The sequence below is a fragment of the Leptospira noumeaensis genome (assembly GCF_004770765.1).
GTDB lineage: Bacteria > Spirochaetota > Leptospiria > Leptospirales > Leptospiraceae > Leptospira_A > Leptospira_A noumeaensis.
The window spans coordinates 1-57,671 of the sequence record NZ_RQFK01000009.1; the positions used below are offsets into that span (position 1 = coordinate 1).

A 57,671-nucleotide genomic window follows, 5' to 3' on the forward strand; every position below is an offset into this window, starting at 1 on the left:
CCCGCTGCTTCTGGTTGGCGGCTAATGCTTTCTGCCACTGATCCACAAATCCCCAACCTCCCATCTTGAACCAATGGATCTAAATACCATCAATCTCAGAAGGTTCCATCTCCACTATTTCAGTTACCTGCTTCTTGTATTCATTCTAAGTCTACCGCTAACTGCTGGTTTGGTGGAAGACGGGTATCGTTTGATTTTTTATTTTGGCGGTGCTATCTCCTTTTCAGTCCAGATGGCAATTTTGCAACTTCGGTTCCTTCCGAGAAAAATCCCTGCTTTGGCAGAGTCAGGTTTTCCCTTTTTTACCGTGTTTCTCTCGTTTTTTCTAAATTTAGGCATTCTGACTGCTTTCCAGGTCTTAGAGTACCCTTTTGAGGCAACTTCTGGATTTTTAATTGCCTATTTCGTCCACCTACTTTTTCTAGTATTTGCGAGCTATTTCAGTGGAAAATAAGTCTAAATATCGGTTTTTTTTATCATTTTTATTAGTTTTTTCCCTTAGTTTTACGAATGTTTTTGCGAACGATTCGGAAGGGCACGGCTCTGATGAGAGCTTCGATTTCAGCGAAGTGATGGCGCACCACTTAGGTGATGCTCCTATCTTCCCTCTCAACTTTGGTGGCACGATCGTTACAGAAGGACAACCTGGTTTCGATGCCGAGAACCACGATGTTTTTGTAAACCATGACGGGGTGAAGTATCACTATGTAGGTGGACTCGATCTTCACATTACCAAACGAGTGACCATGATGTGGATTGCTTGTTTCTTTATGTTCCTTGTTTTCATCCCTGCAGCCAATTTGATTTCGAAGAATCCTAAAAAAGTTCATAACAAATTCACTTCTGGCGTAGAGGCTTTTGTTTCTTACCTGAAAGAAAATGTTGTGGATGCTTCCCTTGATCACCACGGACATTCTTACTACCATTATATATTCTCTCTGTTTTTCTTTATCCTTTTCTGCAACTTGTTTGGCCTCATCCCTTCGGTTGGTGAGCTAACAGTTGCCGCTTCCGATGCACTTGTTGCAGTCGGGGCAGTGGATCACACACCACATTCTCTCCATACATTCGGAGAAATTTGGTCAGGGATCACACCAACTGGTGATATCAGTGTTACTCTTTCACTCGCATCGATTACATTACTTACGATTTATGGAACGGCATTTTCCTACCAAGGTATTTCCTTCGTAGCGCACGCAGTTCCCAAGGGAGTTCCACTCCCACTCTGGCCACTGATGTGGGCCTTAGAGTTTATTGTAACTCACATTGCTCGCTCTTTTGCGTTAACAATGAGGTTACTTGCCAACATGACAGCAGGACACGTTATGATCCTTGCGTTACTTGGTTTTATCTTTATGAGCGAAAGTTGGCTCATTGCACCTGTGTCTGTTCTCAGCTCAGTGCTTATCTACTTTCTAGAACTACTTGTAGCTTTTTTACAAGCGTTCATTTTCTCTCTGCTCACAACCGTGTTCATTGGAACCGTGATGCATAGACATTAACATTTGGTTTTATTTATATTATAAAACACACAGGAGTGAAACGAAAACAATGGAATTCGGTTTAGGATACATCGCAGTAGGACTCGCAGCAGGACTTGCATTACTTGGAGCAGGAATCGGTATTGGTAGAATTGGTGGATCAGTGGCAGAAAGCATTAGCCGCCAACCAGAAGCAGCGGGAAAGATCCAACTCGTTCTTTACGTAGCAGCAGGTATGATTGAAGGTGCAGCACTTTTCGCAGTGGTAATCGCTCTTCTTATCGCGCTCAAACTCAATGGCTCAATTGACAAAACAATTGGTGCTGGTGCCACTAAAGTAGAACAAGGACAATAGTCTTGGTTATCCTCGCGGCTTCCGGCTTCAATTTGCTGAAAGTCAATCCGGGTCTGGTCATCTGGACCCTGGTCACTTTCTCAGTTGTTGTCTTCGTTCTTAAAAAATTTGCATGGGACAAGATCCTTCATGCTCTCGAAGAACGTGCTTCCGGCATCCAAGGCGATATCAACAAAGCAGAAACCCTTCGCGTAGAAGCAGAAAAGTCTTTAAAAGAATACAAAGACCAACTCTTCAAAGCGACGGAAGAAGCTCATAAAATTGTAGATGAAGCTAAAAAAGATGCAGTTGCTCTCCGCACAAGGTTGACGGAAGAAGCACACAATGAAGTGAAAGGCATTAAAGATAGCGCAATTCGCGAAATTGATTTAGCGAAAGGCAGAGCTTTGTCTGAAATGCAAAACCAAATTGTGGAAATGTCCGTTCTCATCGCGAGTGAGATCTTGGAGAAACAATTGAAGAAGGAAGACTATGCTTCCTTTGTCGAAAAAGAGATATCAAAACTCGATAAACTTAAAATCAAATGAGTCTGAACCAAATTTCAAAGGTTTACGCAACGGCACTTTTGGAGTTAGCTCAGGAAGCTAACTCGCTTGAGTCAACAGAAGAGGAACTTTCATCTTTAGTGGATGTTTTCTTTTCTGATGACTCAATCCGCCATTATTTCCTTTCTCCATTAGTTGATCCTTCTGAGAAAGAACGAACTGCAGAAAAGTCAGTTCAGGGGAAGGCATCGGATATCGTTGCCAACTTCATTACACTTGTGGTTCGTAAGAATCGATTTCTATTCCTCAAGGATATTTTGGAAGATTATAGAACAGGAGTGGACCGACTTAAAAATCGTAGTTCTCTTCGCATTGTTTCCAAAGATTCTCTTGGCAAAGAAGCCGTAGATCGAATCACCAAGTCTATTTCTTCCAAGTTCGAACGCGAAGTTCGTGTCACAGAACAAACGGATCCAACCCTCATTGGTGGATTCAAACTCTTTATAGACGACTTTTTAATCGATGCCTCGATCCGTGCAAAACTTGCCGGAACCCGCGAGGCTCTCCTCCAAAAGAAAATCCCAGTCGGAGCATTTGAATGAAAATTAAAACAGACGAAGTAACGTCGGTACTAAAACAAGAAATTAAAAACTTCAAAAAAGACCTTCAAGTTGAAGAAGTTGGAACAGTTCTCGAAGTAGGGGACGGGATTGCGAGAGTTTACGGACTCACTAACGTAATGTCAGGAGAGCTTGTTGAATTCCAAAACGGGGTTCGAGGACAAGCATTCAACTTAGAAGAAAACTCCGTTGGGGTTGTAATCTTCGGTGATTATATTAAAATTGAAGAAGGTTTTTCCGTTAAACGTGTAGGAAAGATCTTTGAAGTTCCAGTAGGACCAGAACTTCTTGGTCGAGTGCTTAACCCACTCGGTGAAGTGATCGACGGAAAAGGGCCTCTGAACGCTAAAAAATCAAGACCTGTTGAGTCACCAGCTCCAGGGATTGCGATGAGAAAATCAGTTCACGAACCAATGCAAACTGGTATCAAAGCGATTGATGCAATGATCCCAATTGGACGTGGACAAAGAGAGCTCATCATCGGTGACCGTGGAACAGGAAAAACTTCCATCGCGATCGACACCATCATCAACCAAAAAGGAAAAGGTGTGATCTGCGTTTATGTAGCGATCGGACAAAAAGCGTCTACTGTTGCTTCCACCATCGAAATGTTACGCGAAAAAGGTGCTCTTGAGTATACGATCATCGTATCTGCAAACGCATCAGAACCTGCACCAATGTTATACATTGCACCTTACTCTGGTGCGACTATGGCTGAATACTTTATGTATGAAGAAGGAAAAGCAACACTTGTTGTGTATGATGACCTTTCTAAGCAAGCCGTAGCTTACCGCCAAATGTCCCTTTTACTTCGCCGCCCACCAGGTCGTGAAGCATACCCTGGGGACGTATTCTACCTTCACTCTCGTTTGCTTGAAAGAGCAGCGAAACTCGATGATAAATTCGGTGGTGGGTCTATGACAGCGCTTCCAATCATTGAAACACAAGAAGGGGAAGTATCAGCATACATTCCTACAAACGTAATCTCCATCACCGATGGTCAGATTTACCTTCAATCCAACCTTTTTGCATCGGGCCTTCGCCCTGCGGTGGACGTGGGAATTTCTGTATCACGGGTTGGATCTGCTGCGCAAATCAAAGCGATGAAAAAAGTAGCAGGAACTCTCAAGTCAGATTTGGCTCAGTTCCGTGACTTGGAAGCGTTTGCACAGTTAGGAACAGAACTTGACCCAGTAACCCAAGCTCAGCTTGATCGCGGTTACCGAGTTCTTGAAATTCTAAAACAACCAAACAACTCACCATCTCCAGTAGAAGAACAAGTGATTTCCATCTTCGCTGTAACAAAAGGATTTATGGATGCTGTTCCTACGGCAAAAGTAAGAGAATTTGAAGCATTCCTTTTGAAAACGATGAGAGAACAACACTCTGAAATTTTGGAAGAAATTAGAACTGCCAAAGAAGTAAAACAAGAAGCAGCTCTGCAAAAAACAATCAAATCGATTGTAGAACATTTTCTAGCAAAGAATAACTAAGGGGAAAGATCTTGGCGACACCGCGTGAGATAAAAAAGAGGATTAACTCGGTTAAAAATACGAGAAAAATCACTCGAACCATGGAGATGGTCTCCACGGCTAAGGCAAAAAAAGCCACTAACAAAGTGAATGCGGCGAAACCATACGCTGACTTAACTCGCGAGTTAGTTTCTTCATTGTCTAGCCTTGCTTCGATCATCCACAGCCCTTACTTAAGGAAGCCGGACAAAATCCGTAAAGTGGCTATCCTTGCTATCGCCGCAAACCGTGGGTTATGCGGTGGTTTTAACTCCAACCTTCTTCGTATGGTTAAAAACCGTATTGAAGAGTTGAAGTCAAAAGGTGTGGAAGTAGAAGTCCATGCAGCTGGGAAAAAAGCAATTGCCTTCTTTAAATTTGCAAAAGTTGAGTTGGTAACAACACATACCAATATCGATGACAAAGCAGGAAGTAAAGAAGCAAACGATCTTGCTTCTTACTTTATGGAACGTTTTGCAACTGAATCAGTGGATTCAGTTGAAATTATTTCCACTCATTACTATTCGGCAGCAACGCAAAAACCAGAGATCACAACGGTTCTTCCTTTATCAATGGAAGATACAAATTCGAAAGGGTCTTCTGGCCCAGATGTATTGTATGAACCGGATCCAAAAACTATTTTGGAAAACCTACTTCCTATGGTGATCAAAACAACTTTTGTTAAAATCATTTTGGAGTCGGTAGCTTCCGAACACATTGCACGAAGAGTGGCAATGAAAGCAGCTACAGATGCTGCTGGTGAGATGATCAAAGTTCTGACTCGCGGTTACAACCGAGTTCGTCAGGCAAAAATTACGCAGGAAATTTCAGAAATCGTAGGGGGAGCGGAAGCCATCTCCTAACAAAGGTCTTTCGGAGTATATATGAATAAAGGTAAAATTAAACAAATCATCGGTTCGGTAATGGACATCAGTTTTGAATCCGGGAATATGCCTGAGATCTACAATGCCGTAGAAATCCAATCTAAAGTGAACGGCAAAGACGTAACAATTACTGCAGAAGTGCAACAGCACATTGGAGACAACACAGTTCGTGCGATCTCCCTTCAATCCACTGACGGATTAAAAAGAGGATTAGAAGTCATTGATACAGGAGTTCCAATTTCTGTTCCGGTAGGAACAAAAACTCTTGGTCGTATCTTTAACGTACTTGGTGAGGCTATCGACGAACTCGGTGACCTTCCTAAAGACGTAAAGAAGATGCCAATCCACAGAAATGCTCCTTCTTACGAAGAAATTAAACCTAAAACTGAGATTTTTGAAACAGGAATCAAGGTAATCGATCTACTCGCTCCTTATATCAAAGGGGGAAAAACAGGACTATTCGGTGGTGCTGGGGTAGGGAAAACGGTTCTTATCCAAGAGCTTATCAACAACATCGCAAAACAACATGGTGGTTACTCTGTGTTCGCTGGTGTGGGTGAAAGAACTCGTGAAGGAAACGACCTTTGGAACGAGATGAAGGAATCTGGAGTAATCGACAAAACGGTTCTTTGTTTTGGTCAGATGAACGAACCACCAGGTGCTCGTCTTCGTATCGCACTTTCTGCATTAACTATGGCAGAAAACTTCCGTGATGAATCCGGATCAGACATTTTACTTTTCGTAGATAACATCTTCCGTTTCTCTCAAGCAGGATCTGAAGTATCTGCCCTTCTTGGTCGTATGCCTTCTGCGGTAGGTTACCAACCAACTCTTTCTACAGAGATGGGTGGATTACAAGAGCGGATTACTTCTACGGTTCGTGGTTCCATCACTTCGGTGCAAGCGATCTACGTTCCTGCCGACGACTTAACTGACCCGGCTCCTGCAACTGCTTTTGCTCACTTAGATGCAACTACGACATTGTCTCGCGCGATTTCTGAAAAAGGGATTTATCCCGCTGTGGATCCACTCGATTCCACATCACGTATCATGAACCCACAAATCGTTGGGGAAGAACATTACAACACAGCTCGTGAAGTACAAAGAATCCTTCAAAGATACAAAGACCTACAAGATATCATCGCGATCCTTGGTATGGACGAACTTTCTGAGGATGATAAAATTCTAGTATCTCGTGCTCGTCGTTTGGAGAAATTCCTTTCTCAACCGTTCCACGTAGCGGAACAGTTCACTGGTCGACCTGGAAAGTATGTAAAATTGGAAGATACCATCCGTTCCTTCAAAGGAATCATTGAGGGTAAGTATGACACACTTCCAGAACAAGCCTTCTACATGGTCGGATCGATTGATGAAGCAATCGAAGCGGCGAAACAACTCAAAGGTTAATTCGGATGAGTAAAGAACTGACTTTAACAGTCATCTCTCCAGACAAAATCCTTTATCAGGGCAAGGCAGAATCAGTGATTCTGCCAGGTTCTGTGGGTTATTTTGGAATTTTGCCAGGTCATGCAACTCTTGTTTCCCAACTCGATTTCGGACTCATCAAACTGCATTCCGCAGGCAAAGAGTTCCGAATCGCTATCGATGGGGGGTTCTGTGAAGTGAGAAATGATCAAATCCGAGTGCTTACCGAAGGTGGGGATTCTGAGGACGATTTGTCTCATGACCATGCGGTTGAACTCCTAGAGGAAGCGGAAGCCCTTCCCGTTTCCAAAGATAAAGAAATTCTTCTAAAGAAAGCAAAAGTTCGCATTTTACTGCACGAACGTTAATTTTTTTCCCCCCTTCTTGCCGAAAATAAACCAGAGGGGGATTTCCTTTGGCTATAGATTGGATTCGACGTTCTGTATTGGTGACGATACTATTTGCCGGATTCTATTACTTAAAGGAAAACCCTGATTTGCGAAAAAGAATCTATTCTGAAAAACCAATTCGTGTTAAAATTGAGGGGCCTGTCTTAAACCCTGGATTTTATTCATTGGATGCAGGTGCAAGCGGAAAGGATTTGATTGAGATGGCGGGTGGATATATACCTGGAACGCAAATCAAAACGGAGGACAGTATCTTGGAACAACCGTTAGAGGATGGCCAGATACTAAATTTGGGAAAACGGTAATCGAGGCGAATGGCGGATCAAGAACAGAATAAAAACGAAGATCTAGAAAACATCGAACCTATACTCGATGAAGACTCGTTTTCTTTGGATTTGGATGATTTTGATATGGGTGATGATGACTTAGATGTATCACCTGGAATAGAAGCACCAAACCTCGACGAAATCTCCGCTTTTGATGATGAGGATGATTCCATTTCAGATATGGTAGCATCATCCGATTCTTACGATGATTTATTAGACATAGACTTAGATTCAGATTTAAACTTACTTGGGGAAGAAGACCCCATCTTACATGATGAAGACATTCATGCAGATTTTTCCGATTACGAAGAAGAATCGGAAAAAGAAAAAACTCCATCCAAATCCAATTCACTTCATAACCAAAACGATCTAGAAGATGATGAACTTGAATTAGAGTTCGATGATGATTTAATTGATCTTGATAAAGAAATCGAATCCATCCTCAACGGAGAAGATGGAATTCTAACTTCCAAAAAATCCAAACAAAATCTGGAAGAAGAAGAGGATGGTCCAATTTCTCTTTCATTGGAAGAGTTGGAAAATATCACAGGCTCTTTAGAAGAAGAAGACCACACTGGGGAACCAGAACGTTCCCATTTCAACGAAGAGGAAGAACACGAACACGATTTAATTGATGAACATTCTGATCTGAATTTAGATTTGGATGATTCAGAAATTGATACAAACCTTGCCTTTGATGAAGAGGGCAAACCTCAATTTGATTTAACAGATCATGACGAAGAGGATTCGTTTATTCCTAAAGATGACTTAGGCCTCGGTGAAGAAGAGGAAGAAGTATCTGGATTCCAACCACTACTGGATCCAGAAGAAGAAGAACTATTTGGTAAAAACAAAGAAGATGAAAACCTCACACTTTCTGATGAAGAGTTAGGTAGCATTTTAGGTGCAGGTGGTGAAGCTAGTTTAGAAGAATCTCTTGGTTCTGAAGAAGAATTTTTAACTTCAGATGAGGAGTCTGAACTTCCTAGTTTCACTGACGAAGAGGGCGGATTTGATCTGTTAGGTGGTGATTTCGGATCGCCAGAAGATGAAGATACTGCCTTATCATCAGAAGAAGAGGATGAAGGTCCCCTCACTTTATCATTAGAAGAATTAGAAAATATTTCTGATGAAGCCACTCTAGAAGAATTCGAAGAACCAACTTCTGATATTTTAAACGAAGAATTAGAAGATGAGTCCATCACACTCAGCCCAGACGAACTGGGAAATATCATTGCCGGTGATCCGATTGAAGAAACAGAAGATTCTGAAGAAGAAAGTCATGAACTAGATACAGATCTTGGAGATGACTTTGACTTTGAATTAGGTGAACCCGAATCTGATCTGGATGAACCTGAAAGTTCCGAAGAAGGACTCGAAGGCCAAATGGAAGGATTTGAATCCTCTGAGGAAGAAGACGAAGGCCCAATTGCTCTTTCAATGGAAGAATTAGAATCCATTGCTTCTGATGCAGAAGAAAGTTCTGAAGAAGAACTTGTTGATAGTTTAGACAGAGCCCCTCTCCCTTATGAAGAGGAACTAACACCAAAGTCCGACTTACTCGGTGAAGATGAAGAAGATGAATCCATTGCATTGTCAATGGAGGAATTGGAAAATATCACAGCTTCGGAAGAAGAAGATGTCGAACAAGAAGACATCACTCTTTCAGCAGAAAGTTTAGATGAAATTTTAGGTGAAGAACTTCCTGGGGAAGGATTAGAAGACATTGCAGACCTTCCGGAAGAAGAAGAACCTTCTTTATCGGAACAAACCACAGAAGAAGAACCAGCTGACTTTGATTTACCGTCTTTTGGCGGCGATGATGATTTAGTGGAACACGAGTCGGAAAGTGATTTCGGAGACTTTGGCGATTTTGGTACTGATTCTGCAATTGATGATAGCTTTGATTTAACAACACCTGACTTACCTAAAGAAACAAGAACTCCTACACTAGCCAGCGATGAATCCGAAGAGTTTGAAGTTGATTTAGATGAATATGCAATGGAAGGAAAACTTTCTCCATTGGAAGAACTTCGTAAATCAGATGTATCTGCACCAGAATCTAAACCTGCTGCTGAAGAAGCACTTGCGGAGGCAGGTGGAGATAACTTGTCTGCTGGGGAACGTAAAAAAGTTTTAGGTTATTTGGACAACTTACTTGGTAACCTTCCTGATGATGTGATCCGCGAATTCTCGAAATCCCAATATTTCGAGTTATACAAAAAAATGATGAAAGAATTGGAGTTATAAAGTGGGACTTCTCGATAGAGCCGAAGAAATTAAAAAAACTTCGGGTTCCTCGACTTCAAAAACTTCTACATCTGACAACGGCAAACCGTCTTTATTAAAAAAAGCAGAACAATTCCATGAGGAAAATTTGGTTCAAAATAAAGAATCAGTTCCTGTTGCGGATACCGACTCTGATTGGTTAGACGATAGTTTTTCAGATACCCTAGCTACAGAAATTGGCGACCTTCCTAGTCCCGATGGCGAAGAAGAATTTGATCTCAGTGACATTCCTGAATTAACTGATTCTGATTTTGGTGAATTGGGTGATGATCCGTGGGACGAAAACCCATTACCACAATTAGAAAACGATCTGGAAGATGGACTTGGTGATTACGAACCAATCAGTGATGAAAATACGGATTTCGAAATGGAACCCGAGTCTTCGCCTCAGCCAGAACCTGAATTAGATTTCAAATCAGAATTAGAATCAGAACCCGAAACCGAAACACCAATGCCAAGTTTCGATGAACCAGAGTTTGGTGATGATTTAATCGACCGTGATTACCATGATGAAACTTCAGAACCCGATGCCCCTCTTCCAGAAGTAAATATATTTGATGAATGGGAAAATGATGCTAAAAAAGAGGCTGCCAAACAACCGTTAAGACCCACCAAGGATGATCCGGCTCCGATTGGAGAAGATGTATTATTTGATGATGAATCTGATTTTGGAACGGCCCCAATGTCCTATCATTTGGCTTCCAAAAAACGAATCGAAAACTACCAGGCTATTTTTGAAATCACCAAGGAAATTGCCTCTTCTAAAGAATTTTCAGATTATTTTGACAACTTGGTTTATAGTTTGATCGGGCAAGTTGGATGTAACTCTGTTGTGGTAATCACTTCGACGAACCGCAAAAATCCTAAATGGGAAGCTGTCACTGCACAAGGGGTTCAATTAAAAGATTCTTGGTATCTTTCCCCGAATGACGAAATTTATTCACGTATCTCTGATTCAGAAACAGTCATTTATGCAGGTGAATTTAAATCTTCTAGATTGCCAGAGAGAGAGTTTAAATTACTCAATGAGATGGGTTCAGAGATTTTAGTTCCCATCCGTCATGGTGAAAAATGTTTTGGCCTCATTTCGCTTGGAAAATTAATTAACGGTGAAGAGTACATTACTGATGATTTGGAATTTGCCAAAATTGTCGGTGATATTGCTGGTTCTGTTTTTGAAAGAGTATCCGAATTTGAATCGATCAATGATGATTTAGTCCAAGCAAAGGAAGTCATTGAAATCAATGAGTCTGTTCTGCGATTTGCTCGTGATTTTGCTCGTGTTCGCAAAATGGATGAAGCCTATGATTTACTCATCGAAAATATCAAAAACAAACTAGGTGTGAAACAATTTTCCTTTTTGGTTTTAGATTCAGAATCTCGCTCCGACTACATTGTGTTTGGTTCTAATTTCATTTTACCAGAAAGAATAAAAGACTTCAAACTTAGCAAAGATTCTGACATTGTCGGAATGGTTTCCAATGTTCCCGGTGTTTACCGTTTAGAAAACTTTAGAGAAGACGCCGAACTAAAATCCATATTCACAAACGATGAATTAGGGATTATGAGTGAATTCACTATTTTACCAATCATCAATTTGAATTGGCTAGTGGGTATGATCATCGTACATTCAACTGGAACAGCATGGACAGATACCACAAGAGATGTTGGAGTTACGTTGTTAGAAACTTCTGCACCTGTATTTGCAAACTTACTGATTTTACAAGAAAAAGAAGCCTTATTCAGAAATCCGTTCAATCCTTTAGAGTCTCGAATTTTAAGTGAAATTGAAAAAGCTTCACAGATGAATACAAACTTTACTGTGACTCTCTTTAAAATCCAGAACGTATCTCGAATGGTACATTTGGTGGGAGCAGGGGCATTTGCTCGTTATGCAGATGTTTTACGAAAAACAATGATGGATCATATCGGTGAATTGGACTTTTTCACTAGAGTCGGCCAAGGAAAATTTGCAATGGTTCTTCATGGAAAAGACAAAGAAGAAACAGATGTTGTGATTAAAAAAATCAAATCCTCTTTTGCAAAGAAAGAAGATTCGATTGTAGGATCGTTTCGCGCAACTTATCGAGTATTAAATTTATCATATCCGCATGATACTAAGGACAAAAATCAGTTTTTGGAAATGGTTGAAGAAGCCTAAAATAAGTAACAACCGTGTTATTTAATTCGATTTCCTTCTTATCACATTTTGTAGTTTTCTATTCCATTTATTATTTTGCAACGGATAGGATACGTAAGTATTTACTTCTTTCCTTCGGTGTTTATTTTTATTCCCAGTGGAGTATCAATGCCACCTTTCTGCTTTTTCTATCAGTGGTTTTTAATTATAGTCTTGGAAGATACTTAAGCCTTCAAAATGGAAAATCTAAAAAAAACATCTTTGTTTTAGGAATCACGGCAAACTTAGTTTATCTTGGTGTTTTCAAATACTTTGTTTTTGCCTGGGAGTTATTCGCCGATTTACGAATTGGGTTTGGTTTTTCTGGCCTCGAATGGAAGCCGGAAATTATATTACCCATAGGAATTTCTTTTTATACCTTCCATAACATAAGTTATTTGATAGAAGTTTATGATGAAAAAATTCTTCCATGTAAAAACTTTTTTACATTTGCTATTTATGATTTATTTTTCCCACTTTTATTGCTTGGGCCCATTGAAAGACCAGGTAACTTAATCCCTCAAATCGAATCCAAACAAATCATTCTAAAAGAAAACATTTGGAATGGGATTTCTTTATTTCTTTGGGGTGTGTTTATCAAATCGGCCATTGCGGATCCTTTTTCTAGATACGTAGAAATTCATGCAAAGGGTTTTGAAAGTTTAGAACCTGGAATCTTATGGATCGTAGCCCCTGTCATTGCCTTTCAGATTTACGCAGATTTTTTTGGATATTCTCTCTGTGCGATGGGTCTTGCCGAAATGATGGGTTTTCGATTGATGAATAATTTCAAACGACCTTTTTTTTCCTCCAATCCTTCCGAGTTTTGGTCCAAATGGCATATCTCTCTTTCCACTTGGCTAAGAGATTATGTGTATATAAAGTTAGGTGGTAATAGGCATGGGTTTTTAAGAGAAAATACAAACCTGATGGTAGTTTGGTTCCTTGCTGGTATTTGGCATGGAGCCGGGTATGGGTTTGTGATTTGGGGAGTTTATTTAGGTTTTTGTTTGGTTTTGTATCGTTGTTTAAAACATTATGGACTTATCAAACAAGGTAGTCGTGTCCAGTCTACACTTGGAACTATTTTTACCTTTTATAGTTTTTCCCTTGGCCTTCTTCTTTTTCGAATCCATTCCCCTTCGGAAACCAAATTGATTTTAGAAAACCTATTTTTTCTCCCTAAACTTTCATCCATACCGACGATGATAGTGATCACAACGATTCCGTTGTTGGTTTTTGATTTTTGGCAAGAATGGAAAGATACAGAACGTCCAACTTTTTTTATCTCCACCAAACCATATTCATTTCTTTTTATGTTCTTTGTATTATTCCTTTGGTTTTCGTTATTTTCCCCTTTTGGAAAACAGGATTTTTTCTATTTTCAGTTTTAACCTAAATTTATGAAAATTCGTTATTTAATCATTTCCTTTGTTTTTATCTCTTTATTTATGCACCTAACATGGGAATGGTTCATTCCGTATTGTGAAACCACTTCTTCTTATTGGTATTTATCCAGAAGTAGGAAGATTAATACGGAGGCAAAAATTTTGGTATTAGGAGATAGCCAGATTGTCAGTGGAATCTCTCCTGATTTTTTTGCAGAAGTGGAGAACGTGCCCTCGGAAGAAGTTTTATACTTTCCTAAACCGAGCCAACAACCAGAAGGAATTCTTGTCGATTCATTGGAGCTGATCCACCAACTTCCCAAACTACGAAAAGTGTATATGAATCTCTCTCCATTAAATACGAGTAAAAACTCTGTGACCGATGCAAACCGACAATTGTTTTATTCCTTTGGGAACTTATCAAAAGAAAGTATCGTTCATCCAATGGTCAGAAAAGCCTATTTCCCTAATCTAACGGATCTAAGTTGGAAAATTGTAATTTCTGTATTTCCTTATTTTGGCCTCAGTTCGAACTTAAATCGATTGGTATATGACCCTGCGGTACAGGCAGATGTTCCGAGAAGGAAACAAGAGTTTTTATACATTCAGGAAAGTATGGAAAAAAGACAAGGTTCTTGGGTTTGGAAATCAATTGGTGAAGACCCAAGTTTACAAGAGAAAGAAGAATTTCCAGAAAATAGTTCCTTAGTCCTTGCCGGAAAAAGAGACCTTTCCGTATCCATTTGGAGTGAAATTGTAAAATTATGGAGGGAAAACAACGTTGAAGTTGTTTTTCTTAGAATTCCTTTTTCACCGAAAATGGAAAAAGACATTCTAAAAACGAATGCTAATGCTGTCAGTGATGAGATTTTTAAAACGGTTATGCTTGAACCTAACAAAAAGAAGGTGGCTGTGTTTGATTTTCGATCAGTGTTTTTAAATGAGTATCAGAATTTTGCAGATTTAACCCATCTCAACCAAAAAGGAAGAGATGCGTTTTCACTGATTTTGAAGAAAGTGTTATTTGATCACACCAACTCGCCGACCCAGGGCATGTAGGTTGATTCCCCATCCAAGACCAAAAAATTGTTTTGGTGTAAGGATTTCCTCTGTGCTGGGATCCCAGATATCTTTTACAAATGCTTCTGCTGTGATTTCTGTTCCGTAAGGAATTCCCCAGAAATTTTTATCTTCATTGTATGACATGAATTTGCCTCCTTTATTTGACCCAAGTCTAGGATCTGGAGGATTCTACCATAGTATAAAATTCTTGGAAATGATAGGCGGAGTCGTGAGGTCCAGGGCATGCTTCTGGGTGGTATTGGACTGCCATTACCGGTAAACCCTTGGTTTTGAGACCAGCCACCGTATTGTCGAATAAATTGATTCTTGTGATTGGCATATCGCTAGAAGACTCGCCTAACACATGGAAGCCATGGTTTTGGGAAGTGATTTCAATTTTTCCAGTTTCTTCGTTACGGACAGGATGGTTCCCACCACGGTGACCAAATTTAAGTTTGGCTGTCTGTTTCCCAAGCGCTAGTCCAATGATTTGGTGACCTAAACAGATTCCAAAAAGTGGTTTTTTTGCATCCATGATGGCTTTTGCAGATGAGATTGCGTAGTCAAGAGGAGCCGGATCTCCTGGTCCATTGGATAGGAAAAATGCATCGAATCCATCTTTCAGTAAATCTTCTGCTTTGGTTTTTGCAGGAAAAACATGTACATTGAATCCAGCAGAATCTAATAATTTGAGTATATTTCTTTTGATTCCAAAATCATAAACGGCAAGTTTGAACTTACTTGGAGAATGAGCACCAAACAAATATGGTTTTTCACAAGTCACCACTTGCGCAAGATCTTGGCCTTCCATGGAAGGTGCATTTTTGACTGCTTCCAGAAAAGAATCTTCATACGTTTCGCTGATAAAAATTCCGCAAGACATCGCTCCAGAATTTCGGATAATACGCGTTAGCTTGCGTGTATCAATCCCTTCGATGGCAGGAACTCCAAATCGAATGAGAAACTCACTGAGTGTTTCTTTGGATTGAAAGTTGGAAGGTCGTTTGACATATTCTTTGACAATCAGTCCAGAAGCCTGGATCTTGTCTGACTCCATATCGTCTGGATTGATTCCATAGTTTCCAATCATGGGGTAGGTAAGGGTCACGAGTTGGCCTTTATAAGAAGGGTCAGTGATGATTTCCTGATATCCCGCCATAGAGGTATTGAAGACTACCTCGCCAATCGAATTCTTATTTGCACCGAAGGATCGGCCCTTCATGACCGTTCCGTTTGCTAAAACCAAAAAAGCCTGCATCAAATCCATTCCAAAGAATCACTTCCTAATGACGAACAAAAATTCATCAGTCTTTGATGTAATATCTTTTGATCCTGTCGTAGCGGTAGTCTCCATCGATTTCCACGGTTTCCATTCGGGAAAGGGATTCCGCCATTTCCTTGGCAAGAGAAGGCTCTATGGTCAGGTAAGACCGTCTCCCTCGAACAAGATAGACGATTTGGCCTGTGGTTCCATCGGCTTCGATGACTTGGCCTTGGATCTTTTTGGTTTGGGAAGAAGAAGAACTGACTGAAACCTGATATTTTTGGAAGATATGAGGTTTCCCCACACAGAGCCAAATGTCTGAGGTAGGAGAAACTTGTGTGGCTTTTCCTTCAATATGATGTTTTTCATAAGGTTGATTTCCCAATGCCGATTTCATGGTATCGGCATCGCAGAATATAGTTTTTTCGCGGAGGGTCGTGCTGTCCAAATAGCGGAATTGTGGTTCTGAGCCTTGTGCCTCCCAACGCACCAATTCGCCTGAAAAACGGATCACCTTCCTTTCTTTGGCAAAGAGAGCGTTTGAAAACAGAACAAAAAGCAAGAATAATCTGCAAATAAGGAAAACTTGTTTAGACGGCATTAGACTCATTCGAATTACCACATTTAACACAATTTTCGTTAAGATTTAACAATTTTATTTGACAAATCCTAGAAGAACGACTAGTTTCATTGCAATTGTCGGTATGAACGACTGCTCACATGCATTCGTTTGTCCACAGGTACGAAAAAAATTCAGGAAACAACTCATTAAGGAGTAATCATCAATGCTGAAATCTCTACGTTTTGGAATGATGGGGTTCTTACTTTTGTGCTTAGCTGGTAGCTTAAGCGCACAAACAGGTCCTCGTTCTTATTTTATGATCGGTCTTGGAGCTCAATTTGACCTAGCTCAACTCGGCGGAACCATCACAAAAGATGGTCTTGATTCTGGCCAACCCAGACTTACTGCTTCTGGCCAGCCTTACGGAACACCTCAAAAAGCAATCTATGCAGAAAACACATTGATCAGCTTAAAGAGAACAACTGGTGGTGCTGTTGGTGCAAAAACTAGCGGAGCTATGGTCGGTGGTAACCTCAACATAGGTTACGAAAAAGAAGGGATCTTTGGAATCAATAGCCTTTTCTGGAGAATCAACGTTAACTACACTACTAAAATCGCTGGTGGTGAGACGTCTTCTACAGTTATGGGATACAAATGGTTAGACCAAGAGTGGCAATATACTGCTTGGACTGTGCCAACTTACCTTGGTATCAAATTATACAATGCAGCAAATGACACAGCAATCTACGTCGGAGCTGGTGTGAACTACTTCCAAGGATGGTGGGGAGTTTCTGGAACAATCAACAACCCTGCGTTAGAAAGTTTTACTGCAGGGTTGGGTCGTAACGGTGCTCCATTATTGGGAGCTGGTGGTGGAACCCTTCTTGGTGATGCACCAAGCCCAGGAATCCACAAAGAAAACGTACGTTTCGGTGCTAGCGGGATCGGTCTCAACTGGCTCGTAGGTGCACAAACAAAAGTTACTGACAAAGGTCACCTTTTCTTTGAACTCGAAACTATCCTTTCCGCAGGAATGGGTGTAGGTGGAGTTTCTTCTATCGGTGGTGCTTCTGCTCTTGCTCCTTGGGTTGCTTACCCAGTAGTGATCGGTGGACAAACTTACCGTGTAGGTTACAAACTCGAAATCTAATCAGTTTTTTTACTGATCAGACGAAAGCCGGTGTTGGTTTCCAACCCCGGCTTTTTTTATGCCATCAGCGCTGTGATGAAGTGTTTATCTTTTGTCGAAAGGGTATTTGTTTCATGGGTAAAAAGTTTGATTTTCAGTTTGTTGTAAACGTTCCAAATTTCAGCATGATGGTCTAAAGATTCGGAAACGAATGCTAGTTTTGTGAGAAAGACAAAGGCTTCTTTGAAATCTCTAAACTCTTTTTCATATTTAAAAAAGGAAACACCATCCTTTGTTTCCAGTTTCCAATCCTTATACGTATTTAATAAAGTATCGATTTCCTCGGTCGTCAGCTTTGTAGGTTTTTCTCTCATGGTTTCCCCTTTTTTTTATGAAAAACAATCAGATACAATCCAAGAAGGATAAACCCTGCACCAATTAATTTTTGACTATCAACTGGTTCCTTCATAAATAAAATCCCAACAAACATTAAAAAGATGGGTTCTATAAGTAGTGTTGCATTGAGTTTACTGATAGGCAAATGGTTATGTGCTTCAAAATAAAAAGCTCGTCCTAAAAAATATCCTAACAATGAAAATAATCCAAGGATGATGATAACAGAAACTTGCGGAACATAAAAACTACCGATGTAGAATGAATATAAAAAGAAAAATACTGTAAGTAGGAAAAGACGCAAATATGCATACTCGAGTCCCAGAATTTCCGGAATGTATTTTTTGATCATATAACTTTGGATCGCAAAAAGAAAGGCACTGAGTAAAATCAAAAATGCGGAAATCAGTTTGATTTGGCCTTGTAAGGTGGAAATCATATAGATTCCAAGAATGGCAATCAAGATTCCGAAGACTTCTCTCCCTTTTAATTTTTCTCCAAGAAAAAATACTCCGAGTATCACATTATACAGCACGGTGGTTTTGATTAGGATCGCCGAAGGCCCTAAATCGGTTTGCTTGAGAGCATAATAATACAAAACAATTCCAATGGCATTGGAAATGGTTCCTAAAATTAAGATGAGGCCATCACGTTTGATCGTGGTGATGACCTTGGTTTGTCTTTTTTTAGAAAATAAAAAGTAAGGTGTTACAATTAACAATGCAAACCCAACACCGAATAGGGCCGCGATTTCAGGTTCTGTATTGTACTTGCGAAAAATTTCTTTGAAACCAATAACTTCAAAGGCAAAAAAAACACCAGTTAGGAATACAAAAAAATATCCCTTTTTTTCATTTCCAGTCAATGGGTTCTTTTCCTTGGGAAACTAAATACTCATTTGTTTTTGAGAAATGTTGATTTCCTAAAAATCCACGATAAGCCGAGAGTGGAGAAGGGTGTGCTGATTTTAGAACATAGTGTTTGTTTGGCGGTATGAGGATTTCTTTTTTCTGGGCAAAAGATCCCCATAACAAAAACACGAGGTTGGATTTTTTCTCTGCCAAGATTCGGATGGCAGCGTCAGTAAATTCTTCCCAACCTTTATTTTGGTGAGATCCAGCTTTGTCTTTTTGAACTGTAAGAGTAGCATTTAACAGAAGTACACCTTGGTTTGCCCAGCGTGTGAGGTTTCCTGTTTTAGGAATGGGAATTTTTAGATCATCATGAATTTCTTTAAATATATTTTGTAAGGAAGGTGGGTGCGGAACACCATCATTTACAGAAAAACAAAGACCATGGGCCTGCCCTGGACCGTGGTAAGGGTCTTGGCCGAGGATCACAACCTTTACTTTGTCAAAGGGGCAAGAGTCAAATGCATTGAAGATCAGTTTTGCGGGTGGGTAAACAACCTTAGATTTATATTCTTCTCTGATCCATTCCCGTAAGTTCGAAAAATATGGTTTTTCAAATTCTAATTGTAGAACTTCTTTCCAACCTGGTTCAATTTGAACGTCTTTCAATTCTCCCCTCCGAATGAAAGTATAATACTCGTAAGTCGATTCCGCCATGAGTGACGTGGATAGTTTTTTTAGAAAAATTGCGAAGTTCTCTCATACAATCACTCCATTTTTCTTCTGTGGGGCAAAGGATAAATCCAAATAACTTCGGTTGGTTTTTGGTGAGTTTTAAAAGTTCTTCCAATCGTTTTCCAATTTTGGAATAGAGTTTTTCTTCTGGGCCCGTTCGCTCGTGTTTACGAAGTCCGTAAGGCGGATTTAAAGGTAAAAAATAATGGGAGGCGCTAGAGTCTCCTTCAGGCAAAACAGGAAAGGTTCTAAAAAAATCAGAAATACTATGATCCCAAAGACCTACCTGAATTATTTTTTTCCAACGTTTGAATTCTTCGGCCCAGTAACTCTCTAAAGCGGGGTCAGTGTCTTGGATGACAATGGGGGTGGAAAATGAATCTACAGAAACAAAAGATTCTTTTTGTTTCTTTTTGAAATGTTCGTATGATTTTTCAGGAAACAAATTCAGTTTGAAAAATAAAAAATCTCTTGGTAAGGATAAAAGTGAAATTTTCTCTTCTTGTAATGCCCATTCGGTGACAAAAGTCAAAGTTCCTGCAAAAGGAATATAAACTGCTACGACATCTTTTTTAGGAATTAAAAAGATATCAAAACATTGGGAAATTAGAATTTGGCTTAAGTCTTCGGGAACGGGGGCACTCGTTGGAAAAGTGGCTTTGATCCCTCGTTTGTATCCCGGTTCTCCCAAAAGAGATAAGGAAACAGTAATTTCATCTTCAAAATAACTGATATGAAGGTTTTCTTTGATTTCGTAAAACTTTGTACTCGGATCAGAAAACAAAGGTTTTACGATGGAAACTGCTTCGGTAAGGATCCGATCCCATTCTTCTTCTCTCATCTCAGAAGACCTATCCCAATCTTTGGTGCGGCCAATGACAAGTCGGATGTCACGAATAAAAAGACCATGAAACAATAGATAGGCGATTTGATGGGAATTCGTGTTTTCTAATTTGATTTTTTCGGAAAAAACGCGGATGTTTGGTTCTGGTTGGTTGGGTAAAGGAACCGAACCCAGAATTTCTTTGATTTTCTCTCCCACCCATGTGGCAGTGCCAGGTGGAAAATACAACTCCCAACTGAGAGCGGTTCCGGTTTGTGGTTTTCGGATTCTAAATTTCCAATTCATCTTTTCCTTGCTCTGGCCCTTTCTTACTTTGAAATTGACTCATATGTCCAGGATCTTCACTCCGGAACTCTTTTTGGTGATTGCCGCCATTCTTTGGGGTGGGACCTTTGTGGTCATCAAACTTGCACTGGATTCAGTGCCTCCCTTCTTATTTTTGGCAGTTCGGTTTTGGCTCGCAGGTATCATCACCTTACTCCTATATCGTAAAACTTTATTTTCCAAAGAAAATAGAAGGTGGGATTATATTTTTCCGGCCTTTCTTGTGGCATTGTCAGCACTTTTGGGTTATGCCTTCCAAACCATCGGACTTGTTTATACTACGGCCACACAGTCCGGATTTATGACGGGAGCTTATGTTGTGTTTGTACCTTTATTACAAATTGCCATCGAAAGAAAGTTACCTTCTCTTCGCACATGGGTTGCTGTTTTGATTGTTGTGGTTGGTTTGTTTCTAATCTCACAAAATGGAAAAACCTACGAAGAAATCCTTCAGACCACTGGTTTTGGGTTGGGTGATGGACTGACTCTGATTGGTGCTTTTTTCTTTGCTATTTATATCATCCTCATCGATATTTTTAGTAAAAAAATTCCTGCACAAATTTTAGTTTCGTTTGAGATCCTACTCATTGCCGTTGTTTCCACATCCTTATTCCCTGTAGAATCTATTTTTTTAAACCAAACGATCTCCATTCAGTTTGATCTAAAGTTTTGGATTGGTATCATTTATACTTCTGTATTTGCTACAATCTTCACGACACAGATTCAAACCAGATACCAAAAAGCTGTCCCACCGGCAAGGGCTGGTTTACTTTATAGTATGGAACCTGTATTTTCCTTTTTTCTCGCATATTTAGTGTTAGGTGAAAGGTTGGGGGTAGTGGGAGCGATTGGTTCGGGTCTTACCCTGTTTGGGATTGTATTTTCTGAATTAGGTAAGTGGAACAAAAGAGAAGAATGAACCATGTGTAGATTGGTTTTTTCTACACATCAATTTTTAAATTTCTAAATTATATAATTTGGTGTTCTTTCAGTGCGTGGTAAAGAATCCCAATCGTAACCTTTAAGATGGACAAAACGGGAATGGCGAGTAACATCCCAAAGATTCCAAAAAAGTTTCCTCCAACGGCAATTCCAATGAGGATTGCTAGTGGATGGAGGGAGACTGCATTGGCAATCACTACAGGTTGTACAATGGCATTGTCTACTAACTGTGCCACCACAACAACAGTAGCTATGGAACCAATGGAAGGAGACATCTCAGGGAAAAGAATCGAAAACAGAATGGGTGGAACCGCTCCCACGAGTGGGCCCAGATAAGGAATGGAATTGGCAATACCTAGAAAAATTCCAAATAGAAAAAAGAATTTCACTCCAACCAAATAAAAACCAAGGGAAGCCACAATGGCCATAATTCCACATTGGATCACTAAACTTTTTAAGTAACTAGTGATTTGTTGGTTCATTCGATAAAACACCATTAGAAACATTTCAAAAAAACGATTGGGAATAAAACTAATCATCGTTTTATAAATTAAATTAGCATCCAAAAGTAAAAAGAAACTAATGATAGGAATGATGATCATCCAACTGATAAAGGTGGGAATCATTACAACCATACCACGTAAAAATTCTTCCAAGTTACTTGTTGCCATTTTAGCAACTTCTTCTGGATTGATGATCTTTTTCCAAAGCTCTGGATTTTTGGAAAGTACAGGAAGTTTATTAAAATCGAGCAACTGAAAATTGGGATCATCCATTTTAACAGACCACTCGGAAACAATGGGTTGCGCTTTTTCAAAAAGATTCGGTAAATAAAATGCCAAAAACCAATAAGCACCGGCAATCAATACAGAAAAAATAATGATGATGGTAATCGCTCTATGGATTCCTCTCGATTCAAAATAATCCACAATCCCATGAAAAATATAAAAATGGATTCCGGAGATAAGAAGTGGGATCGCTAAGAATTTTACACCAATGATTCCAATGAGGGCTGTGAGTATGATGAGTCCAAAAAAAGCACTGCGCAAAATTAAGGAAGAGATGTTGTTTTCTTTGGTGCTCATTTGGATTTATTTTTTTTACTTTTGAAGTATGCAGCTTCAAGTGTATCATTTGTTTTGCGAAGTCTGTCGGCAATGATGGATGCAAAACTGAGGAGTAGGTCATTTCCCACTCTTGGTTTTGTTTCTAATAGAGTTTTTAGTTCCGGTTGAAAAAATCCAAGTAAGATGGAATCAACGAGTGCTACTGCCGTTGCTGATCTTGGAAAGTCTTGAAAGAGAGCTAACTCTCCAAAAAAGGCACCTTTCTCTAGTTCGGCGAGTTTTAAAGTCACTCCTTCCCTTTCTGAATAAATCTCTACTTTCCCTTGAAGGATGAGATACACTCCCGTCCCTGCTTGGCCTTGGAAAAAGATGGTTTCACCCGCATAATACTTACGTTTGTGGATGAGCCTTGCGACTTCACGTAAAGTTCGGCGAGACATACCTTCAAAGATAGCCGTTTCGCGTAAAAAATGTGAAATTTCCGTTATCGGGTTTTCGTCGCGTTTGAGAATGGATTTCCAAAGGGGAAGTTGCATATAGCCTCTCTTATATAAATCGGATAGACGGGGCCTGGAATTGATAAAACTTGATCCGTATGGGCCAAGCTTTTTACGTAACAGGTACGGGAACGGACATAGGGAAAACTTTTTTTTCGAGTCTGTTTATGGCTAAATACGCGGAAAGTTTCCAATTTCGATATTGGAAGATCGTCCAGACTGGTGCTCCGAGTGCAGGTGACACTGAATTCATTCGGAAAACTACAAATCTGCCTGATTCCTTCTTTATGAAACCAGCTTATGAATTTGCCACACCGGCAAGTCCACATTATGCCTCCAAACAGGAAGGAGTCATTCTGGATCCTAAACATCTACTGAATGAGTTAATCAAGGAAAGAAAAACCAATACACTTGTTGAAGGCGCTGGTGGAGTTTTTGTTCCTCTTACGGATGATTATTTAACCATAAAAGGAATCCAGGAAAGTAATCTTCCTGTGATTGTGATTGGATCCACAGAACTTGGAACGATCAATCATACACTTTTGACTTTGGATGCACTAACGAGTCGGTTCATCCCGGTTCTAGGATTTTATTTAGTAGGACAAAATAATCCCTTACAAACTGATAATGCAGAAACAATACAAAGATTAGGTGGAGCGCCTTGTCTTGGACTTACCAATTTCCCAGAACAAAAATTATCACCGAATGAATTTCTTGATTTTGCAAAGAATCATTTTGATACCAACCGAAACGTCATAGATACCATTTTAAATCCAGACGATGAATTTTAATCCGATTGAAACAAATACCTGGGTTCCCCTCACCATCCAAGAGGAAGGAGAATCCTTAATCAATTTCGTTCAGGCGAAAGATGAGTTTGTTATTGATTCCGATGGAAATTCATGGATTGATGCCATAGCCAGTTGGTGGACTATGATTTTTGGACACCGCCATCCAAGACTTGTATCCGCTTTAAAAACACAAGTAGATGAACTTGATCATATCATGCTTGCCGGTCATATCCATCCTGCTGCAGAAAACTTATCAAAAGTTTTATTAGAACTAACAAACTCTGATTTTTATAAGGTATTTTATTCCGATAACGGATCCAATGCGATAGAAATTGCCCTAAAACTTTCTATACAATTTTACCAAAATCATCCAGATCATAAACCAAGATCGGAGTTCCTAGTGTTTTCCAATTCCTATCATGGAGATAGTATTGGGGCAATGAATGTCTCTGGAAAAAATTACTTCAATCGTATTTATTCTGAACTTAGATTCCCTACAAAAGAATTTCCGGCACCTAATTGTATGTTTTGCCCTTGGGGAAAAACGGCAAACACTTGTCATACGGAATGTTTGACCGATTTAGAACTTACAATCAAACAAAAGGCATATGTAGGGATTGTGATCGAACCATTAGTATTTGGTGCCAATGGGATGTTGTTTTATGATAAAAAAGTTTTAGTCAAACTCAGAGAACTTGCCACAAATACTGATACTCTTTTGATTTTTGATGAAGTGTTTACTGGGATGGGTAGACTTGGTGAATTTTTTGCCTACCAAAAAGCAGGTGTGAAACCAGATTTACTTGTGATGGCAAAAGGATTAACAGGAGGTATGTTACCACTTGGTGCTACCTTAGTTTCAAAATTCATTTATGAACAATTTTTATCCAAAGATCCTTATAGGGCTTTTTTTCATGCCCATACGATGACGGGGAATCCTCTTGCATGTAGCGTTGGTTATGCGTCTGTAAAACTGTTACAAGAATCGGGACTAGACCTTGTGAAACAACTTGAGATCTCATTACAAAAACGAATCGAATCATTCCAAAAAACCTTGGGAAATCGAATTAAAAATGCACGAGTGATGGGTGGGATTTTTGCTTTTGAGTTTCAGGAAACCATGGCAGAAGATGAATATCTGAATCCCATTGGAAAAAGAATCAAAGAAAAAATGAAGGAATTTCGTGTTTTGATCCGGCCCCTTGGTCGCACAATCTACATCACTCCGCCTTATACGATTTCCGAATCCTCTCTCGACCAAATCTTTTTAGGATTGGAACAAACCCTCCTTAGTTTTGCCGAATCAGATTGAGACTAAAGATACGAAACGATTTTCTTCGTTTACACAGGTTGGTTCCATCCAGAACCTGTTCCCATGATTGCAGAAGTCCAAGAAAAAACAGTTTCCCAAGCACCTTCCTTAATTACGGAAGCGGAAGCATTTGAAATCCTAGAAGGAAAAGTCCCTTTGCTATCGGTTGTCGCTCGTGCGGCGGAAGAACGAAATCGTTATTATACCAATCGTGTTCGCATTCATATACTAGATAATATCAAAAACGGTTATTGCCCAGAAGACTGTGGATACTGCGCCCAAAGAAAGGGTGGAGATTCTGGAATCCAGGAGTATTCATTAAAGTCACCAGAAGAAATTTGGGAAGATGCCAAACGTGCCAAAGATAACGGTGCTTACCGATTTTGTATGGTGACTTCGGGTCGTGGTCCAACAGACAAAGCTGTTGATAAACTGGCTGAAACTATCTCCAGAATCAATGGGGAACTTGGAATGAAGGTTTGTTTGTCGGCAGGAATTTTGGATGCAAAAAAAGCTCGCACCTTAAAAGACGCAGGCCTTGACAGATACAATCACAACCTCAATACTTCAGAATCTAAATACAATGAAATTTGTTCGACTCATACATTCAAAGACCGACTAACAACACTTGAGGCGGCAAAAGAAGCAGATATCGGACTTTGTTCAGGAATCATTGTTGGAATGGGAGAAGAATTAAAAGATCTCGTACAAGTTGCGTTTGAACTCAAACGACTTGGAGTTATATCTATCCCTGTTAACTTTTTTATCCCCATCAAAGGCCATGCCATCCAAAAGTCGCCACTCACTCCAGAGTTTTGTATCCGCGTTTTGTCTGTGTTTCGATTGGTGAATCCAGATTCAGAAATTCGTATTGGTGCAGGTAGAGAAGGGCATTTGGGTTCATTACAAGCCATGGCTCTCTTTGTAGCCAACTCATTGTTTGCTGAAGGTTACTTGAATGTGAAGGGAAGTGAAATGGTTCAAACCATGAACTTAATTCGTGACTGTTCTATGGTGCCTGAATTTACAGAAGGTGTTCCAGAAGGATGGGAAGATTACGAATCACAATCCCTTTACGACGAGAAAAATTTTCCAGAACTCTATAAACATAAAAAGTAGTTTGCCTTTTTTACTTTTGGCGGTAAGATGCTCCTACTTTACCGCCTCTAGTGAGAAACATGCGAAAACCATCTTTACCATTTCGAAAACAAATTAGTTATGCGATCGGCCAATTGGGCTGGTCTACACTCATCAACATCATTGGTCTCCACCAAGTTTATTTTTATCTCCCACCGGCACCGAAACCTGGCCAAGAATGTTTTCCCGATCTTATCGAAACAATGGCTTTCTGGGGACTTTCTACCATTGGGGTTGTGGCAGCCGTTGGTCGTTTGTGGGACGCGTTTACAGACCCTGTCATCGCCAATTCATCGGACAGATTTACTTCTAGGTTCGGACGAAGGATTCCCTTTCTTTTCCTCGGTGGAATCCCAGCAGCCGTCTTTTGTTGGCTAATCTTTGTTCCACCCCATCACTTTGTCTCTACAACCAACCTGGTTTGGATGACAGGTTGTATGTTGCTTTTTTATCTATTTTTAACCATCTATGTCACTCCCTTCTTTGCTCTTATCCCTGAGCTTGGGCATACACCGGAAGAAAGGTTAAACCTTTCTACTTATATTTCTGTGACTTATGCACTGGGGATCATTATCGCTTCCACAGAACCCATGATCGCCGGCGTATTAAAGTCCAACTTTGTTTTTGATGTGGATGGATCCTTGCAAACCTTGATTTCTCGCCAATATGCTATTGGGATTTTATGTGCCTTTGCAGCCATTTGTATGTACTTTCCCGTATTTACAATCCATGAAAAAACCTATTGTGAGTCGGAGGCTTCAAGCGTTCCATTTAAGGAAGCCATCTTTCTAACATTCAAAAATAAGAATTTTCTATACTTCGCCTTAAGCGACCTTTGTTATTTCCTGGCTCTTACCATTCTGACAACAGGGATTTCTTATTACGTAACCGTTCTTTTGGGACTGGAACGTGAGTTTGTCACACAACTCCTTGCTGTGATGTTACTGGTTTCTTTTGCATGTTATCCCGTGGTCAATTGGGTTGCAAAAAAAATCGGAAAGAAAAAGACAGTTTTATTCGGATTTTATGTTTTTCTCACATTGTTTCTTTCCATTTATTTTATTGGGAAAGATAGTCTGCCATTATCACCGTATATCCAAGGTTATTTGATTGTAACCATTGCAGCCGTTCCGATTGCGATTCTTGGGATTTTACCAAATGCCATTTTGGCTGATATTGCTGAACTGGATTCGTTAAAAACAGGATCCAAACGGGAAGGTTTGTTTTATGCGGGTCGAACCTTTATGCAAAAATTGGGACAAACACTGGCAGTTCTTATCTTTAGTTCAGTGATCCTTCTTGGACTTGACCGTGAAACAAAGAAAAACGCATCTCCCCATGTAACGGGAATCATCGCTCCTTCTGTTTCCGATTCCAAACTAGAAGTGAAAAAAAATATCGAAGTTGAGGCAAAAATAAGTAAGGAATCCACCATTTGTAAAGTCGAAGAAGAAGAAGCGGGAGGGGAGCTAGGCGTCCGTCTGACTGGTCCTCTTGCCTCTGCATTCTGTATATTGGCCATCTTCCTCTTTGGAAAATACAAGGAAGATGAAACTTTAGAAGAGATTGCAAAGATACGTGGTAATTAAATCCTGGTTTTTGGAGCTATTCAGATGAGATATCGCATTGAGACAACCAAGTTAAAGAACGGGTATATCGAAGCCAAACTCATCGAGACAACCACAAACAACCCGATCGAGTTTCGGATTTGTGACACGGAAGAATATGCGCAGGCCCAAATCAAAGATTGGCAAAAGCGCTTCCGAATGAATGAACCGCAAGAACAGGATTAAATTCTTCCTCCGATGGGGCATAATTTTTGCCCTGGTTTCGAGTGTTACAGATTGTAAATCATACTCGAAACGAGATTACTTCGATACCAGTTTCCAATGTTTTGCAGAGCCAGGGTGGCGAGACGACTCTAACTTTAAAAAGTATATAGAGAAGGCTTGGCTTCCCATGCGTTTGTTATTCGCAGAAGACAATTCTAAAATCAAAAGATCCGATATTGTATTTGTTGGTGATAGTTTGGTTCATTTATTTGTACCAGAACTCATCGCTAAAGAATTCCCCGGACAGTCTGTCACCAATCGTGGGATAGGTGGTGACATTACCGAGACTTTACTTTCGCGAATCGAGGATGATGTCCTGATTCTTCACCCAGGTACGATTGTCATTGAGATTGGTGGGAATGATTTTCGTGAAGGAAAGTGCCTAAGTTTAGTGCAAAATAACTTACAGTCTATCATTCAAAAAATTCATAACAAAAACCGAAATATTAAAATTATTTTGTTAGCTGTGCCACCAACTAGAGTTAAAGAACTAAACCAAATTGTTCCTGTATATAATTTGTTTTTGAATCAATTGGCTCGCACAACGAAAAATGTCGAGTATGTTGAAGTTTGGGACACTATGAGAAATCCAGACCTTCCCACATTAAGTGAGGAATACTTTCGCCCCAATGGAGATGTTTTACACTTTAATGAAAAAGGATATGAACTTTGGGGTAAAAAACTCAGACCCTATCTACAAAAGTAAAAATGAATTCACTTCTCCTGATTTCTCGATCTCCTATTTCTGATTCCATTCTTTCGAAAACCTTCCCCGATACAAAGAACGCTAGTTCCCATCCATCGGCAGAGAAAAGTCTTACGTTTGCGGATTCTCAAATATTTCGTGCGGAAAGATTTGGATTACACTGTGTAAGGTTGACCTTAAATGAATCTTTGGACAGAAACCAAGTGCTAAAAATTCGAAAGGATTTAGCCGAGTCTCAAATTGATTTTTTGTCCATTGGATCTTTATTACCAAAAAAGAAAGAATCCCTTTTCGTATTTGATATGGATTCCACCGTCATCAAAGAAGAAGTCATTGATGAGTTGGCAAGAAAACATGGAGTGTTTGATGCAGTTGCCACTGTTACCAAACAAGCGATGGAAGGTGGGATGGGATTTGACGAAGCCTTACGTCTGCGAGTGAAACACCTGGCCGGTCTTTCCAAAGAAAGTTTTAAAGAAGTTTATGATCTATTAACTCTGAATGATGGGATGGAAAAGGTGTTTCAGATTGTTCCAGCCAATGGATCCAAACTGGGAATTCTCAGTGGTGGATTTACTCCTGTATTACAATTATTTTCTGAAAAGTATCCTGTAAGTTTTTACAAAGCCAACGGTTTGGAAGAAAAGAACGGATCTTTTACCGGTGAAATCTTTGGTGAGATCATCAATAGAGAAAAAAAAGAAATCTATTTAAAGAAGTATGCGAATGAACTTTCCATTCCATTGGAACAAGTGGTGGCTGTTGGTGATGGAGCCAATGACGCACTGATGCTTGGTGCGGCAGGAATTGGAATTGGCATTCACGCAAAACAAGGATTAAAAGACCAAATCACCAATTGGATCGATTTCACGGATCTGTCAGCTTTAGTCTTTCTCTTTGAGGATACGTTTTAGTTCATCCAAAATTGACAAAGCTTCCATCGGTGGAATTTGGTTGGGATCAATTTGTTTAAGTCTTTTTAGAACCTTCTCTTCGTTTGGTGAAATATTGGATGTAGTGTTATCCATAAGGCCAGCAAAGAGACTTGGTTCTTCGTTTTTAATTTTGATTTCTCTTTTTTTGGATTCGAGTCCGGAAAGAATTTCCTTTGCACGATCTGAAACTGTTTCTGGGATTCCTGCAAGTTTAGCTACATAAATTCCAAAAGACTGTTTGGATTTCCCGCGTTTGACTTTTTTTAAGAATAAGATTTCTCCTTCTTTTTCAAATGTATCCAAATACAAATTAAAGATCCCATTTCCTTTTTCTAGTTCCGTTAACTCATGGTAGTGAGTGGCAAAGATAGTTTTTGGTTTAGGAAACTTTGCAGATAAAAATTCCAAAATAGCCCATGCGATGGAAAGACCGTCATAGGTAGAAGTTCCCCGACCCACTTCATCAAAGAGAATGAGGCTATTTTCGGAAAATTGATTTAAGATGGTGGCTGTCTCTTTCATCTCTACAAAAAACGTAGACTCACCTTTCGTGAGGTTATCTCCAGAACCAATCCGAGTGAAGATCCTGTCCACAACGGCAAGGGAGGCTTTTTTTGCCGGAACATAGGAACCCATTTGGAATAAGATTTGGTTGATCGCAATTTGGCGCATAAAGGTGGACTTCCCGGCCATATTGGGGCCGGTTAACACGGCAATGGCGTTGTCAGTCGGATTCAGTTCTAAACTATTGGGTACAAAACGTTCGCCGATAGGTAAAAATGTTTCTACAACAGGGTGGCGTGATTCGGAATAATTCAAAATTCCATCATTACGAATCTCAGGCCTTGTCCACTGGTATTCTTCTTTGGTTTCTGTGAGAGAAAGATGGTAATCCAAAGATGCAACTTCTGTCGAAAGAGTTAAAAATTCTTCATATAAAGAAATACAATGTGCAACTAGTTCTTCGAATTTTTCTTTTTCGATTCTTTCTATAATTTCATCTGCTTGGAGAATGGCTCGTTCTAGGTCTTCTAATTCGGGTGAAGTGAATCTTTCTCCAGTAACAAGTGTTTGTTTTTTAAGAAAATGTGCAGGAACGTCTTTGGCTTGTGCTTTAGAAATTTCGATAAAGTATCCCAGGATTTTATTGTAACGAATTTTTAGAGAAGAAATGCCTGATGCTTTTTTTTCCTTCTCTTCCAATTCTAAAATCCAATCTTTTCCTTTTTCTCGGGCAAGGATGGCATCATCGTATTCTTTATTGAATCCTGCTTTCAGAAAGGGAGAGTTCCCAAGAAATACAGGAAGTTCTCCCTCGAAGAGGGTATCAAAAAAAACTTTCGATAAAGTATTTAGTTCTTTAGGGAGTTTTGAAAAATCATAACCAATTCCATCCAGTATGGTTTTGATTGTATTTGTGGATTCTAAACTTTTATCGATCCCACGGAAGTCGCGGGGTAGAGCTTTTCCTACACGAAAACGGGTGAGAACTCGTTCTAAGTCGATGAGATCACCTAACAATTCTTTAATTTTTTGCCTTTCTTTTTTATTGGCGGATAGGATTTCTATTTTGTCCCAATGGGATTTGATTTTGTTTTCATCTCTTGTGGGAAATAGAATTCTTTGTTTGAGGTACCTTTTGCCAGTGGCCGTAATACACCGGTTGAGAACACCAAACAAAGTATGGTTTTTGTCATTTGGATTTTCTACAAGTTCTAGATGGGAGACGGTTTGTTCATCCAAAATCAGATAATCGTTTTCATCAATGCGTCTCGGTGATTTGAAAACAAAGTTTTGTTTTCGGTAATTATACTGAAGATACGCATCAAGAACATGGACTACGGTATCAATTCCAGCTCCTTTTTTTTTCGGTAGGTAGTCGGGAGGAATTTTGGAAAGGATGATTTTTGATTCTCTGGAGAGTGGCGGTAATTCATCCGTATAGATAATTTCTTTTGGTGAAAATCGTTTGATGGTATCGTTGATTCTTTCTGTTTCATTTTCTGCAAAAAAGAAATATAAAAGTTCTGAAGTCGAAACATCAGCGAACGCTAAGTAAACGGATTTTTTTTCTTTGTAGTATAAAGACAAATAGTTGTTTTGATATCCGCCAAGAAGGTTGTCTTCCACCACTGTTCCTGGTGTGATGATTCGCACCACTTCCCTCGACATGATTTTTGCTTTGGGATCTTCGGGTTTTGTTTGTTCACAAACCACTACTTTTTTACCCGCTGCAATCAGCCTGGAAATATAACTTTCAGTGGCATGGTAAGGAATCCCTGCCATAGGAATTTGGTTTTGGCGTTTGGTGAGAGTGATGTCTAAAATCTGCGCTGCAATTTTTGCATCGTCCAAAAACATTTCATAAAAATCACCCATACGAAAGAATACAATCCCATCAGGGTGTTGTTCTTTCACTTCCGTGTATTGGCGCATGACCGGAGTGTTCAATGCTTCATAGTTTTCGGACATTGTGTACCAATTCTTTTATTTTATTTGGATCTTTTTTCCCATCTGTTTCGACACCACTTGCCACATCGATTCCATAAGGGCGAACGGTTTCTAAAGCAGTTTTTACATTGGTTGGTGTAATTCCACCAGCAAGTAAGAAGGGTCGTTTTACGGATGTTACATATTCCCAAGGGAAAGTATGCCCAGTTCCCCCACCGAAGTTTTTGTTATAACTGTCGAGAATGACTAAATCGGATTTAGGTTCCAGATCTTCATCAGAAGTTACTATCTCTTGGATACGAATGGCAGGTAGGAGTGATTTTGTTTCTGTTAGATCTTCCCAAAGTTCTTGTGTAAGAAATTTGTCACCACGAATGAGTTGGATGAGGTCTGGTTTTAAACTATTTTTTAAACTTTGAATTTCACTGGGGGAGTTTTCAAAAAATAAAAATACTAATTTAGGGAACCCAGAATTGTTTCTGATTTTGAGCAAACTTTCGGCAGTTCCTTCATGGATCTGCCTTGGGGAACGTGGGGAAAAGTTTAGGCCTACAAAATCAACTTGGAGATCCACACAGAGTTCGAGTGTGGCCAGGTCTTTGATTCCACAGATTTTGATTTTGTATCCGGTTCCCATATGGGAACCAGATTGAATCAACTCAGATCAGAGGCAATCGATCCTTTGTATCCGTAATGCAAAAATTTAAGGAAACTATCCTGATAGAACAACATATCCTCTTTGGAAATTCCTTGTCGTACCATTTGGACGAAGATGTTCAAAAAGAAAGAAAGGATGTTCCTTACGACAAACTCACTCACTTCTCCCTTGTAACTAGGTGTTTTTTGTTTGAAGGAAGTGTATTGATCAAAATTGATTTTTGTAAGACGAGTGAGGACGGTATCGGGAAATTCCTCTAGATGTGACCCCTGTGATTTAGTTAACAAAAGGATAAAATCATCTCGATTGGAGTCCACATATTCGAGTGCAATGTGAAATCGTTCTTGCCAGGCTTCATAACTGTCGTTAAATCTTTTTTCGAAATAATCTGGATGGGAAACATAAGCAAAAGCTTTCTCCATCCCAGAAAGAACTGGTTGTAAAATCTCTGTTAGAAGGTGTTCTTTGTTTTCGAAGTAATTGTAGATATTACTCGTGGAGACCTTTGCCTTTTTGGCAATGGTTCGCATACTTGCTTTCTCAAAACCGAGTTGGATGAATTCTTCTCGAGCCGCTTGTAAGATTTCTTTTCGTGTATGTTCTTTGGGAGTTTGCATGATCCTGAACGTTGTTTCCTAAAAGAACAATGTCGTTCAGGATTCATTTGTAAAGTTTAATTTTACATGTTTATTGTATTTTGTATCAAATTTGCCACAATTCCATACAACCGAAAACTTCCTAACACCAAAACTGGAGATCTGCCTTGGAATAGGGTTTTTATGTCCTCTTCGGTCTGAACCCGGACAGTTTTAGTTTTTAGGGCTTTTGGAAGTTCGGAAAAAGTTCCAAAACCTGGGCCCTCCCAAAGATAAAGAGACTCAAGTGGGAGATTTTCTAGAGCTAACAAAATCCCTTCTCGGTCCTTGTCCGGTAGACTACCCAAAACAATCACAAACGATTTATGAGTCAGTGAAAACTCAAGAGTAGTGGTGGCGACAGCTACTGGATTGTGAGCAGGATCAAAAACAATTTCAGGAGATTTTTGTAGAACTTCCATTCTTCCTCGTGGTCGGTCTACGCTTTCAAAGGAAATTGATTTTAGTTTGGATTCGAATTCCGGAAACAGATCGCTAAGGGTATTTTTAGAAAAAAGAAAGTTAGTTTCTAAATAGGTTGGTTTTTTTTCGAGAGGAAGGATCTGAAGCAGTGTTTTATTTTCCGAAAAATTTTGAATGATGGTTTTTAGGGATTCATCCTCTGGATCCATCACCACTAACTTCCGACAAACATCTGTTATAATTCCCAACTTTTCTAAACAAATTTTTTCTTTGGTATCACCTAAAATTTCAGAATGATCCAATCCAATTTTGGTGAGTATTACAAATTCTGCCTCAACTAGTTTTGTGGCATCAAGCCTTCCCCCAAGCCCCGCTTCCCAAATTTCAAATTCTGTTTTTTCTTCGGCAAAGTAGAGGTAAGAAAACACTGTCAAAAACTCAAAATAGGAAAGTGACTTAAATTTTTCTAAGTTGGGAAGGATCGTTTTGACGAAGAATGATTCCACATCTTCATCTTTGGGAAGGATTGGTTTCCCAGCTTGAAAGATTTGAAACCGTTCCAAAGGTGAGAGTAGGTGTGGTGAAGTATAAAGTCCTGTTTTGAATCCTAAAACTGATAACAGAGAGGCTAAATAATGTGAGGTAGAACCTTTCCCATTGGTTCCTACAACACTGATACGAATGGGTTTGTGTAGATTTTGTTTGGGTTTTATGAATTGGAAAAGTTCGGAAAGGCCATCTAAAGAATAGGATTGAAAGACATTGAAGTTTCTTGTTTTTTCTATATTTTGGAGGCTATGTAAAAAATCTAAAAACTGCATGGTTAATTCTTTTGCGAATCTTAAAGTGAAGATCCTAGATTTAATATCTGTTTTTCAATTGTTTTAATAATAAGGATTCTACTTTTTTTATCCATTTAGTTTTGACTTCTAAATTTGTAAAGAGTTCGAATTGTCTGATTCCTTGGTAAAGTAACATATGATATCCAGGAATAATCTCTGCCTTTTTTTTCTTTGCTTGTTTGACCAAATCAGTCTCTAACGGATTGTAAACAATGTCGAATAACGTATGTTTTTTGGTAAAAAAGTTTTTGTGAAGTAACGGTTCTCCCCCAATTCCTTTCATTCCAACGGGTGTAGTATGAATGACCAGGTCGTAATTCTCTGCTTCTTTAAGGCTTTCTTCTTGAGTAGTCACTTCTAGCCAATCTGGATTTTCTAACGATTGTAAGATCTCTTTGGTTGCGGATTCATTTCTTGCGAGTATTTTTACCTTTCTGTGGATCTTTCCATTCCCAATATTTTGTTTGAGAGATTCTGCAATTGCAAAAAGAATCCCTTTCGCACTTCCACCACTCCCGATTACCAAAATTTGTTTTTCGATTACAGGATCTAAGAGTTTGGGATCCGATTTTAGAATGGATGTAACAGCACCAGTTCCATCAGTGTTTACTGCTTGGATTCCGTCACGGAAGAGCAATGTATTGGATGAGCCCATTGTCTTTGAGGTAGTACAAACATCGTTCGCTTGTGAGTATGCCCATTCTTTGAAAGGAATCGTAACAGATACACCTTTGACACCCAAGTCAATGAGAGGACGTAGACCTATCTCTTTCCAATTTTGGTTTTCAAATACTAGATACACTCCATCATATCCAGAGAGTTGGAATAGGGTGTTATGAATCCAAGGGGAAAGGGTATGTCCTAAGGGATACCCTAAGATGCCAAATATCTCTGTGTGTTTTGAATACAAAGAAAACCTCTTTTTTTTATCTTATGGACTTACGAACTGCTTACCGAAAATAGGTAATAGACAGGTACAAGAACAATGATTTCATTACCGCTTGCCGCACCATCTGAGCCATGGACCATTCTCGTAGATATTTTATTCTTTTTTCTCGCATCCGCAGCCTGTGCCTATTATTTTTATTATTATAAACGTAAAGACTTACTCGGGAAATTTTGGGGATCCACATTTGTCGCTGGAATTGGTGCATTGATCGTTTTTGCAACCTTTCAAACTTATATCCGCGATATCATTATGTGGCTCATGTCTCCAAAAATTGGATCCACTCAATTATCCAACGTGAACTTGGTTGCCATCTTTCTTGGTGGATTTACTGCTCTTTACATCATGAACCGAATCAACCATAACAAAGAAAGAAGAGATTGATTTCGATTTTTCATATAACTTTAAGTATTTAAGAAAATTATAATAAAACCCTAGAAGGGCGAGAACAAATCCTTGTTTCCCATCTAGGATTCCCAACCGAATCCAATACATATAAAAACCTTTAAAACAAGCTTTTAAAAAAGCCCAAAACACAGAGCTAGTTTTTCCTTTTCTAAACTCTTCTTCCGCAAACAAACTGGAATAACGGTCTATAAATTGTAAATGATCGGATATATTTTTATAGGAATAATGATAAAGTGGGTTTTTTAATTTGATTGGTTTTCCGGAAAGTTTGACTCTTTCATGCACCAAACCACCGCTAAACTCTCCAGCCGTTTTTTTGAACAATCGAATTTGGTAGTTTGGATAGTATCCACCAAACCGAATCCATTTTCCTAAATAATAAGTAAGTCTAGGGACAAGATATCCAACGGATTCTAATTTGTTTTCTGTAAATAACTCTGTGATTTCTGATTTTAAACCATCGGATACCACTTCATCGGCATCAATGGCAAGAACCCAATCGTATTTCGTTTGTTCGATGGCAAAGTTCTTTTGATCCGCGTAGTTGTCGAACTTACGGAAAAAAACACGCGCACCTAAAGATTTAGCAATCTCAACTGTTTTATCAGTGGAACCAGAATCGATGACGATAATATCCTCGATAAAAGAAAGGGCAACGAGTGTGCGAGAGATGTTATCCTCTTCGTTGAGGGTAATGATGGCACAGGATAAAGGAAGGGGCATAATTTAAATTTGATTGGGGTCGCGGACGGAGATGAACTTATCAGAGAGTGGAATTTCCAACCGAGCAATGGTGGAATCTTCACCGATGATGATACGAAAGAAATTGGGGTCGATACCTTCCCCTTTGAGCATGATGAGGATGAGGGCAAGACCAAGACCTGCTCCTTCTGTGGTATCAGCGTTGTCCATGTAGAACTGTGCGATGTCATCATATACCATTCCTTTTTCCAATCGTTCTCGGATGGCTTTTTCTTCTTCTTTGGCAATGGGTGTGTTGTTGATGACTTCGATGGTGATTCCATCGTCATTGAATTTAAAATTAATTAAACAGTAGTATCCTTTCTTTTTGGCCTTCATCCCAAATTCGTTGGACATCTCTTCGGAAAACATTTCGCGATACTCTCTGACTCCCCTTGCATACTGCGAAGGGTTTAACATACTGTATCCGCGTTCTTCAAAAAAGACACGTTTTTGGTTGGCTTTGCAGGCATTGATTGCCAGTTCTTTGATGATGGTATAGAGAGTAGGGACAAGAGTGGGATAGGTAAGGCGATCTAAGATGAGACCAACGGCCTCCTTGATGTGTTCCTCAACGGATTTGGAGACTCGGTGAGTCTTTAGCGAGAGAATTTTCCCATTTTCGATGTGTAATTTGATGTGATCAGAAATCTCGCTTGTTTCCTTTCCCATACCCGAAATCTTTTCCATTCTAGTCCTTACTGTCAAGGTAACTAAGACCGCTAGTATGAAAAACCGCAGGCTTCTATTCCTCTCCTTATTTCTATCGGCTTTTGCCCCCACGATACTTTTGTCTCAAAATTTGAAAATGAAATCGGTTCGGATCTGGGACAGTGAAAAAGCCAATTTTGGCGGATTTGTGGATTTTGAGGTGGTGCAGGGGAAAATCCTCTCTTTCAAAGAAGGGGCTTCTGTTCCGAACCCAAAGTATCTATTGCCTGGATTTTGTGATGCTTCTGTCACCATTGGGGCTGATTCCATGGGCGGAAAAACAAGTCGCTCCGAACTTCCCGCTTACCTTTCGGGGTATTTGGCTGCCGGATTTAGCCATATTGAATCGGTAGGAGATCCGAATTTATCCAGCCTGCAGAACGAAATCATCAAATCCAGATGGTTGGCGCCTATCCTCACCCAGTCCCAAAAACCAGCTTTGTATTCCGAGTTATCCGCAGGAGATGGGGCCTTGTATACTTCTGGCCTTAGCCACGTTCCCGATTCCAAGCGGAACCGCCACCTACCTATTTTTTTGAAGGAAGTTGAAAATCGGGGATTTTCTCAGACCGAACTTTTTGCCAAACGGAGAGAAGGGGAAGAAAAAGGATACCTTCCCATCGCTTATACCTTTTCCGACAAAACCAGTTGGGAAGATGCTTTGGATACTGGATTTGCAGTGATTTTCCATCCCATGCCAGAAGGTACAAACTTGTACCGAGCGCAAAAAAGAGATTTCCTTTGGGCTCCTATGCTCTCTGTTTTGTATCTCCAAAATTTAAAATCGAGACCTGAGGATTGGAAAGAAGAATCAGAAAACTGGGCTCGCCTCCATTCAGTGTTTGGATCCCGATGGAAAAATTCCCTTTCCATCGAATCCGCCTCCGAAAACGGAGAAATCGATTCTAGTCCCCCTTCGTTCTCTGAATACCAATCCACCTTCCGAGGAGAAGTGGAAGCTAGGAAAAACCTTCTTTTCGCTAGTGGGGCAGGGCATTGGGGTCTTTTTCCTGGACAAGCCGCCATCGTTGAAGTTAGGCTTTGGGAAGCACTCCTCACCAAACCCAAAGAAAGAAAGGTGGATTTGGCATCAAACCGGCCGGGATTTTGGGCCTCCCTATTTGGTTCTTTTTCCCCTAGTCTCCTTCCCACAAATGCAGATCCGGAATCCTTACCTCAAATTCGCCGGGAAATCATCCAAACTTTGACACTGAAAACATGTAATTTTCTCGGCGCCGACCATGGAGGCAGGATCCGTGTCGGTGGCCCCGCGCATTTCTCCATTCATGACGAAAATCCACTGAAACGTGCTTCCGGAATATTTCCAATTGAATCCATGGTATTGGGAGGAAAACTGGTCTATACCCCAAAACCCACCAAGGAAGGAACCGCAAAATGAAAGGCCCATCCTCAGAATTTGACCGTTTATTAGAAGAAAGTTTTAAAAAAAGACAATCCATTGAACCTGGCTCACGTCATGAAGCCAAAGTAACAGCTGTTAAGAATGATTATGTATTCATTCGTACTTTAGAAAATAAAATCTTAGGAAATATTTCTACCGAAGAATGGAGAGAAGAAGTTTTGCCGAAGGTTTCCGACTCTCTTGTTGTATATTTTCTAAAAGAGAACTCTGGTGATTTTTATTTTACCACCTGTCTTTCTGGAGACAACCTAACAGAAGAACATATGGAGATGGCATCTCAGTACGAAATTCCCGTACTCGGCCAAATGCTCGCAGAAGCAAATGGTGGATGGGATGTCAAACTAGGAAGTCATTCTGCTTTTGTTCCATTTAGCCAATTGGATAGCTCTTTAAAAGGAACTAACATCGCAGGAAAACGTATCAAGTTTGTGATCTCAGAAATTGGGAAAAAACAAAACAAAATCGTTTTGTCTCAGAAAAAAATTGCTGATAAAGAAAGAGAAACAAAAAAACAACTGTTACGCGATGAATTGAAAGCCGGAATGTTTGTTTCCTGCACAGTCAAAAGCATTCATAAATTTGGACTCATAGTCGATATGGACGGATTTGATGCATTGGTTCCTCAATCAGAAGCAACCTACAAAAAAAATTCCGATCTCACAACTGAATTCCGCGTAGGGGAAACTCTCCGTGCCAAAATCCTAACACTAGACTGGGCAACGAATAAAATCTCTCTCAGTGTAAAAGATTTCTTAAGTGATCCATGGTCTGGAAAACTTCCTTTCAAAGAATCTGATATTGTTTCTGGAACTTTAGAATCAATCAAACCATTTGGTCTCTTTGTTCGGTTAGGTGATGATTTTACAGGTCTTGTTCCTAATAAAGAAACAGGAGTTCCCTCACGCACTCCACTAAATACAGTTTTTAATCCTGGCCAAAAGTTAGAAGTTTTTGTGATGGAAATCAATCCAGAAAAAAGACAAATTGCTTTGTCGATTTCCAAAGCGGCAGAAGCCAAAGATCGAATGGAATACCAAGAGTATATGTCCAAAGAAGAGACACCTGGGGCAGTATCTAGTTTTGGACTGGCCTTGCAAAAATCTTTGGAAAAAAAGAATAAAAAGTAATTCACGATTTGGAAATCGCACTTTTTCGCCCCGAAATCCCACCTAACACAGGGAACATCGCAAGACTTTGTGTGAATGTGGGTGTCCCCCTCTCCATTGTGGGGGAACCGTCCTTTGACCTTTCGGAAAAAGCTGTCAGGCGTGCCGGCCTCGATTATTGGAAAGACTTAGATCTTCGTAGATTTACGGATTATCAAGAGTTCCGAACCAAAAAAGAGGCGGAAGGGAGCCGTATTTTCCTCGTTTCCAAGTTTGGTACCAAACTGTACTGGGATGTGGACTTCCAGAAGACCGATGTTTTTTTGTTTGGAAGGGAAACTTCCGGCCTCCCCGAGGAAATCCACAAGTCCTGCCCCCCAGAACAGATCATTTCCTTGCCGATGGCAGAGGTGAGTCGATCCATCAATCTTTCCAACGCCGTTGCCATTGTACTTTATGAAGCACTGCGCCAAGAAAAAACGCGGACTAATCCCAAAGGATAAAACAATTTACAAGTCCTCCGTTCCCGTTGAAATGGGAATATATGCCGTTCCCTCTCTCCAGAACTGAGTTAGAGAAAGAAGTGAAGACTTTGTTCTCCAATGGCCTCTCGGGGAATGTGAACGATTTTCACTCTTGGGTGTTTATGGAAACCCAGCGGAAATTCAAGGACAATCCCAATACCACTTTAGAAGGCATTACTTCTCTCCTTGAAGATTTAATCAAAGACGGAATCATCACAACAAACCCTATAGATCCAAGGGAGTATCTACTTCCTGAAACTTCACCTATCGTTCGTAAAATGGGGACATCGGAGCAGTTTGTCATCCTTGGTGCCCTTCCCTACAATCCGATGCAGTATGTGAGAGCAAGGCTTGATTATTTTTTGAAACGGAATGGGATCCACGAAGAGTTACGGATGGATCTATGTATTGCTACGGTGGAAGCCGTAGAAAACGCAGCAAAGTACGGTGACGGCGGCGGTGTGGAAGTGATTTTTAAAATCGATAAACACAATACCTTCACCATTGAAATGATCAATACCGTTAAAGACTTTAATCTAGAAGATGATATCCAGAGAGGTAAGTTTTCTTCCACTGCAACACTTATGCGTGGTATGATGGTCATGCAAAAACTTTTTGATTCCGTTGATTTAGAAATCAGCGACAATCGAAAACAAGCTATACTCAAAGCAACTCGTAAACTAACATAGGTTACTATGGCAAATTTCAAAATGGTTTCTCCTTTTAAGGCTGCCGGAGACCAGGTCAAAGCAATTGAAAATATTGCGAAGTCCTTTGGTGAAGGTAAAAATAAAGTGACTCTTGTCGGTGTGACTGGTTCTGGAAAGACCTTTACCATGGCCGAGGTCATCACTCGTGTCAAAAAACCTACACTTATTTTATCTCATAATAAAACTCTGGCAGCACAGCTCTTTCGCGAGTTCAAAGAATTTTTTCCTGAAAATGCTGTAGAGTATTTTGTTTCTTATTACGACTACTACCAACCAGAAGCATACGTTCCTTCTTCTGATACTTTCATTGAAAAAGATATGTCAATGAACGAAGAAATCGATAAACTTAGGTTGCGAGCCACATCCAGTTTGCTCGAACGTGATGATGTCATCATTGTCAGTTCTGTATCTTGTATTTATGGTTTAGGATCACCTGAGGATTATATGAACTCAGTGGTGATGTTAAGAATCGGTGATAAAATCGATAGAGATCAAATCATTCGTAAATTTTTACATATCCAATATGCAAGAAACGATATAGATTTTAGCCGAGGAAATTTCCGGGTTCGTGGAGATACGATTGAAATTATGCCTTCTTACCAAGAAGAAGGAATTCGCATTGAACTCTTCGGAGATGAAATTGATGGATTATCAAAAATTGATCCACTCACGGGAAAGGTAAAAACCAAACTTGACCGTGTGGTGGTTTATCCTGCTAAACACTTCATCACTTCTGGCCCAAAAATCAAGGATGCCATCGAAAAAATCAAAGATGAGATGGCGGAACAAAAAGATAAATTCCTCAAACAAGGAAAACATCTAGAGGCAGAACGGATTGAATCCAGAACCAATTACGATATGGAAATGCTTGTGGAACTTGGTTATTGTAGTGGGATCGAAAATTATTCTCGCCACCTAACTGGTAGACAGGAAGGCGAAAGACCCGCCTGTTTGTTAGACTATTTTCCCAACATGGATTTTTTACTCATCATTGACGAATCCCATGTAACATTACCTCAAATTGGAGGGATGTATGCAGGAGACAGATCCAGAAAACAAACGTTAGTTGATTTTGGATTTAGACTTCCGAGTGCTCTTGATAATCGGCCTTTGAATTTTGAGGAATTCGAAACTCTTACACCAATGACTTTGTATGTTTCAGCTACCCCTGACCAAAAAGAAATTGATAAAAGCGAAGCGGTCATTGAACAAATCATCCGTCCAACTGGTTTGCTTGACCCGGTAGTCGAGGTTCGTCCCACCACAAACCAAATTGAAGATTTGTTAAATGAAATTCGACTGCGAATTGAAAATAAGGAAAGGATTCTCATCACCACTTTGACAAAGAAGATGTCAGAGGATCTCACTGATTATTACAAGGAAGTGGGTTTAAAAATTGCTTACCTTCATTCCGAAATTGATACCATCGAACGAACAGAGATCATCAGAGACCTACGTAAAGGTGTGTACGATTGTATTGTAGGGATTAATTTACTCCGAGAAGGTTTGGACATTCCAGAGGTTTCGCTTGTTGCCATTTTGGATGCGGACAAAGAAGGTTTCCTCAGGAATTATAAATCACTCATCCAAACCATTGGACGGGCCGCAAGGAATGTGAACGGTAAGGCCATTCTTTATGCTGATCGAATGACTGATTCTATGAAAAAAGCAATCAGTGAAACAGAACGTCGCCGTCTAATCCAGGAAGCACACAACACGGCAATGGGGATCACTCCTCAAAGTATCATTAAAGAAATTCATGATATCCTCCCACGTGAAATGGCAGAAGAGGATAGTAAAGCAGAAGCACTCAAGGAAATGGAAAAAGAATTTACCTTGAAGAAATACAAAACCAAAGACAAGTTACGTGATGCTTTAAAACGAGAGATGTTACGATTTGCATCTGACTTGGATTTTGAAAAGGCCGCTATGTTTCGAGATAAAATGTTAGCGCTCGGGCCAGATAAAATTGAATCATAAGGTAGGACTTTAATTGGAAACAAATGAATTTTGGGAAAACTCAACAAAACTTGCGAGATTGGAAGACTCTCTACCGAAACAAATTTTTCTTCTCCCGATTAAGGTAAGGCCTGTATTCCCAGGAATCATCACTCCATTAATTGTTCCTCCTGGTCGTTTCATCCAATCCATTGAAGAATCTTCGAAAGGGGCTGGGTTTTTAGGTCTTATCCTTTTAAAAGAAGATGAATCGGAACTTCCTTCCGAAGATAATATTTTTCAAATTGGCGTGGTTGCTCGTATTTTGAAAAAAATCAATCTGCCTGATGGTGGAATGAATATTTTAGTAAACACCATTCAAAGATTCAAAATTAATTCCATTCATACTAAAGAACCTGTATTAATTGCTAATGTAAGTTATCCGGAAGAAGAACTTGGAACTAGCAAAAACAATATCAAAGCCCTTATGCGGACTTTGTTAATTTTGACCAAGGAACTTGCGCAAAACAATCCTCTTTTTACTGAGGATATGAAGCTGACGATGATGAACGTAAATGAACCAGCAAAAATGGCTGATTTTGTTTGTTCCATTCTGAACTTAGAAAAAGAAGAATACCAATCGGTCATCGAAGCGATTCAAATCAACGATCGTTTGGAAAAAGTCTTATTATTTCTTAAAAAAGAAATTGAGTTAGTAGTTCTTCAGAAAAAAATCCAAGAACAAATCAACGATAAAATTGATAACCAACAACGCCAATTTTTCTTGAGAGAACAGTTAAAAGCCATCCAACAAGAGTTAGGTACTGGTGAAGATAAAACAGAAATCAAATATGAAAAACTTTTAGAAAGACTAAAGTCGATTCCCGTTGCCGAAGAAATCATCACAGAAGTAGATAGAGAGATTGATAAGTTTAAAAACTCAGATCCTATCTCCAGTGATTATAATGTAATTCGTAACTATCTGGATTTGGTGGATGCACTTCCCTGGGAAAAACCAAAGGAAAAAGAAGTAAATCTAATTCATGCAAAAAAAATCCTAAACCGCGACCACCACAAACTAGAAGATGTGAAAGAACGGATTTTGGAATTTTTAGCCGTTCATAAATTAAATCCTAAAAGTAAAGGGTCTATTCTCTGTTTGGTGGGGCCACCGGGTGTAGGTAAAACCTCCATTGCTAAATCAGTCGCGGAAGCACTTGGCAGAAAATTTTATCGATTTTCTGTGGGTGGGGTAAGAGACGAAGCAGAAATCAAAGGTCATAGACGAACTTATATTGGAGCAATGCCAGGCAAACTCATCAGTGCTTTAAAAATCACAAAAGAAAGAGATGCTGTGATCTTACTTGATGAAATTGATAAAATGTCTCAAGGTTTCCAAGGTGACCCACAAGCCGCACTTCTTGAGGTTTTAGACCCAGAACAAAATTCCAATTTTAGAGATCATTATTTGGATTTACCATTTGATTTATCGGATGTTTTGTTTATTGCAACAGCCAATACCTTTGAACCCATTCCACGAGTGTTACTGGATCGTATGGAAGTGATCCAACTTTCGGGTTATATCACGGAAGAGAAAGTGCAGATTTTCCAAAAGTATCTTTGGAAAAAAATCTTTGAAAAAAATGGATTAAATCCTGATTCCTTTTCGATGAAAAAGGAAACTGTGGCCCTTCTTATCAATTCCTATTCACGTGAGTCTGGTTTACGAGGACTCGAAAAAACATTTGATAAACTAGTTCGTAAAATCGCCTTAAAACAGGTGTTAAAGGAAAAGTATTCCAAAGAAATTCGTGAAAAGGATTTGGTTGAATATCTCGGAACTCCGCCTTTTGTGGATGATCGAATGACAAGTCCAAAAGTTCCAGGAACGGCCCTAGGTCTTGCTTGGACCAATGCTGGTGGATCCACGCTTCTGATTGAAGCAGTTCTCATTCCAGGAAAAGGTGGACTGACTCTCACAGGGCAAATGGGCAAGATGATGGAAGAATCTGCTAACATTGCTTTGTCGTTTGTGAAAAACTATGTAAACAATGATGTTCTGTTTGATAAGAAGGCCATCCACTTACATGTTCCTGACGGTGCCACTCCCAAAGATGGCCCAAGTGCAGGAATCACTATGGCTACTGCCATTCTTTCGCTTGTCACAGGCCAAGTGATTGCTCCCGGTTTTGGAATGACAGGCGAACTCACGTTAACTGGTGAGGTTTTGGCAATTGGTGGACTCAGAGAAAAAATTGTCGCAGCCAAAAGAGTGGGAATTAAAAAAATCATTTTCCCTAAAGACAATGAAAGAGCTTTCCAAGAAATCCCTGACTACGTCAAACGAGGGGTAAGTTTTTATCCAGTCACTCGTTTTGAAGAAGTCGAAAAACTTGTTTTTCCAAAATCCAAAGGTAAAAAGAAATGAATAACCAATCCAATTCTTTTATTCTCATCCTAGAGGTATTGTGTGGCCACCTAACAGATATACTCCGTTTTTTCTGGGAAAGGCGAGTTAAGTTTTTGACTCTTGGTTTTGTATTAGGTATCTTTTTATCTTTTTTCTTTTTGGGCGGAGCCTATGTGGTTTGGTCTGGAGAAGAGGCCCGAGTCCATAAATCATTGGAAAAATACCGATCAGAAGTTTCTAATTTTTATGATAGTTTTCAACCAAAGTCTGTAAAAATTTTGGATCGCAGTGGAAAGGTTATGGGAGAGTTTTACCGCAGAAACTTTCGGCCCATTCGTACAGACAATTTAGGAAAACACAATGTGATTGTTTGGGCAGTATTATCTTCGGAAGATCGCGAGTTTTTTTCTCACTCTGGTTTGAATTATACTGCTATTGGTCGTGCGGTTGTTACCAATTTAATCCAATTTCGTTTGTCCCAAGGTGGATCCACAATCTCCCAACAGTTAGCCAAACTTACGTTAAATCTAGGGAAACGAAACTTATTTAATAAATTAACAGAACTCTATTGTACGTTTTATATCGAAAGCCAGTATTCCAAAGAAGAAATTTTGGCTATGTATCTAAACCAAATTTTCCTCGGTGAAGGAAATACGGGAGTGGAAGAGGCAGCCAGGTATTATTTTAGAAAACCTGCATCAGAGCTGAGTCCCGAAGAAGCAGCCCTCCTTGTGGGAATCATTCCTGCACCAAGTGTTTATAATCCCGTTCGTAATTTAGGAATCGCACTATCTAGACAAAAGCGTGTGTTATACGATATGGCGAGGAATCCGGAACTTCATCCTTCTCAGAAAGAAATTCCGCATAAGTTTTCTGATTCAATAGAACTAAACTTAAAAAAGTTCCGAACCATTTATAAAATCAAAGAACAAAAAGATGAAGATGGAAATCCTAAATATTCAAGTGAAATTGGGAAATTTGGAGCAGATAAAGATTTTCGAGTTAACTTAGCACCCGATTTCAATTCCGAAATTAGAAGATTTATTTTAGAACGATTTTCGAATGAAGACCTAGAAGAACGTGGATTACTCGTTTATACCACTTTAGATTTAGAAAAACAGAGACTCGCCGAAGAAGCGTTACGCGTGGGTGTTGACTCTGTCAGAGCCGATTTAACTAAACAAGAATCTGAATACCAAAACAAAGGTAAGGCGGATTTGGCAGAGGTCACTCGGGCCATATTACCACAACTCAGTGGATCTATGATCTCCCTTGATCCTGAAACAGGAGATATTGAAGCCATGGTAGGTGGTTACAAAATATCCAATGTGTTTCGCTTCAACCGAGCAGAAGATGCAAGGCGCCAACCCGGATCCACAATCAAAGCACTTGTGTATGCACTTGCCTTTGAAAAACGAATCGTCAATCCATCCTCTAAAATCAAAGACGAAAAATTAGACATCTCCGGATATTCACCTAAGAACTGGTATAAGGGGTATAAGGGTGATATCACAGTAAGACAAGCATTGGCTCAGTCTGTGAATACAGTTTCTGTAAAGTTGTTACACGAAATTGGGATTTCTTATTTCATTCAAAAATTAAGTGCCATCCTTTCCATCCCAGAGGAAGAAGCAGAAAGTAGGTTCCAAAGAAATTTATCCTTGGCACTTGGTTCTGGGGAACTCAGTCCCATGGAACTTTCAACAATTTATGCAACTCTAATGAATGGGGGAAGACGAGTCACTCCCAGAAAAATTTTAAAAATTACTGATTTAGATGGGAATGAATTTTATAGCACAGTGGCAAATGAAGCCGCTGAACAGATATTAGATCCAGTTGCTTGTGCTATGGCCATCAATACCTTACAATCCGTTTTGACGGAAGAAGGAACCATGACCCTGAAGAAAAAAGAAGGGGAACCTTTTTTATACGCGGGAAAAACAGGAACAGTGCAATCGCCAAAATTAAAATCTTCAAGGTGGAAAGGTTTGAAAGGGGTTCGTGATGTTTGGTTTGCGGGCCTCACTCCAAGGAATGTAACGGTTGTTTGGGTGGGTCATGATGAAGGCGCACCATTTCCTGGTTCTGGTTCCGGTGTGTCTGGTGGGATTTGGTACCGTTACACGCAGAATGTAAAAGCAAAACTGGGAATGGGGAATCAGTTGATTTCGAATTTTGTGGGAGATTTTGTTAAGGTTGATGTTTGTGCTGATGATGGAACTATTTTGGAAACAACTCCAGATTATGTTTGTAAGGTGCCACTTTATGCACAGTATTATTATATTGGAGATTTACCGCCGAAACGGGCTGGATTTCTGAAACCAGAACCTCCAGTTCAAAATACAAACCTCAAACCAGAACAGACTGACGATGATTCGGAAATTTCCACTTATGATTCACAAGGAAGTCGAATCCAACCAACAGCAGTTGATTCTGTGGAATTAGAACCACCGCTTATAGAAAATCGACGAGCGCGTTATAACGAAGAAACTCCTTAGAAACTAAATAATTTTCTTGGATGGACCATAGAAAAATCCAAGGTTTGTCTTCTCTGATCTTTTCAATAACCAATAGGGCATCCTGATTGTTTTTGAAAGGTTTATCTAAGATTTTACCAATCTCATTATTGTGGTAAAAGGAACGATTTCCCCCATTTCCCATTTTTGCCGGATGGAATAGTGGGTCTAAAAAATTCCAAATAGAATCAAAATCTGAATACCAAGTAAGTAATGTTAAATCTCCTTTTCCTTCTCCATTTTCTTTGTACAACGGAGCTTTCTCCATTGGTCTGAGTTTGATTGTGAGCCCAATTTCTTCTAATGCTTGTTTGATGGCACGTCCTTTGGTCTGGTTTTCGTCATCACCTCGCATTCTAAATTCCAAACTAGTTGATTTGATTTTTGGATAACAAACAGATTTTTCTAATTCGACTTTAGCTAAGGTTTTGTTATACAATTCACCTGTCGAAATAAATCCATCTTTGATTTTTTCCATGTAGTCCATAGGGATGGGTCCATAACTTAGATCTGCATGATTTTCTAATAACTTACTGATGATTAAACTACGAGGGATGGATAAATTTAAGGCAGTACGAAAGTGTTTATCAAAACAATGATTGTTTTGGTTGATGGTTACATATTGTACGGATCTTCCTTTTTTTGTTAGTGTGGATTCCGAGTTTGCTTCTGGTAAAGAAAGTAGGAAGTCTGTCAGTTTGAAAGCATCTAACTGGTTTTTCCGAAACAAAAATAAAGAAGTAGAAGATTGCGGTAAAATGAGGAAACGAATTTTACTCGGGAAGTTAGGGTCTGATCCCTTTTGAAATTCTAAATCTAAAAACTCATTTTTTTTCCATTTGGTGAGTTTGTATTTTCCATAAGTCTTTAAAATTTGTTTTTCCCATTCTTTTTGACCGATGATGGAGGCAAAAGGTAAACTGAGTTTCTCTTTCCACTCGGTTTCATTTGTTCCTTGTTTGAATTCTAATTCCAAGAACCCATCTGCTGAAACACGAACCTGAATTAGAAATTGGTAATCTCCCTTTCGGGGATAAGTTTCCGAAACCAAACGAGACAAACTATATTCAATATCTTGAAGAGGTGGGGCCAAAGAATTGAATTGGAACCGCCAAACCTCTTTTTTGGGTTGCGGTTGTTTTTGGAAAGACTGAATCCAAGGGGAGTGGAACCCGGAGGGAGTGCGTGTAAACAGTCCCTGGTGGATGAATTTTGCTAATTTTTGTCCGGACAAATCGGTAATGAAAAGCGGATCTAGGTGCGCTGTGTCAGAGGGGAGTGCGATTTTTAGATCAAAATGGGGGCTTTCTTCCCGGCAAAAAGTGAGGGACAAGAGAAAGAAAACGAGGGATAAGGTTCTCATACGTGAAGATTTACCGAAAACTATGGCCATATTTGGCAAAATACAAATACAGACTTAGCCTCGGTGTTTTCTTGTCTATATTTGTTTCCATTTTTAATGGTGCATCCCTCACATCACTCATCCCTATCTTTGATTCTCTTGGCACTGGCGAAAATTACAAGTTCCAAATTGCCCTAACCAAAAAAGACCAAACACTGCTTTCGGAACACAAAACTCCGACGAAGCTCGAAGGACTGACTTACTTTGAATGGCAGTTTGCCAATCTCAAACAAAAAACAAATGAGGAACTTGCGGATAAAAAACCAGACGACTTGGTGTATTTATTTTGCCTCATCATCCTTCCCATTTACTTTTTAAAACTCATTTGTCTTGCCGGAACGGTTTACTTTGTCAACTCCGCTGGACTTCTTGCTGTCAGCGATCTAAGGCAAGCTTTATATAAAAAACTCCAAGTATTACCACTCAATGAATTCTACCGCGAAAAAACCGGAGTTCTCATGAGCCGGGTGATCAACGACGTTGATATTGTTGGAAAAGTGATTTCGAATGATCTAAAGGATGCGATTAACGATTTTTTTTATATCATTACCCATTTAATCATCTTACTTGTATTAAGTTGGAAGCTGTTCTTTTTGTTATTCATTGTCATTCCTTTGATTGTGGGGCCAGTGAGTACATTTGCAGATCGGATAAGAAGAACCACTAAAAACCAACAAGAACAATTGTCTGAATTGAATGGCGACCTTCAGGAAGTGATTTCTGGGATTCGGGTTATTCGTGCCTTTTCGATGGAAGATAAGGAAGCGGATCGTTTTTTTAAAGTAAACCAAAACCTCTCCGACAAAACTTTTAAAACACATTTTTACCACCAAATTGGTCCCGCCTTAACAGAGTTATCTGGCTCTGTTGTAACGATGGTATTTCTTGGGATTGGTGCGTATCTATTGGAAGATGCTAGTTTTTCCAAAGGGATGTTCATTGCATTTTTTCTTACTTTGATATTTCTAATGCGTCCACTCAAACAAATGAGTATCCTTGTGAATTTAATCCAAGCCTCTGTGATTGCGAGTGATCGTGTATTTGAAATTTTAGGTAGAGATGTTGATATCAAAGAACCGGAATCTCCAAACAAACTTGGGCCACTTTCAAAATCGATCGAATACAAAAATGTATCTTACCTATATCCTAATACCGACATCTATGCACTAAAAAATATCAATTTAACCTTACCTCGCGGTGGAACTATTGCAATTGTTGGTTCGTCGGGAGCCGGTAAATCCACACTCGTTGATCTTTTGCCAAGACTGATTGATCCTAGTGACGGTGGAATTTTTTGGGACGATGTAAACGCCAAAGAATTAACCTTAGATAATTTGCGTAAACGGATCGGAGTTGTTTCTCAAAACATTTTTTTATTTAATGGATCCATTCGTGAAAACATTGCCTTTGGCAAACCAGATGCTACGGAAGAAGAGGTTCGACGTGCCGCAGAAGATGCATTTGCTTCCGAATTCATCGAAGCCTTCGAAGAAGGTTATGATACCATTGTAGGGGAACGTGGGGTGATGTTATCCGGTGGTCAAAGACAAAGGATCTCGATTGCAAGAACCTTACTTGCAAATCCAGAGGTACTCATTTTAGACGAGGCTACATCTGCTTTAGATACCGAATCGGAGCGACTCATCCAACAAGCGTTTGTTCGGTTGTATGAAAATAAAACGGTTATCATCATCGCTCACCGTCTTTCTACTGTTAAAATTGCAGATACAATTTATTATTTAGAGAACGGTGAAATTGTTGAAAGTGGAAGTCACGCAGATTTACTTAAAAACCAAAACTCAAAATACAAACGTTTGTATGATATGCAGTTTTCTGGTTCTAATTAACTGCCACTTTAGTAAAAACTTGGATGATCAAAGAATTAAGCTAGGCGACCAGTCCCACAGTTGGGGCAAAATTTAGCATTGGGGACAGCAACAAACGAGCCACAGCTGGCGCATGTCCAATTTTCGTTAATTTTGGGAGTTTGAAGCAGGTTTACGTTTGTTTGTTTTAATTTTTTATCTTTTAACTCAATCTCTATAGTATCTAGAGCTTCGATATAAGGAAGTGATTGGGATTGGAATTCTTCTTCTGTTAACTTTCCTGAGTCAAAATCAGACCGAATGTCTTTGAGCGAATCGAGCATGTTTCTCTTTTTTTCTGCAATTGGTCTTACAAAAGCTTCCTCGTCTTTTCCAAAAGGTGATTCATCTAGTCGAAATTTGTAATAAAACAAAACAAAAGGTGCAATCAGAATGATTCCAAAAAACAGACAATATAGATATAAGAGAAAATCCATAGGTTCAGAATTTGGACTTTTTATTTTTAAGCAATCTCTTTATCTTGGGTGAAAGAAGAGAAATTAGATTTATGGCCGTTACAAACTCATTAATTGAACAAAAACTTAAAACAGCAGAAGAAGTTGCAGCATTATTACCTGAACATGTTACATTAGGGTGCTCTGGATTTACGCCAGCAGGTTACCCAAAACTCATTCCCGTGGCCTTTGCCAAACGGATTGAAGATGAAAAAAAATTAGGAAAAGAATTCTCTATCAATTTATATGCAGGAGCATCCACAGGTGAGGAATTGGATGGTGCCTTAGCAAAAACTGGTGCACTGAAATTAAGAATCCCATACCAATCTAATTCTCACCTTCGTAACCTTATTAACCAAGGGGAAACCGATTTCATTGATATGCATTTGTCTCATGTAGTCAAATACATTGAACACGGAATTTTACCAAAAATTGATGTGGCTTTAGTTGAAGCAATCGATGTGACAACTGATGGGAAAATTTATCTTTCCACATCTTCAGGAATGAGTGCCACTTACATCCGTAATGCGGAATCTATTTTTATTGAGTTAACAGACACTCATCCTTTAGAATTAAAGGGTTATCATGATATTTATCTCCCCAACCATCACGAGAAGGGACTTCCTATTAATATTCTGACTCCTGGTGATCGAATTGGTTTACCATACATCCAAGTGACACCAGATAAAATCAAAGGGATTGTACGGTCAAACAAACCTGATGCCGCAACTATATTCAAAACTCCAGATGAAGATTGTCAAAACATTGCAGCCCATGTTTTATCTTTTATCCAACATGAAATCAAAAAAGGACGGATACCCAAAGAATACCTCCCGTTTCAAAATGGAGTTGGGAATATTGCCAACGCAGTCCTTGCCAGTATGGCAAAAGACTCCAATTTCCATTCCATCCAAATGTATACAGAAGTGGTTCAAGATTCGGTTTTTGATTTAATTGATGCTGGTAAATTGGAAATTGCATCAACTTCGGCGTTAACTTTCTCAGAAGCCGGCCTCAAAAGATTTCATGAAAATATATCTGCATGGAAATCTAAGTTTGTCATTCGCCCACAAGAGATTTCTAACCATCCGGAAGTCATTAGACGTATGGGACTCATTGCAATGAATACCGCCATAGAAGTTGACATTTATGGGAACGTAAATTCCACTCATGTGATGGGAACATCTATGATGAATGGAATTGGTGGATCTGGTGATTTTACACGGAATTCTCATTTGTCTATTTTTATGACCCCGTCTCTTGCCAAAGATGGGAATATTTCTGCAGTGGTGCCAATGGTTTCACACACAGATCATAACGAACATTCAACTATGATTTTCGTAACCGAACAAGGGTTAGCTGATCTAAGGGGATGCCCTCCTAAAAAACGAGCCGAACAAATTATTAATAATTGTGCACACCCCATTTACCGAGACAAACTCCGCGAATATTACGAAAATGCCCTTCGAGTTTCTAAAGGAAAACACACTCCTCATGACTTGGAAAGGTCTCTTTCTTGGCATGTCCAATTTTTGAAAACAGGAAGTATGAAGTGATTGCAGTTGTAGGTTCTGGAATTGCTGGCTTAACTGCCGCTTGGGCGGTTCGTAAGTTTAAAGATATAACTTTATTTGAAAAACATCCTGAAATTGGGATGGCAGCTTTTGGCGCCAAACAAATGGTTGATGGTTTACCTGTAGAATTTGACATTCCATTTCGAACCATCAAACGTGATTATTATCCTACACTATTTCAAGTTTATGATAAAGCGGGAATCAAAACTAGGCCTGTTGATTATTCCTTTAAGGTGGAATCAAATGGTGATTCCGTTTTTGGGTTTCGTTCATATGAATTTTTAGGGATGCCTTTTGGCCTACCAACAATGGATTCTTTAGTATCTGCGAAGGGTCGAAGGATTTTTTCAGACTTACTGAAGTTTTATACCAATGCCAAAACTGATTGGCTAAAAGAAAATTCCAGTATCTCTATTTTAGATTTTTTAATCAAATATGGTTATTCTAATGAATTTATATATCATTTTTTATTACCGACCTTTGCATTAGTAAACACGTGTAAAACGGAAACTGTGGGTGCTTATCCCGCTGAAACCATCATTGGATACCATTCTCGCGGTTATTCTTATACACCTCAAGAAACGGCGGAATTTGGAACTAGAGATATTGTAAATCGCCTCACAGAAAATTTATCAAATTTAAACTTAAACGCAGGGATCCAAAAAATTTATAAAAAGGGAGATAAAACTTTCATCCAGTTCGCCAATGAAGAAAAAGAATTTGATCATGTGATTCTTTCAACACAAGCAAACCAAGGGAAAGAACTTCTCGGAGAAGGATTTGAGTTAGAAAAAGAAATTCTTGGTGAGTTCCGTTATGAGTCAAGTGATGTTGTTTTACATACAGATGAATCTTATTTTTCGAATCCTTCCGTTTCTTTGATTTTTAAAATACGAGATGGTTATGACAAACCCGAGGTTACTTTAGATTTAGGAAGAATTATCCCTGAATTGAATGGCAAAAAAATATTTCAAACATGGAATCCACACCAACTTCCAAAACCAGAAGATACTTTAAAAATTGCTAAGTTTGAAAGGCCTGTGATGGATGAAAGAACAACCAAAGCCATCAAAAGAATTGCAGCATTACATGTAGAATCAAATTGTCGTCTTTGGTTGTGCGGTTCTTATTCTTTATACGGAATTCCACTTTTAGAAGCTGGTGCTAAGTCCGCTCTGTATGTTGTTTCAAAATTACTAAATAAAAATATTGATGAACTGATTCAAAAATAAGAACTAACGGGTTTTATTTTTCGAAGACGTAGTAATGGTAAGAAAGTCCTAAGTTTTTGGCAAACAGGTTTAATACTTTGGCGAATGCTTTCAATGAAGCAGGCAAAGTTTTTGAAAACTCAATGAATCCAAATAAAACTGGTTTTGTCCAATTTTCATGTTTGATTTCTTTGAATCCAATTGCTTTTAATTCAGTGATTGTTTCCTCGACTAACTTTAAATTATTTTTTGGAATTAGAAATGGAAGGTATAACCACCAAAGTTTTTTAAAACGACTCTCCGTAATTTGAAAATTTGTGAATACGAACCTACCACCAGGTTCTAAAACTCTGTAACTTTCTCTGTAAAACAACGCTAGGTTTTGGAAATGGTAAGAGGCATCTAAAGAAAAAACATACTGATAAGAAGAGTCAGCCAAAGATTTTATACTCTCCCAACTTCCGTGAATGAATGGTTTTACCTCTGTCTTAGTTGATATGAACAGTTGTTCTGCGAACTCTGATTGTTCTCCGGGTAAGTTGATGGCAGATAGTAGTTTTGGTTGGAAATTTTTAGACCAATATACCAAACTCCCACCAAGTCCAGAGCCAAGTTCCAAAATTTTAGATTTGGGTTGTAATCCGGCACCGAACACAAATTTCGATAAAAATTTAAGACCTGCTGATTCATAAGAAATGTCTTCCTCCCAATATCCAAAGTTGGAAACAAAGTAGGGAGGTGATTGCGGAAGGACAATTACTGGTGATTTAGAAAATGGGAAAGGAGTCATTTTTTACTTGTCGGATTGTTATACCCGCTAGGGTATATAGTATGAGCCTTTCGGAAAATCAAACCAAACTGATCCATCGTATCAATCGAATCCAGGGACAGCTGGAAGCAATCAAGAATACAATTAACGCGGAAGAAAAAGACTGCGAAAAAGCAATTTTACTCCTAAAAGCAGCCCACCAAGCAATGAAAAAATTTGGAGAAGCCTACATTCACGAATATATGGATACCTGTTTTAAGGAAAAAAAATCCACAGCGACAATCGAGTCAGATGTAAAAAAAGCCATCACAGCAGCCTTTTCCCTTTAATCCGAAAAATTCCTTCCATTTCCTACCCTAAAATCGCTTGCCATATATACCCATGGGGGTATATATGGATTTAAAGCCTGTATACTATAGGGGGTATGGTAATGTTTCTAGCTTCGACAAAAACTTGGTATTTGGAGCGAGTGGTTTATCTCGTTGCGGGGTTATTTAGTTTAGTGGGTGTTTCCTTGGGAACCTTTCTTTCGCCTTGGTGGTTTCTTTTGAATTTGCTTGTGGGTGTAAATTTGATCGTTTTTTCAACCATTGGTTTTTGTCCCATGGCAATTCTTTTGAAAAAACTTGGTTTTGAGTCCAAGGTAGTGGATTAAAAAATGAAAACGATCATTAGCATTTTGCTTCTGACCTTTCCGATGGCCCTCTTTGCCGAGGCCGTCGGTTTCAGTGATTTGTGGAAACAGATCGAAGAAAATTCTTCCGCTAGAAAATCCAAATATTTGGAATGGAAAGCAGGTGAAATTGCGAAAGACCGTGCCGGCAAACATTGGTTACCAAGAGTTTATACCGATCTTAGGACTTTTCAGACAAATGACCCAACTCTCAATTTTATGGGTAAACTAAGTCAAAGAAGTGCTACTGATTCCGATTTTTCCACTGCTTCGACAAGATACAGGCCAAGTAACTTCTTAGACTCGAATAACCAACCTTATTCGACATTAAACTCAGATACTATGAATCTTTTTTCGAAAGATACCTTAAACAATCCAGGTAGTCATACTTATTCACGAGGAACACTCGGAATGGATTTGCCTTTGTATGAAGGTGGGTCGAGCAAAACTCTCGCGGTCATGAATGAAAAAAGATCAGCAGGTCTTAAATTTGAATGGCTTGCTGTCAGAGATAGAGAATTTGCTCAGTCAGGTTTTTATTATCGAGCCATCCAAACATTGAATGAATACAAACAGAGATTAGATAAAATCAAAAAAATTGAATCTAAGTTTCAATCTAATTATTCCCTCGGTAATAAAGGAAATCCTGTTGGGTATGCGGGATACTTAGCTTTAAAGTCTGTTAAAAACCAAATTTCCATTTTGGAAAAACAATCGGATTTACAGATCCAAGATTATAAAGATACATTATATGTTCTTTCTGATCTCCCGTCTTCGGAAATAGAAACTATAGAATCAGATTTGAATGTATTTTTGGATACTTATTTCAAAAGACCAATGGTTTACGAAAGATCCAACCAAATGAATGCTCAAATCAAATACGCAGAAGGTGAAAAACTTAAATCCGATATGGAAATGGCTAAGTTTTTACCGAAGGTTGGTGCATATTCGGAAGCATATGGATACCAAGGAAGTCGTAATACAACAAACGCATACCAAGCTGGCGTTTATCTCCAAATGAATCTTTATAATCCAAAAGATATGGGAGTGGTGGAAGAATCCAAACTCAATGCAGAGGCTGCACTAAAGAAACTTGAAGAAAAAACGAAAGAAGAAGAATCACATGTAAAATCTCTTTTCCAAAAAGAAATCACACTTATGGAAAGTTTAACTTTGGTGAGAGAAACGGTGAAATACCAAGAAGAACAAGTTGGGAATATGCAAAAACTATTTCAAAGTGGTGCGATTTCCGCCATCCAATTTGCAGAAACATTAAACAAATCATTAGAACTAAATCGTGTATTAATGGAAACGGAAATTGCCGTTTTACAAGTCAGAACAGAAACATCAATATTTTCAAACAAGGAAGAATCAAATGAATCCATTGGAAGAAATTAAAAAAGGATTTGCTGGTCGATTGGCCGAAACTTTTTTGCATTCTCGTCTTACGCCTGTCATAGCAATTGTAAGTTTGATGCTTGGGTTATTTGCTGTATATTTAACTCCAAAAGAAGAAGAACCACAAATCTCTGTTCCTATGGTTGATA

The 57,671-nt window shown here is 39.3% G+C and carries 56 protein-coding genes and 1 pseudogene (1 of these 57 running past the window's edge); 38 read left to right on the forward strand and 19 right to left on the reverse strand.

The window, feature by feature from the left end:
- Positions 1 to 73: 73 nt before the first annotated feature.
- The 14 genes from EHQ24_RS01720 (at position 74) to EHQ24_RS01785 (ending at position 14,409) form a co-directional block, all read left to right on the forward strand.
- Positions 74 to 454, forward strand: coding sequence for a hypothetical protein (locus EHQ24_RS01720; RefSeq protein WP_135599989.1), 381 nt, complete (start codon positions 74 to 76; stop codon positions 452 to 454).
- Positions 444 to 1,502, forward strand: a complete 1,059-nt coding sequence (atpB, locus tag EHQ24_RS01725; RefSeq protein WP_135599990.1) for a F0F1 ATP synthase subunit A — start codon at positions 444 to 446, stop codon at positions 1,500 to 1,502. Before EHQ24_RS01720 ends, atpB begins: the two co-directional genes overlap by 11 nt.
- A gap of 49 nt (positions 1,503 to 1,551) precedes the next feature.
- The gene (gene atpE, locus EHQ24_RS01730) at positions 1,552 to 1,836 is read left to right on the forward strand and encodes an ATP synthase F0 subunit C (RefSeq protein WP_002975055.1); all 285 of its coding nucleotides are present in this window, start codon (positions 1,552 to 1,554) and stop codon (positions 1,834 to 1,836) included.
- Positions 1,837 to 1,838: 2 nt separating this feature from the next.
- The gene (locus EHQ24_RS01735) at positions 1,839 to 2,363 is read left to right on the forward strand and encodes a F0F1 ATP synthase subunit B (protein WP_135599991.1); all 525 of its coding nucleotides are present in this window, start codon (positions 1,839 to 1,841) and stop codon (positions 2,361 to 2,363) included.
- The gene (gene atpH, locus EHQ24_RS01740) at positions 2,360 to 2,923 is read left to right on the forward strand and encodes an ATP synthase F1 subunit delta (protein WP_135599992.1); all 564 of its coding nucleotides are present in this window, start codon (positions 2,360 to 2,362) and stop codon (positions 2,921 to 2,923) included. The genes EHQ24_RS01735 and atpH overlap by 4 nt, the downstream gene beginning before the upstream one ends.
- Positions 2,920 to 4,434 (forward strand): F0F1 ATP synthase subunit alpha, encoded by a 1,515-nt coding sequence (gene atpA, locus EHQ24_RS01745; protein WP_135599993.1) that lies wholly within the window; start codon positions 2,920 to 2,922, stop codon positions 4,432 to 4,434. Before atpH ends, atpA begins: the two co-directional genes overlap by 4 nt.
- Positions 4,435 to 4,445: 11 nt before the next feature.
- Positions 4,446 to 5,315, forward strand: a complete 870-nt coding sequence (atpG, locus tag EHQ24_RS01750) for an ATP synthase F1 subunit gamma (protein WP_135599994.1) — start codon at positions 4,446 to 4,448, stop codon at positions 5,313 to 5,315.
- Between the two features lie 21 nt (positions 5,316 to 5,336).
- The gene (gene atpD, locus EHQ24_RS01755; protein WP_135571323.1) at positions 5,337 to 6,743 is read left to right on the forward strand and encodes a F0F1 ATP synthase subunit beta; all 1,407 of its coding nucleotides are present in this window, start codon (positions 5,337 to 5,339) and stop codon (positions 6,741 to 6,743) included.
- Between the two features lie 5 nt (positions 6,744 to 6,748).
- On the forward strand, positions 6,749 to 7,129 hold the full coding sequence (gene atpC, locus EHQ24_RS01760) for an ATP synthase F1 subunit epsilon (protein ID WP_135571321.1): 381 nt from the start codon (positions 6,749 to 6,751) through the stop codon (positions 7,127 to 7,129).
- Between the two features lie 128 nt (positions 7,130 to 7,257).
- A complete protein-coding gene (locus EHQ24_RS01765; RefSeq protein ID WP_244310261.1) occupies positions 7,258 to 7,473 on the forward strand; it encodes a hypothetical protein in 216 nt (71 codons plus the stop codon).
- A 9-nt stretch (positions 7,474 to 7,482) separates the two neighbouring features.
- Positions 7,483 to 9,744, forward strand: coding sequence for a hypothetical protein (locus EHQ24_RS01770; RefSeq protein ID WP_135599996.1), 2,262 nt, complete (start codon positions 7,483 to 7,485; stop codon positions 9,742 to 9,744).
- Between the two features lies 1 nt (position 9,745).
- Positions 9,746 to 11,944 (forward strand): GAF domain-containing protein, encoded by a 2,199-nt coding sequence (locus tag EHQ24_RS01775; RefSeq protein WP_135599997.1) that lies wholly within the window; start codon positions 9,746 to 9,748, stop codon positions 11,942 to 11,944.
- A 14-nt stretch (positions 11,945 to 11,958) separates the two neighbouring features.
- Positions 11,959 to 13,356: an MBOAT family O-acyltransferase gene (locus EHQ24_RS01780; RefSeq protein WP_167483037.1), complete on the forward strand. Its 1,398-nt coding sequence runs from the start codon at positions 11,959 to 11,961 to the stop codon at positions 13,354 to 13,356.
- A 9-nt stretch (positions 13,357 to 13,365) separates the two neighbouring features.
- Complete coding sequence (locus EHQ24_RS01785; RefSeq protein WP_135599998.1) at positions 13,366 to 14,409, forward strand: hypothetical protein; 1,044 nt, start codon at positions 13,366 to 13,368, stop codon at positions 14,407 to 14,409.
- Here the strand turns inward: EHQ24_RS01785 and EHQ24_RS01790 are convergent.
- From EHQ24_RS01790 to EHQ24_RS01800, 3 genes are read right to left on the reverse strand one after another with little or no spacing between them, the layout of a single operon-like run.
- Positions 14,371 to 14,556: a DUF5808 domain-containing protein gene (locus tag EHQ24_RS01790; protein WP_002975080.1), complete on the reverse strand. Its 186-nt coding sequence runs from the start codon at positions 14,554 to 14,556 to the stop codon at positions 14,371 to 14,373. The genes EHQ24_RS01785 and EHQ24_RS01790 overlap by 39 nt on opposite strands.
- Positions 14,557 to 14,584: 28 nt before the next feature.
- A complete protein-coding gene (gene carA / locus EHQ24_RS01795) occupies positions 14,585 to 15,670 on the reverse strand; it encodes a glutamine-hydrolyzing carbamoyl-phosphate synthase small subunit (protein WP_135600228.1) in 1,086 nt (361 codons plus the stop codon).
- Positions 15,671 to 15,716: 46 nt separating this feature from the next.
- Positions 15,717 to 16,190, reverse strand: coding sequence for a hypothetical protein (locus tag EHQ24_RS01800; protein WP_244310262.1), 474 nt, complete (start codon positions 16,188 to 16,190; stop codon positions 15,717 to 15,719).
- Between the two features lie 271 nt (positions 16,191 to 16,461).
- Between EHQ24_RS01800 and EHQ24_RS01805 the strand changes: the two genes are divergently transcribed.
- Positions 16,462 to 17,388 carry a porin OmpL1 gene (locus tag EHQ24_RS01805; RefSeq protein WP_135600000.1) on the forward strand — a complete coding sequence of 309 codons (927 nt, stop codon included), beginning with the start codon at positions 16,462 to 16,464 and terminating at the stop codon, positions 17,386 to 17,388.
- A gap of 56 nt (positions 17,389 to 17,444) precedes the next feature.
- Here EHQ24_RS01805 and EHQ24_RS01810 read toward each other — a convergent pair whose 3' ends face one another.
- The 4 genes from EHQ24_RS01810 to EHQ24_RS01825 are packed head-to-tail and all read right to left on the reverse strand — an operon-like array spanning position 17,445 to position 20,475.
- Positions 17,445 to 17,741 (reverse strand): 4a-hydroxytetrahydrobiopterin dehydratase, encoded by a 297-nt coding sequence (locus EHQ24_RS01810; protein ID WP_135600001.1) that lies wholly within the window; start codon positions 17,739 to 17,741, stop codon positions 17,445 to 17,447.
- Positions 17,738 to 18,625, reverse strand: a complete 888-nt coding sequence (locus EHQ24_RS01815) for a DMT family transporter (RefSeq protein ID WP_135600002.1) — start codon at positions 18,623 to 18,625, stop codon at positions 17,738 to 17,740. Before EHQ24_RS01815 ends, EHQ24_RS01810 begins: the two co-directional genes overlap by 4 nt.
- Positions 18,612 to 19,280, reverse strand: coding sequence for a uracil-DNA glycosylase (gene ung / locus EHQ24_RS01820; protein ID WP_135600003.1), 669 nt, complete (start codon positions 19,278 to 19,280; stop codon positions 18,612 to 18,614). Before ung ends, EHQ24_RS01815 begins: the two co-directional genes overlap by 14 nt.
- A complete protein-coding gene (locus tag EHQ24_RS01825) occupies positions 19,261 to 20,475 on the reverse strand; it encodes a hypothetical protein (RefSeq protein ID WP_135600004.1) in 1,215 nt (404 codons plus the stop codon). Before EHQ24_RS01825 ends, ung begins: the two co-directional genes overlap by 20 nt.
- Positions 20,476 to 20,518: 43 nt before the next feature.
- On the opposite strand from EHQ24_RS01825, the gene EHQ24_RS01830 reads away from it, so the two are divergent.
- Complete coding sequence (locus EHQ24_RS01830; RefSeq protein ID WP_135600005.1) at positions 20,519 to 21,433, forward strand: DMT family transporter; 915 nt, start codon at positions 20,519 to 20,521, stop codon at positions 21,431 to 21,433.
- Between the two features lie 49 nt (positions 21,434 to 21,482).
- Here EHQ24_RS01830 and EHQ24_RS01835 read toward each other — a convergent pair whose 3' ends face one another.
- Positions 21,483 to 22,541, reverse strand: coding sequence for an AI-2E family transporter (locus EHQ24_RS01835; protein ID WP_135600006.1), 1,059 nt, complete (start codon positions 22,539 to 22,541; stop codon positions 21,483 to 21,485).
- The gene (locus EHQ24_RS01840; RefSeq protein ID WP_135600007.1) at positions 22,538 to 23,059 is read right to left on the reverse strand and encodes a cyclic nucleotide-binding domain-containing protein; all 522 of its coding nucleotides are present in this window, start codon (positions 23,057 to 23,059) and stop codon (positions 22,538 to 22,540) included. The genes EHQ24_RS01835 and EHQ24_RS01840 overlap by 4 nt, the downstream gene beginning before the upstream one ends.
- 59 nt (positions 23,060 to 23,118) lie before the next feature.
- Between EHQ24_RS01840 and bioD the strand changes: the two genes are divergently transcribed.
- The 7 genes from bioD (at position 23,119) to serB (ending at position 29,712) form a co-directional block, all read left to right on the forward strand.
- On the forward strand, positions 23,119 to 23,811 hold the full coding sequence (gene bioD / locus EHQ24_RS01845) for a dethiobiotin synthase (RefSeq protein ID WP_135600008.1): 693 nt from the start codon (positions 23,119 to 23,121) through the stop codon (positions 23,809 to 23,811).
- A complete protein-coding gene (gene bioA / locus EHQ24_RS01850) occupies positions 23,801 to 25,123 on the forward strand; it encodes an adenosylmethionine--8-amino-7-oxononanoate transaminase (protein WP_135600009.1) in 1,323 nt (440 codons plus the stop codon). The genes bioD and bioA overlap by 11 nt, the downstream gene beginning before the upstream one ends.
- A 63-nt stretch (positions 25,124 to 25,186) precedes the next feature.
- Positions 25,187 to 26,242 carry a biotin synthase BioB gene (gene bioB, locus EHQ24_RS01855; RefSeq protein ID WP_135600010.1) on the forward strand — a complete coding sequence of 352 codons (1,056 nt, stop codon included), beginning with the start codon at positions 25,187 to 25,189 and terminating at the stop codon, positions 26,240 to 26,242.
- A gap of 59 nt (positions 26,243 to 26,301) precedes the next feature.
- Complete coding sequence (locus EHQ24_RS01860; protein WP_244310263.1) at positions 26,302 to 27,849, forward strand: MFS transporter; 1,548 nt, start codon at positions 26,302 to 26,304, stop codon at positions 27,847 to 27,849.
- Positions 27,850 to 27,873: 24 nt separating this feature from the next.
- Positions 27,874 to 28,053 (forward strand): hypothetical protein, encoded by a 180-nt coding sequence (locus EHQ24_RS01865; protein WP_002975048.1) that lies wholly within the window; start codon positions 27,874 to 27,876, stop codon positions 28,051 to 28,053.
- Positions 28,054 to 28,072: 19 nt separating this feature from the next.
- On the forward strand, positions 28,073 to 28,798 hold the full coding sequence (locus EHQ24_RS01870) for a GDSL-type esterase/lipase family protein (RefSeq protein WP_135600230.1): 726 nt from the start codon (positions 28,073 to 28,075) through the stop codon (positions 28,796 to 28,798).
- A gap of 2 nt (positions 28,799 to 28,800) precedes the next feature.
- The gene (gene serB, locus EHQ24_RS01875; RefSeq protein WP_135600011.1) at positions 28,801 to 29,712 is read left to right on the forward strand and encodes a phosphoserine phosphatase SerB; all 912 of its coding nucleotides are present in this window, start codon (positions 28,801 to 28,803) and stop codon (positions 29,710 to 29,712) included.
- Here the strand turns inward: serB and mutS are convergent.
- The 5 genes from mutS to EHQ24_RS01900 form a co-directional block, all read right to left on the reverse strand.
- Positions 29,683 to 32,205 (reverse strand): DNA mismatch repair protein MutS, encoded by a 2,523-nt coding sequence (gene mutS / locus EHQ24_RS01880; protein ID WP_135600012.1) that lies wholly within the window; start codon positions 32,203 to 32,205, stop codon positions 29,683 to 29,685. The two genes, serB and mutS, sit on opposite strands and share 30 nt — an antisense overlap.
- Positions 32,189 to 32,821: a phosphoribosylanthranilate isomerase gene (locus tag EHQ24_RS01885; protein ID WP_135600231.1), complete on the reverse strand. Its 633-nt coding sequence runs from the start codon at positions 32,819 to 32,821 to the stop codon at positions 32,189 to 32,191. Before EHQ24_RS01885 ends, mutS begins: the two co-directional genes overlap by 17 nt.
- Before the next feature lie 17 nt (positions 32,822 to 32,838).
- The gene (locus EHQ24_RS01890) at positions 32,839 to 33,459 is read right to left on the reverse strand and encodes a TetR/AcrR family transcriptional regulator (RefSeq protein ID WP_135600013.1); all 621 of its coding nucleotides are present in this window, start codon (positions 33,457 to 33,459) and stop codon (positions 32,839 to 32,841) included.
- A 62-nt stretch (positions 33,460 to 33,521) separates the two neighbouring features.
- Positions 33,522 to 34,721: a bifunctional folylpolyglutamate synthase/dihydrofolate synthase gene (locus tag EHQ24_RS01895; protein WP_135600014.1), complete on the reverse strand. Its 1,200-nt coding sequence runs from the start codon at positions 34,719 to 34,721 to the stop codon at positions 33,522 to 33,524.
- A 40-nt stretch (positions 34,722 to 34,761) separates the two neighbouring features.
- Entirely contained in the window at positions 34,762 to 35,652 is an 891-nt protein-coding gene (locus EHQ24_RS01900; protein WP_135600015.1) for a shikimate dehydrogenase family protein, read from the reverse strand.
- Between the two features lie 75 nt (positions 35,653 to 35,727).
- Between EHQ24_RS01900 and EHQ24_RS01905 the strand changes: the two genes are divergently transcribed.
- The gene (locus EHQ24_RS01905; protein ID WP_040917277.1) at positions 35,728 to 36,072 is read left to right on the forward strand and encodes a hypothetical protein; all 345 of its coding nucleotides are present in this window, start codon (positions 35,728 to 35,730) and stop codon (positions 36,070 to 36,072) included.
- Here EHQ24_RS01905 and EHQ24_RS01910 read toward each other — a convergent pair.
- Positions 35,977 to 36,819 carry a glycosyltransferase family 2 protein gene (locus EHQ24_RS01910; protein ID WP_135600016.1) on the reverse strand — a complete coding sequence of 281 codons (843 nt, stop codon included), beginning with the start codon at positions 36,817 to 36,819 and terminating at the stop codon, positions 35,977 to 35,979. The two genes, EHQ24_RS01905 and EHQ24_RS01910, sit on opposite strands and share 96 nt — an antisense overlap.
- A 3-nt stretch (positions 36,820 to 36,822) precedes the next feature.
- The gene (locus EHQ24_RS01915; RefSeq protein WP_135600017.1) at positions 36,823 to 37,527 is read right to left on the reverse strand and encodes a histidine kinase; all 705 of its coding nucleotides are present in this window, start codon (positions 37,525 to 37,527) and stop codon (positions 36,823 to 36,825) included.
- Between the two features lie 37 nt (positions 37,528 to 37,564).
- Between EHQ24_RS01915 and EHQ24_RS01920 the strand changes: the two genes are divergently transcribed.
- From EHQ24_RS01920 to EHQ24_RS01950, 7 genes and pseudogenes are all read left to right on the forward strand, one after another.
- The gene (locus EHQ24_RS01920) at positions 37,565 to 38,947 is read left to right on the forward strand and encodes a hypothetical protein (protein ID WP_135600018.1); all 1,383 of its coding nucleotides are present in this window, start codon (positions 37,565 to 37,567) and stop codon (positions 38,945 to 38,947) included.
- Positions 38,944 to 40,098, forward strand: a complete 1,155-nt coding sequence (locus tag EHQ24_RS01925) for a S1 RNA-binding domain-containing protein (protein WP_135600019.1) — start codon at positions 38,944 to 38,946, stop codon at positions 40,096 to 40,098. The genes EHQ24_RS01920 and EHQ24_RS01925 overlap by 4 nt, the downstream gene beginning before the upstream one ends.
- 8 nt (positions 40,099 to 40,106) lie before the next feature.
- The gene (locus tag EHQ24_RS01930) at positions 40,107 to 40,580 is read left to right on the forward strand and encodes a tRNA (cytidine(34)-2'-O)-methyltransferase (protein ID WP_135600020.1); all 474 of its coding nucleotides are present in this window, start codon (positions 40,107 to 40,109) and stop codon (positions 40,578 to 40,580) included.
- Positions 40,581 to 40,660: 80 nt separating this feature from the next.
- On the forward strand, positions 40,661 to 41,290 hold the full coding sequence (locus EHQ24_RS01935; protein ID WP_244310267.1) for an ATP-binding protein: 630 nt from the start codon (positions 40,661 to 40,663) through the stop codon (positions 41,288 to 41,290).
- 6 nt (positions 41,291 to 41,296) lie between these two features.
- Positions 41,297 to 43,291, forward strand: coding sequence for an excinuclease ABC subunit UvrB (gene uvrB / locus EHQ24_RS01940; protein WP_135600022.1), 1,995 nt, complete (start codon positions 41,297 to 41,299; stop codon positions 43,289 to 43,291).
- A 13-nt stretch (positions 43,292 to 43,304) separates the two neighbouring features.
- Positions 43,305 to 45,650 (forward strand): annotated as a pseudogene (gene lon, locus EHQ24_RS01945) (endopeptidase La); the annotation flags it as partial.
- A 23-nt stretch (positions 45,651 to 45,673) separates the two neighbouring features.
- Positions 45,674 to 48,157, forward strand: a complete 2,484-nt coding sequence (locus EHQ24_RS01950; protein ID WP_135600024.1) for a transglycosylase domain-containing protein — start codon at positions 45,674 to 45,676, stop codon at positions 48,155 to 48,157.
- Here EHQ24_RS01950 and EHQ24_RS01955 read toward each other — a convergent pair.
- Complete coding sequence (locus EHQ24_RS01955) at positions 48,114 to 49,538, reverse strand: ABC transporter substrate-binding protein (protein ID WP_135600025.1); 1,425 nt, start codon at positions 49,536 to 49,538, stop codon at positions 48,114 to 48,116. The two genes, EHQ24_RS01950 and EHQ24_RS01955, sit on opposite strands and share 44 nt — an antisense overlap.
- A 2-nt stretch (positions 49,539 to 49,540) precedes the next feature.
- Here EHQ24_RS01955 and EHQ24_RS01960 point away from each other — a divergent pair, with 2 nt between their 5' ends.
- A complete protein-coding gene (locus EHQ24_RS01960; protein ID WP_135600026.1) occupies positions 49,541 to 51,424 on the forward strand; it encodes an ABC transporter ATP-binding protein in 1,884 nt (627 codons plus the stop codon).
- Between the two features lie 35 nt (positions 51,425 to 51,459).
- On the opposite strand, the gene EHQ24_RS01965 is transcribed toward EHQ24_RS01960, so the two are convergent.
- A complete protein-coding gene (locus EHQ24_RS01965; RefSeq protein ID WP_135600027.1) occupies positions 51,460 to 51,879 on the reverse strand; it encodes a zinc ribbon domain-containing protein in 420 nt (139 codons plus the stop codon).
- A gap of 71 nt (positions 51,880 to 51,950) precedes the next feature.
- Here EHQ24_RS01965 and EHQ24_RS01970 point away from each other — a divergent pair, with 71 nt between their 5' ends.
- Positions 51,951 to 53,453, forward strand: a complete 1,503-nt coding sequence (locus tag EHQ24_RS01970; RefSeq protein ID WP_135600028.1) for a succinate CoA transferase — start codon at positions 51,951 to 51,953, stop codon at positions 53,451 to 53,453.
- Complete coding sequence (locus tag EHQ24_RS01975; protein ID WP_135600029.1) at positions 53,450 to 54,703, forward strand: NAD(P)-binding protein; 1,254 nt, start codon at positions 53,450 to 53,452, stop codon at positions 54,701 to 54,703. The genes EHQ24_RS01970 and EHQ24_RS01975 overlap by 4 nt, the downstream gene beginning before the upstream one ends.
- A 13-nt stretch (positions 54,704 to 54,716) precedes the next feature.
- Here EHQ24_RS01975 and EHQ24_RS01980 read toward each other — a convergent pair whose 3' ends face one another.
- Positions 54,717 to 55,472 (reverse strand): SAM-dependent methyltransferase, encoded by a 756-nt coding sequence (locus EHQ24_RS01980; protein ID WP_135600030.1) that lies wholly within the window; start codon positions 55,470 to 55,472, stop codon positions 54,717 to 54,719.
- A gap of 41 nt (positions 55,473 to 55,513) precedes the next feature.
- Here EHQ24_RS01980 and EHQ24_RS01985 point away from each other — a divergent pair, with 41 nt between their 5' ends.
- The 4 genes from EHQ24_RS01985 to EHQ24_RS02000 all read left to right on the forward strand — a co-directional run.
- Positions 55,514 to 55,780, forward strand: a complete 267-nt coding sequence (locus tag EHQ24_RS01985) for a metal-sensitive transcriptional regulator (protein WP_135600031.1) — start codon at positions 55,514 to 55,516, stop codon at positions 55,778 to 55,780.
- A 101-nt stretch (positions 55,781 to 55,881) separates the two neighbouring features.
- Positions 55,882 to 56,106 (forward strand): YgaP-like transmembrane domain, encoded by a 225-nt coding sequence (locus EHQ24_RS01990; protein WP_135600032.1) that lies wholly within the window; start codon positions 55,882 to 55,884, stop codon positions 56,104 to 56,106.
- A gap of 3 nt (positions 56,107 to 56,109) precedes the next feature.
- Complete coding sequence (locus tag EHQ24_RS01995; RefSeq protein WP_135600033.1) at positions 56,110 to 57,522, forward strand: TolC family protein; 1,413 nt, start codon at positions 56,110 to 56,112, stop codon at positions 57,520 to 57,522.
- Positions 57,500 to 57,671 carry the beginning of an efflux RND transporter permease subunit gene (locus EHQ24_RS02000; protein ID WP_135600034.1) on the forward strand. 3,008 nt of this gene lie beyond the right edge of the window, so the window shows 172 of its 3,180 coding nt (coding positions 1–172); it begins with the start codon at positions 57,500 to 57,502; the stop codon falls past the right edge of the window. The genes EHQ24_RS01995 and EHQ24_RS02000 overlap by 23 nt, the downstream gene beginning before the upstream one ends.

Coding starts and splice junctions, on each gene's coding strand:
- EHQ24_RS01720 (WP_135599989.1), top strand. CDS start 74: ATGGATCTAAATACCATCAATCTCAGAAGGTTCCATCTCCACTATTTC.
- atpE (WP_002975055.1), top strand. CDS start 1,552: ATGGAATTCGGTTTAGGATACATCGCAGTAGGACTCGCAGCAGGACTT.
- atpH (WP_135599992.1), top strand. CDS start 2,360: ATGAGTCTGAACCAAATTTCAAAGGTTTACGCAACGGCACTTTTGGAG.
- atpA (WP_135599993.1), top strand. CDS start 2,920: ATGAAAATTAAAACAGACGAAGTAACGTCGGTACTAAAACAAGAAATT.
- atpD (WP_135571323.1), top strand. CDS start 5,337: ATGAATAAAGGTAAAATTAAACAAATCATCGGTTCGGTAATGGACATC.
- atpC (WP_135571321.1), top strand. CDS start 6,749: ATGAGTAAAGAACTGACTTTAACAGTCATCTCTCCAGACAAAATCCTT.
- EHQ24_RS01770 (WP_135599996.1), top strand. CDS start 7,483: ATGGCGGATCAAGAACAGAATAAAAACGAAGATCTAGAAAACATCGAA.
- EHQ24_RS01785 (WP_135599998.1), top strand. CDS start 13,366: ATGAAAATTCGTTATTTAATCATTTCCTTTGTTTTTATCTCTTTATTT.
- EHQ24_RS01790 (WP_002975080.1), bottom strand. CDS start 14,556: ATGTCATACAATGAAGATAAAAATTTCTGGGGAATTCCTTACGGAACA.
- carA (WP_135600228.1), bottom strand. CDS start 15,670: ATGCAGGCTTTTTTGGTTTTAGCAAACGGAACGGTCATGAAGGGCCGA.
- EHQ24_RS01805 (WP_135600000.1), top strand. CDS start 16,462: ATGCTGAAATCTCTACGTTTTGGAATGATGGGGTTCTTACTTTTGTGC.
- EHQ24_RS01810 (WP_135600001.1), bottom strand. CDS start 17,741: ATGAGAGAAAAACCTACAAAGCTGACGACCGAGGAAATCGATACTTTA.
- EHQ24_RS01825 (WP_135600004.1), bottom strand. CDS start 20,475: ATGAATTGGAAATTTAGAATCCGAAAACCACAAACCGGAACCGCTCTC.
- EHQ24_RS01830 (WP_135600005.1), top strand. CDS start 20,519: ATGTCCAGGATCTTCACTCCGGAACTCTTTTTGGTGATTGCCGCCATT.
- EHQ24_RS01835 (WP_135600006.1), bottom strand. CDS start 22,541: ATGAGCACCAAAGAAAACAACATCTCTTCCTTAATTTTGCGCAGTGCT.
- EHQ24_RS01840 (WP_135600007.1), bottom strand. CDS start 23,059: ATGCAACTTCCCCTTTGGAAATCCATTCTCAAACGCGACGAAAACCCG.
- bioD (WP_135600008.1), top strand. CDS start 23,119: ATGGGCCAAGCTTTTTACGTAACAGGTACGGGAACGGACATAGGGAAA.
- bioA (WP_135600009.1), top strand. CDS start 23,801: ATGAATTTTAATCCGATTGAAACAAATACCTGGGTTCCCCTCACCATC.
- bioB (WP_135600010.1), top strand. CDS start 25,187: ATGATTGCAGAAGTCCAAGAAAAAACAGTTTCCCAAGCACCTTCCTTA.
- EHQ24_RS01860 (WP_244310263.1), top strand. CDS start 26,302: ATGCGAAAACCATCTTTACCATTTCGAAAACAAATTAGTTATGCGATC.
- EHQ24_RS01865 (WP_002975048.1), top strand. CDS start 27,874: ATGAGATATCGCATTGAGACAACCAAGTTAAAGAACGGGTATATCGAA.
- serB (WP_135600011.1), top strand. CDS start 28,801: ATGAATTCACTTCTCCTGATTTCTCGATCTCCTATTTCTGATTCCATT.
- mutS (WP_135600012.1), bottom strand. CDS start 32,205: ATGTCCGAAAACTATGAAGCATTGAACACTCCGGTCATGCGCCAATAC.
- EHQ24_RS01885 (WP_135600231.1), bottom strand. CDS start 32,821: ATGGGAACCGGATACAAAATCAAAATCTGTGGAATCAAAGACCTGGCC.
- EHQ24_RS01890 (WP_135600013.1), bottom strand. CDS start 33,459: ATGCAAACTCCCAAAGAACATACACGAAAAGAAATCTTACAAGCGGCT.
- EHQ24_RS01895 (WP_135600014.1), bottom strand. CDS start 34,721: ATGCAGTTTTTAGATTTTTTACATAGCCTCCAAAATATAGAAAAAACA.
- EHQ24_RS01905 (WP_040917277.1), top strand. CDS start 35,728: ATGATTTCATTACCGCTTGCCGCACCATCTGAGCCATGGACCATTCTC.
- EHQ24_RS01910 (WP_135600016.1), bottom strand. CDS start 36,819: ATGCCCCTTCCTTTATCCTGTGCCATCATTACCCTCAACGAAGAGGAT.
- EHQ24_RS01915 (WP_135600017.1), bottom strand. CDS start 37,527: ATGGAAAAGATTTCGGGTATGGGAAAGGAAACAAGCGAGATTTCTGAT.
- EHQ24_RS01920 (WP_135600018.1), top strand. CDS start 37,565: ATGAAAAACCGCAGGCTTCTATTCCTCTCCTTATTTCTATCGGCTTTT.
- EHQ24_RS01925 (WP_135600019.1), top strand. CDS start 38,944: ATGAAAGGCCCATCCTCAGAATTTGACCGTTTATTAGAAGAAAGTTTT.
- uvrB (WP_135600022.1), top strand. CDS start 41,297: ATGGCAAATTTCAAAATGGTTTCTCCTTTTAAGGCTGCCGGAGACCAG.
- EHQ24_RS01950 (WP_135600024.1), top strand. CDS start 45,674: ATGAATAACCAATCCAATTCTTTTATTCTCATCCTAGAGGTATTGTGT.
- EHQ24_RS01955 (WP_135600025.1), bottom strand. CDS start 49,538: ATGAGAACCTTATCCCTCGTTTTCTTTCTCTTGTCCCTCACTTTTTGC.
- EHQ24_RS01965 (WP_135600027.1), bottom strand. CDS start 51,879: ATGGATTTTCTCTTATATCTATATTGTCTGTTTTTTGGAATCATTCTG.
- EHQ24_RS01970 (WP_135600028.1), top strand. CDS start 51,951: ATGGCCGTTACAAACTCATTAATTGAACAAAAACTTAAAACAGCAGAA.
- EHQ24_RS01980 (WP_135600030.1), bottom strand. CDS start 55,472: ATGACTCCTTTCCCATTTTCTAAATCACCAGTAATTGTCCTTCCGCAA.
- EHQ24_RS01985 (WP_135600031.1), top strand. CDS start 55,514: ATGAGCCTTTCGGAAAATCAAACCAAACTGATCCATCGTATCAATCGA.
- EHQ24_RS01990 (WP_135600032.1), top strand. CDS start 55,882: ATGTTTCTAGCTTCGACAAAAACTTGGTATTTGGAGCGAGTGGTTTAT.
- EHQ24_RS01995 (WP_135600033.1), top strand. CDS start 56,110: ATGAAAACGATCATTAGCATTTTGCTTCTGACCTTTCCGATGGCCCTC.